47 protein-coding genes and 1 pseudogene are annotated in these 55,944 nt (G+C 70.9%); 31 read left to right on the top strand and 17 right to left on the bottom strand.

Features of this window, described 5'->3' with window-relative positions:
* Positions 1-141: pseudogene (locus tag Q8S40_RS25025) on the top strand (IS481 family transposase); the annotation flags it as partial.
* 13 nt (positions 142-154) lie between these two features.
* Here Q8S40_RS25025 and Q8S40_RS25020 read toward each other — a convergent pair.
* From Q8S40_RS25020 to Q8S40_RS25000, 5 genes are all read right to left on the bottom strand, one after another.
* Positions 155-918, bottom strand: a protein-coding gene (locus Q8S40_RS25020; protein ID WP_305672588.1) for an IS5 family transposase whose coding sequence is annotated in 2 segments (ribosomal slippage) — positions 155-580 and positions 583-918 — 762 coding nt in all. Because the reading frame shifts where the segments join, the coding sequence is not laid out codon by codon here.
* 77 nt (positions 919-995) lie between these two features.
* Positions 996-1,175, bottom strand: a complete 180-nt coding sequence (locus tag Q8S40_RS25015) for a hypothetical protein (protein WP_305672587.1) — start codon at positions 1,173-1,175, stop codon at positions 996-998.
* Positions 1,176-1,252: 77 nt separating this feature from the next.
* On the bottom strand, positions 1,253-2,242 hold the full coding sequence (gene msrP / locus Q8S40_RS25010; RefSeq protein WP_305672586.1) for a protein-methionine-sulfoxide reductase catalytic subunit MsrP: 990 nt from the start codon (positions 2,240-2,242) through the stop codon (positions 1,253-1,255).
* Between the two features lie 83 nt (positions 2,243-2,325).
* Positions 2,326-3,765: a glycosyltransferase family 39 protein gene (locus Q8S40_RS25005; RefSeq protein ID WP_305672585.1), complete on the bottom strand. Its 1,440-nt coding sequence runs from the start codon at positions 3,763-3,765 to the stop codon at positions 2,326-2,328.
* A complete protein-coding gene (locus Q8S40_RS25000) occupies positions 3,762-4,871 on the bottom strand; it encodes a glycosyltransferase family 2 protein (protein ID WP_305672584.1) in 1,110 nt (369 codons plus the stop codon). Before Q8S40_RS25000 ends, Q8S40_RS25005 begins: the two co-directional genes overlap by 4 nt.
* A gap of 191 nt (positions 4,872-5,062) precedes the next feature.
* Here Q8S40_RS25000 and Q8S40_RS24995 point away from each other — a divergent pair, with 191 nt between their 5' ends.
* The gene (locus Q8S40_RS24995; protein ID WP_305672583.1) at positions 5,063-6,838 is read left to right on the top strand and encodes a hybrid sensor histidine kinase/response regulator; all 1,776 of its coding nucleotides are present in this window, start codon (positions 5,063-5,065) and stop codon (positions 6,836-6,838) included.
* 222 nt (positions 6,839-7,060) lie between these two features.
* A complete protein-coding gene (locus tag Q8S40_RS24990; protein WP_305672582.1) occupies positions 7,061-11,326 on the top strand; it encodes an EAL domain-containing protein in 4,266 nt (1,421 codons plus the stop codon).
* 21 nt (positions 11,327-11,347) lie between these two features.
* On the opposite strand, the gene Q8S40_RS24985 is transcribed toward Q8S40_RS24990, so the two are convergent.
* The gene (locus tag Q8S40_RS24985; protein WP_305672581.1) at positions 11,348-12,139 is read right to left on the bottom strand and encodes an SDR family oxidoreductase; all 792 of its coding nucleotides are present in this window, start codon (positions 12,137-12,139) and stop codon (positions 11,348-11,350) included.
* 135 nt (positions 12,140-12,274) lie between these two features.
* Between Q8S40_RS24985 and Q8S40_RS24980 the strand changes: the two genes are divergently transcribed.
* From Q8S40_RS24980 to Q8S40_RS24960, 5 genes are all read left to right on the top strand, one after another.
* Positions 12,275-13,288, top strand: a complete 1,014-nt coding sequence (locus Q8S40_RS24980; protein ID WP_305672580.1) for a tripartite tricarboxylate transporter substrate binding protein — start codon at positions 12,275-12,277, stop codon at positions 13,286-13,288.
* Positions 13,289-13,313: 25 nt separating this feature from the next.
* Positions 13,314-13,781, top strand: coding sequence for a hypothetical protein (locus Q8S40_RS24975; protein ID WP_305672579.1), 468 nt, complete (start codon positions 13,314-13,316; stop codon positions 13,779-13,781).
* 12 nt (positions 13,782-13,793) lie between these two features.
* Positions 13,794-15,317, top strand: coding sequence for a tripartite tricarboxylate transporter permease (locus Q8S40_RS24970; RefSeq protein WP_305672578.1), 1,524 nt, complete (start codon positions 13,794-13,796; stop codon positions 15,315-15,317).
* Between the two features lie 54 nt (positions 15,318-15,371).
* Entirely contained in the window at positions 15,372-16,001 is a 630-nt protein-coding gene (locus Q8S40_RS24965) for a bifunctional 4-hydroxy-2-oxoglutarate aldolase/2-dehydro-3-deoxy-phosphogluconate aldolase (RefSeq protein WP_304809913.1), read from the top strand.
* An 85-nt stretch (positions 16,002-16,086) separates the two neighbouring features.
* Complete coding sequence (locus Q8S40_RS24960; RefSeq protein ID WP_304809911.1) at positions 16,087-17,016, top strand: sugar kinase; 930 nt, start codon at positions 16,087-16,089, stop codon at positions 17,014-17,016.
* A 2-nt stretch (positions 17,017-17,018) separates the two neighbouring features.
* Here Q8S40_RS24960 and Q8S40_RS24955 read toward each other — a convergent pair whose 3' ends face one another.
* Both Q8S40_RS24955 and Q8S40_RS24950 read right to left on the bottom strand, forming a co-directional pair.
* The gene (locus Q8S40_RS24955) at positions 17,019-17,513 is read right to left on the bottom strand and encodes a GNAT family N-acetyltransferase (RefSeq protein WP_305672577.1); all 495 of its coding nucleotides are present in this window, start codon (positions 17,511-17,513) and stop codon (positions 17,019-17,021) included.
* 72 nt (positions 17,514-17,585) lie between these two features.
* Positions 17,586-19,088 (bottom strand): M81 family metallopeptidase, encoded by a 1,503-nt coding sequence (locus Q8S40_RS24950; RefSeq protein ID WP_305672576.1) that lies wholly within the window; start codon positions 19,086-19,088, stop codon positions 17,586-17,588.
* Positions 19,089-19,197: 109 nt separating this feature from the next.
* Here Q8S40_RS24950 and Q8S40_RS24945 point away from each other — a divergent pair, with 109 nt between their 5' ends.
* Positions 19,198-20,010, top strand: a complete 813-nt coding sequence (locus tag Q8S40_RS24945) for an alpha/beta fold hydrolase (protein ID WP_305672575.1) — start codon at positions 19,198-19,200, stop codon at positions 20,008-20,010.
* 129 nt (positions 20,011-20,139) lie between these two features.
* Here the strand turns inward: Q8S40_RS24945 and Q8S40_RS24940 are convergent, their stop codons facing one another.
* Together Q8S40_RS24940 and Q8S40_RS24935 are read right to left on the bottom strand one after the other, a co-directional pair.
* Positions 20,140-21,375: a M20 family metallo-hydrolase gene (locus Q8S40_RS24940; protein ID WP_305672574.1), complete on the bottom strand. Its 1,236-nt coding sequence runs from the start codon at positions 21,373-21,375 to the stop codon at positions 20,140-20,142.
* Positions 21,372-22,670 (bottom strand): ArgE/DapE family deacylase, encoded by a 1,299-nt coding sequence (locus Q8S40_RS24935; protein WP_305672573.1) that lies wholly within the window; start codon positions 22,668-22,670, stop codon positions 21,372-21,374. Before Q8S40_RS24935 ends, Q8S40_RS24940 begins: the two co-directional genes overlap by 4 nt.
* A 104-nt stretch (positions 22,671-22,774) precedes the next feature.
* On the opposite strand from Q8S40_RS24935, the gene Q8S40_RS24930 reads away from it, so the two are divergent.
* From Q8S40_RS24930 to panC, 3 genes are all read left to right on the top strand, one after another.
* Positions 22,775-23,806, top strand: coding sequence for a histone deacetylase family protein (locus Q8S40_RS24930; protein ID WP_305672572.1), 1,032 nt, complete (start codon positions 22,775-22,777; stop codon positions 23,804-23,806).
* Positions 23,807-23,837: 31 nt separating this feature from the next.
* Positions 23,838-25,346: a YifB family Mg chelatase-like AAA ATPase gene (locus tag Q8S40_RS24925; protein WP_305672571.1), complete on the top strand. Its 1,509-nt coding sequence runs from the start codon at positions 23,838-23,840 to the stop codon at positions 25,344-25,346.
* 69 nt (positions 25,347-25,415) lie between these two features.
* Positions 25,416-26,243, top strand: a complete 828-nt coding sequence (panC, locus tag Q8S40_RS24920; protein WP_305672570.1) for a pantoate--beta-alanine ligase — start codon at positions 25,416-25,418, stop codon at positions 26,241-26,243.
* 2 nt (positions 26,244-26,245) lie between these two features.
* Here the strand turns inward: panC and Q8S40_RS24915 are convergent, their stop codons facing one another.
* Entirely contained in the window at positions 26,246-26,629 is a 384-nt protein-coding gene (locus tag Q8S40_RS24915) for a YraN family protein (protein ID WP_305672569.1), read from the bottom strand.
* A gap of 34 nt (positions 26,630-26,663) precedes the next feature.
* Between Q8S40_RS24915 and ggt the strand changes: the two genes are divergently transcribed.
* Entirely contained in the window at positions 26,664-28,340 is a 1,677-nt protein-coding gene (gene ggt / locus Q8S40_RS24910) for a gamma-glutamyltransferase (RefSeq protein WP_305672568.1), read from the top strand.
* Between the two features lie 33 nt (positions 28,341-28,373).
* Positions 28,374-28,838 (top strand): CreA family protein, encoded by a 465-nt coding sequence (locus Q8S40_RS24905; RefSeq protein WP_305672567.1) that lies wholly within the window; start codon positions 28,374-28,376, stop codon positions 28,836-28,838.
* A gap of 3 nt (positions 28,839-28,841) precedes the next feature.
* Here Q8S40_RS24905 and Q8S40_RS24900 read toward each other — a convergent pair whose 3' ends face one another.
* Entirely contained in the window at positions 28,842-30,044 is a 1,203-nt protein-coding gene (locus Q8S40_RS24900) for a mandelate racemase/muconate lactonizing enzyme family protein (RefSeq protein ID WP_305672566.1), read from the bottom strand.
* Positions 30,041-30,982: a tripartite tricarboxylate transporter substrate binding protein gene (locus Q8S40_RS24895; RefSeq protein WP_305672565.1), complete on the bottom strand. Its 942-nt coding sequence runs from the start codon at positions 30,980-30,982 to the stop codon at positions 30,041-30,043. Before Q8S40_RS24895 ends, Q8S40_RS24900 begins: the two co-directional genes overlap by 4 nt.
* 170 nt (positions 30,983-31,152) lie before the next feature.
* Between Q8S40_RS24895 and Q8S40_RS24890 the strand changes: the two genes are divergently transcribed.
* The 6 genes from Q8S40_RS24890 (at position 31,153) to lexA (ending at position 36,129) form a co-directional block, all read left to right on the top strand.
* Positions 31,153-31,740, top strand: coding sequence for an aminodeoxychorismate/anthranilate synthase component II (locus tag Q8S40_RS24890; RefSeq protein WP_304807668.1), 588 nt, complete (start codon positions 31,153-31,155; stop codon positions 31,738-31,740).
* A complete protein-coding gene (trpD, locus tag Q8S40_RS24885; RefSeq protein WP_305672564.1) occupies positions 31,737-32,768 on the top strand; it encodes an anthranilate phosphoribosyltransferase in 1,032 nt (343 codons plus the stop codon). The genes Q8S40_RS24890 and trpD overlap by 4 nt, the downstream gene beginning before the upstream one ends.
* Positions 32,765-33,580 carry an indole-3-glycerol phosphate synthase TrpC gene (gene trpC, locus Q8S40_RS24880; protein ID WP_305672563.1) on the top strand — a complete coding sequence of 272 codons (816 nt, stop codon included), beginning with the start codon at positions 32,765-32,767 and terminating at the stop codon, positions 33,578-33,580. The genes trpD and trpC overlap by 4 nt, the downstream gene beginning before the upstream one ends.
* A 4-nt stretch (positions 33,581-33,584) precedes the next feature.
* The gene (moaC, locus tag Q8S40_RS24875; RefSeq protein ID WP_305672562.1) at positions 33,585-34,055 is read left to right on the top strand and encodes a cyclic pyranopterin monophosphate synthase MoaC; all 471 of its coding nucleotides are present in this window, start codon (positions 33,585-33,587) and stop codon (positions 34,053-34,055) included.
* Complete coding sequence (glp, locus tag Q8S40_RS24870; RefSeq protein WP_305672561.1) at positions 34,055-35,260, top strand: gephyrin-like molybdotransferase Glp; 1,206 nt, start codon at positions 34,055-34,057, stop codon at positions 35,258-35,260. The genes moaC and glp overlap by 1 nt, the downstream gene beginning before the upstream one ends.
* 131 nt (positions 35,261-35,391) lie before the next feature.
* On the top strand, positions 35,392-36,129 hold the full coding sequence (lexA, locus tag Q8S40_RS24865; RefSeq protein WP_305672560.1) for a transcriptional repressor LexA: 738 nt from the start codon (positions 35,392-35,394) through the stop codon (positions 36,127-36,129).
* A 196-nt stretch (positions 36,130-36,325) separates the two neighbouring features.
* Here the strand turns inward: lexA and Q8S40_RS24860 are convergent, their stop codons facing one another.
* A complete protein-coding gene (locus Q8S40_RS24860) occupies positions 36,326-38,497 on the bottom strand; it encodes a ComEC/Rec2 family competence protein (RefSeq protein WP_305672559.1) in 2,172 nt (723 codons plus the stop codon).
* Between the two features lie 131 nt (positions 38,498-38,628).
* Here Q8S40_RS24860 and gltX point away from each other — a divergent pair, with 131 nt between their 5' ends.
* The 3 genes from gltX to Q8S40_RS24845 all read left to right on the top strand — a co-directional run bounded on the left by gltX (position 38,629) and on the right by Q8S40_RS24845 (position 45,299).
* Positions 38,629-40,032 (top strand): glutamate--tRNA ligase, encoded by a 1,404-nt coding sequence (gene gltX / locus Q8S40_RS24855; RefSeq protein WP_305672558.1) that lies wholly within the window; start codon positions 38,629-38,631, stop codon positions 40,030-40,032.
* A gap of 92 nt (positions 40,033-40,124) precedes the next feature.
* Positions 40,125-40,883 carry a hypothetical protein gene (locus Q8S40_RS24850; RefSeq protein ID WP_305672557.1) on the top strand — a complete coding sequence of 253 codons (759 nt, stop codon included), beginning with the start codon at positions 40,125-40,127 and terminating at the stop codon, positions 40,881-40,883.
* Positions 40,884-40,970: 87 nt separating this feature from the next.
* The gene (locus Q8S40_RS24845) at positions 40,971-45,299 is read left to right on the top strand and encodes a calcium-binding protein (RefSeq protein WP_305672556.1); all 4,329 of its coding nucleotides are present in this window, start codon (positions 40,971-40,973) and stop codon (positions 45,297-45,299) included.
* 141 nt (positions 45,300-45,440) lie between these two features.
* On the opposite strand, the gene Q8S40_RS24840 is transcribed toward Q8S40_RS24845, so the two are convergent.
* Positions 45,441-46,853, bottom strand: a complete 1,413-nt coding sequence (locus tag Q8S40_RS24840; protein ID WP_305672555.1) for a sodium:proton antiporter — start codon at positions 46,851-46,853, stop codon at positions 45,441-45,443.
* Between the two features lie 176 nt (positions 46,854-47,029).
* On the opposite strand from Q8S40_RS24840, the gene Q8S40_RS24835 reads away from it, so the two are divergent.
* The 7 genes from Q8S40_RS24835 to Q8S40_RS24805 are packed head-to-tail and all read left to right on the top strand — an operon-like array spanning position 47,030 to position 53,755.
* Positions 47,030-47,725 carry a CoxG family protein gene (locus tag Q8S40_RS24835; protein ID WP_304807646.1) on the top strand — a complete coding sequence of 232 codons (696 nt, stop codon included), beginning with the start codon at positions 47,030-47,032 and terminating at the stop codon, positions 47,723-47,725.
* Positions 47,726-47,727: 2 nt separating this feature from the next.
* Positions 47,728-48,636: a MoxR family ATPase gene (locus Q8S40_RS24830; protein WP_305672589.1), complete on the top strand. Its 909-nt coding sequence runs from the start codon at positions 47,728-47,730 to the stop codon at positions 48,634-48,636.
* Complete coding sequence (locus tag Q8S40_RS24825) at positions 48,633-49,856, top strand: VWA domain-containing protein (RefSeq protein ID WP_305672554.1); 1,224 nt, start codon at positions 48,633-48,635, stop codon at positions 49,854-49,856. The genes Q8S40_RS24830 and Q8S40_RS24825 overlap by 4 nt, the downstream gene beginning before the upstream one ends.
* Complete coding sequence (locus tag Q8S40_RS24820) at positions 49,853-50,176, top strand: XdhC family protein (protein WP_304807644.1); 324 nt, start codon at positions 49,853-49,855, stop codon at positions 50,174-50,176. The genes Q8S40_RS24825 and Q8S40_RS24820 overlap by 4 nt, the downstream gene beginning before the upstream one ends.
* Positions 50,173-50,889 carry an XdhC family protein gene (locus tag Q8S40_RS24815; RefSeq protein WP_304807642.1) on the top strand — a complete coding sequence of 239 codons (717 nt, stop codon included), beginning with the start codon at positions 50,173-50,175 and terminating at the stop codon, positions 50,887-50,889. Before Q8S40_RS24820 ends, Q8S40_RS24815 begins: the two co-directional genes overlap by 4 nt.
* Positions 50,886-52,541 carry a molybdopterin-binding/glycosyltransferase family 2 protein gene (locus Q8S40_RS24810; protein WP_305672553.1) on the top strand — a complete coding sequence of 552 codons (1,656 nt, stop codon included), beginning with the start codon at positions 50,886-50,888 and terminating at the stop codon, positions 52,539-52,541. The genes Q8S40_RS24815 and Q8S40_RS24810 overlap by 4 nt, the downstream gene beginning before the upstream one ends.
* Entirely contained in the window at positions 52,538-53,755 is a 1,218-nt protein-coding gene (locus Q8S40_RS24805) for a class I SAM-dependent methyltransferase (protein WP_305672552.1), read from the top strand. Before Q8S40_RS24810 ends, Q8S40_RS24805 begins: the two co-directional genes overlap by 4 nt.
* On the opposite strand, the gene Q8S40_RS24800 is transcribed toward Q8S40_RS24805, so the two are convergent.
* Complete coding sequence (locus Q8S40_RS24800) at positions 53,739-54,551, bottom strand: alpha/beta fold hydrolase (RefSeq protein ID WP_305672551.1); 813 nt, start codon at positions 54,549-54,551, stop codon at positions 53,739-53,741. The two genes, Q8S40_RS24805 and Q8S40_RS24800, sit on opposite strands and share 17 nt — an antisense overlap.
* A complete protein-coding gene (locus tag Q8S40_RS24795; RefSeq protein ID WP_305672550.1) occupies positions 54,548-54,940 on the bottom strand; it encodes a hypothetical protein in 393 nt (130 codons plus the stop codon). Before Q8S40_RS24795 ends, Q8S40_RS24800 begins: the two co-directional genes overlap by 4 nt.
* Before the next feature lie 111 nt (positions 54,941-55,051).
* Between Q8S40_RS24795 and Q8S40_RS24790 the strand changes: the two genes are divergently transcribed.
* A complete protein-coding gene (locus Q8S40_RS24790) occupies positions 55,052-55,834 on the top strand; it encodes a helix-turn-helix domain-containing protein (protein WP_305672549.1) in 783 nt (260 codons plus the stop codon).
* Positions 55,835-55,944 lie beyond the last annotated feature (110 nt).

Genomic DNA, 55,944 nt, shown 5'->3' with positions numbered 1-55,944 from the left:
GTAGCCGCCTACAACTTCGGCCGCCGACTGAAGACCCTGCGCGGACTCACGCCCTACGAGTTCATCTGCAAGCAGTGGACCGCAGAGCCACAGCGGTTCAACGCCAACCCGCTCCACCAAACGCCAGGACTAAACATCTAGGTCCTGTGGACACTTACCGTAGCCACAGGATGGTTGCAGCGAGTGTGACGACGGCGAGGTAGTTCCTTGCCGTCTTCTCGAAGCGCGTTGCGACACGGCGGAACTGTTTGAGCTTGCTTAAGCAGCACTCGATCAGGTGACGCTGTGCGTAGAGGTGTTTGTCGAGCGGGTATTTCCGAGCGCGAGACGGGTTGTTGGGGATGACGGCTACAGCGCCCTTTGCGGCGATGGCCTGCCGCAGGGGATCGGCATCGTAGGCGGCATCAGCCATGACGACCTCGGCCGGCAGGCCTTCGATTAAGCCATAAGCCTGCGGGCAATCGCCGCGTTGGCCGCCGGTCAGTGCGAACCGCACGGGTGCGCCCAAGCCTCGGACAGCCATGTGGATCTTGGTGCTCAGACCACCGCGCGAGCGGCCAAGGGCCTGATCTTCAGACCCCCCTTTTTAGCGCCTGCGGCGTGCTGGTGGGCGCGGATGATGGTGCTGTCGACGATGAGGTATTCGAAGTCGGGATCGTCCGACATCTCCTCGAAGATGCGCCGCCAAACGCCCTTGTCGCTCCAGCGACTGAAGCGGCGGAACACGCTGTTCCAATCGCCGAACACCTCGGGAAGGTCGCGCCACGGTGAGCCAGTGCGCACGATCCACAGCACGCCTTCCACGAACATTCGGTTGTCGCGGCCAGTTGAGCCCTTTTGGTCAGGGCGCCCGATGATCAACGGCGCCATCCGCTCCCACGCCGCGTCGCTCAGCACCAAACGATCCAACACACCCAAGGCCGCCTCCCGAAAGGCAGCCTTGAATCATGAGAAGGGCCTTTCGGGAATCCCTAGAGTCCACAGAACCTAGCGGTTCAGCGCCGCCGCCGCGCCAGTCCCGCCAGCAGCAGCAATGCGCCGAGCACCGCCGGCGCCACCCAGGCCGGCGCCTCCAGCACCGGCAGGAACACCCAGTCCCACAATTCGGGCAGGATGCGGCGCTGCACCCCGGCCTGGAGGGTGTTCAGGAATTCCGGCCAGATGCCGAAGATCACCGCGCCCAGCGGTGTCCCGGCGCCGAACCAGCCCGCCAGCGCCGCGGCGGCGGCCAGCAGCAGAATGCCGAGGGCCTTCAGGCCCAGAGCCTCTCGCCCTGGAGGTTGCTGTAGAGCCCGGCGACGAACTCGCCATAGCCGTTGAACAGCCGCGTCGGCACGCGTTCATTGCTGCCGATCAGCCGTTCCGTCGCCTGGCTCCAGCGCGGATGCGGCACCTCCGGGTTCACATTGGCCCAGAAGCCGTATTCGCTGGCCTGCAAGGTCTCCCAGAAGGAGACGGGGCGCTGGTCCGTCAGCGTGATGCGGGCGATCGACTTGCCGGATTTGAAGCCATACTTCCACGGGAACACCACGCGGAAAGGCCCGCCATTCTGCGGCGGCAGCGGGCGGCCGAACATGCCGACCGGCATGAAGGTCAGCTCATTGCCCGCTTCCTCGATGGTGCAGCATTCTATATGCGGCCAAGGGTACCAGGATTGCCGCAGGCCGGTCATCACCTCCGGCTTCTGGGCGGTCTCGAAGCGCACGAACTTTGCGGAACCCAGCGGCTTCACAATCTCCAGCAGCTTCGACAATTCAAAGCCGGTCCAGGGCACGGTCATGCCCCAGGCCTCGACGCAGCGCAGCCGATAGACCCGCTCCTCGATGCCGATGCGGCGGATGATGTCGTCCACATCGAATTCGCCGGGGCTTTCGACCATGCCATCCACCTTGATGGTCCAGGGCCGGGTCGGCATCCGCAGCGCCGTGGGCCAGATGCCCTTGTCGCTGCCGAATTCGTAGAAGTTGTTGTAGGTGACCGCATCACGCTCCGGCGACAGCTCGCGCCCGGGCTGGTAGCGGGTGTTCCGCATGGCGGGCGGCAGATCCGGCAGGTCTTCCGGCAGGCGCGTCCAGGGGTCGGCGGGCGCGCTGCGGCGCCAGAACTGCGCCTCCGCCGCGCCGGGCGCCAGCATCGCTCCGGCGCCGGCAGCGGCCATCAGGGCGCGGCGGCCCAGCACCAGGTGTTCCGGGGTTGCCTGGCTTTCAGGGATCTCCCAGCCGCGCGGTCGCTTGATCAGCATGGACATCTCCGCCTTCACTCAGCCTACAGCTTCGATCGCGACCGTGTTTCGTCAAGGACGCGGCGCGAGGGCCGCGGGATTCGTCAAGGACGCGGCAGGATGGCCGTCGCCGGCAGATCCGGCCGCGTCTCGATGCGGAAGGCGCGGTAGCGCTCCGCCTCGATCCCGCGCCGGCTGCGCAGCAATGGGCCATCGGCGCGCATGATGGGCTCGGCATCGGGCCAATCGGGCGCGCTGTCACGTCTTTCGCTCTGCACCAGCAGGCCGGTTACGCCGGGGATGGGGCGCGGCAGATTAAATAGTGCCCATCGCGGGTTCAGCGCCACCACGGGCACGCCGGGCGGCAGGTTCAGGGCGAGCTGCGCGGCCAGGCCATACTCCTCCGCCGCCACGAACAGCGCGCCCTGGGCACGGCGCTCCGCCTCCACAGCCGCGGCCAGTTCGGACCAGCCGCCGAGGCGTGCGAGCGTCGGGTCCAGCCGCCTGCCGAGCGGCAGCGGCGCGAAGGCCGCCTGGATATAGACCGCCAGCGCCAGCACCGCGCCAAGCGCCACCGCCGGCCGGCGCCAGGACAGCAGGCGGGGCGGGATGCAGGCGGCGGCGGCGATGCAGGCGGCGGGGTAGAGCATGGCGGGCCAATTGCCCTGCACCCGGCTGCCGGTGGCCTGCCAGGTGAACAGCGCCACCCCCGGCAGCACCAGCGCCGCCAGCAGCCCGGCCGCCGCATCGCCGCGCCACCAGGCGCGCGTGGCGACAGCCACCCCCACTACGCAGAGAAGAAAGACCAGCGGGGTCGCCAGCCCGAACTGCCCGCCCAGCAACTCGCCCAGGTAGCGCAGCGTGAAGCCGGCCTCATCCGTGCCCGCCCGGCCGCCCTGCTTGGCGAAGGAGGCCCATTCATGCCGCGCGTTCCACAGCAGCACCGGCAGGAACACCAGCACGGCCAGCGCGCCACCGGCGTAAAGCCGCCAATCGCGCCACCAGCGCCAGGCATCGCGGCTGGCCAGCAGCCACAGCACCACCCCGGCGCCGAGCAGCGCCGCGGTGTATTTCGAGAACAGCGCGAGGCCCGCCAGCAGCCCGAAGGCCAGCCACCAGCGCCCATCCTGCGTCGCATGCAGCCGCGCCAGCGCCCAGAGCGCCGCGGTCCAGAACACCAGCAGCGGCAGGTCGGGCGTCATCAGCAGGCCGCCGACGCCGACCAGCAGCGTCGCGTTGAACAGCGCCGCCGCCCACAGGCCGGGCCGGCGGTCCGGGAACAGCGCATCCGCCGCCCGCGCCAGCAGCACGCTGGCCAGCGCGATGGACAGGGGGCCCATCAGCCGGATGCCGAAGGCGTTCTCGCCCGCCAGCTGCGTGCCGGCGCGGATGAACCAGGCAACCATCGGCGGATGGTCCAGGTAGCCCCACTGCAGGCTGCGCGACCAGACCCAGTAATACGCCTCATCCGGCGCCAGCGGCACCAGCGCCGCCAGGCCGAGCCGCAGCGCGGTGACAGCCAGCAGCAACCAGAGGGCGCTCATCGGGCCCGCCACACCAGGGTGGAGGACACGGCGTAGTTCCACACCACCGTGATCAGCGCGCCCGCGGCGCCGGCCATGCCCCAGGCCAGCACGCCATCCCGCACCAGCAGGCCGGCAATGCCGACATTGGCCGCGGCGCCGATGCCGCAGACCAGGTAGAACAAGGCCAGGCCCCGCCACAGCGCCGGCCCGCGCAGCCTGGCATCGCGATAGGTGATGCGGTTGTTCAGCACGAAATTCGCCGTCATGGCGACCAGGGTCGCGGCCCATTGCGCCGTTCCGAAACCCAGCGGCCCGAAGCCCAGCGGCCCGACCAGCAGCGCCAGCGCCGCCATGTGCACCAGCAGCCCCACCGCGCCGACCGCGGCAAATGCGAGGAAACGCATCGGCACGGCGCCGCCGGTGGCCTTGTCCAGCAGCAGGCCGGCGAATTCCAGCAGCACCGTGGCATCCAGCTTGCTTTCCCCGGCGAGGCGGGAGCGGAAGCTGTAGGGCACTTCCGCCACCACCAGCTTGCGGCGGGCGGAGAGCAGGATGTCGAGCAGGATCTTGAAGCCGCGTGCCGCCAGCCGTGGCGCCACATCCTCCACCACCTCACGCCGCAGCAGGAAGAAGCCGCTCATCGGGTCCGCCACCTGCACCGGCAGCAGCATCCGCGCGAGCCGGGCGCCGCCATCGGAAAGCGCGCCGCGCGCGGCGGAGAACCCACCCGAGGCGGCGCCGCCGGAGACATGGCGGCTGCCGATGGCGATATCTGCGCCGGCCTGCACCGCCGCCAGCATGGCCGGCAGGATGGTTTCGTCATGCTGCAGGTCGCCATCCATCACCGCGACGAAGGGGGCGGAGACCGAGAGCATCCCCTCGATGCAGGCGGAAGCCAGCCCGCGCCGGCCGATGCGGCGGATGCAACGCACACGGGGGTCCGTGGCCGCGATCGCCCGGGCGGCGGCGGCGGTGCCATCGGGGCTGTCGTCATCGACGAACACCGCCTCCCACGCCAGGCCGGCCAGCGCGGCATCGAGCCTGGCGACCAGGGGCGCGACATTGGCGGCCTCCCGGAATACGGGGATGATGATGGCCAGGTGGGCAGGCAGGGGCGTGGGCACGCGCGGCCTCTACAGCACTCTCCCGTGCCTGGGAATCGCCGGCGGGAAATTCGGCGCCGGGGCGGCGCGATGCGTCCCCCAGGGCGGACCGGGTTGCCGGCCGGGTTGCGGGCCGGGTTGTCGCGGGGGTGCATTGAACCGAGGGTGGCGACGAGTCCGCGCATGTGATGAATTGGCATCATGACGATGCCGTGGAAAGTATCGGATGTGGTGGCCCGGTCGCGACGATGGCGCCGGACGTCGTGAACCCGACGCCCGATGCCGCGGCGGCGGTCCGGCTGCCGTGGCGCGGGTTGCTGCTGCTGCGGGCCTTTGCGGTCCTGCTGCCGCTGGGCGCCCTGGTCGCCATCGGCTTCAGCACCATGGCCACGGTGGAACAGGCGGCGCGTGGCCGGGTGGAGCGTGTGGCGGAGATGCTGCACGAACACGCGCTGCGTGCCTTCGATGCCCAGGAACTCACCATCGCCGCCATCGCGCATCGCATGCAGGGCATGGGGTGGCCGGATGTGCAGGGGGATGCGGCGCTATATGGGTTCCTGCGGGCGCTGGATGCGGTGAACCTCAATTCCGGCGGCCTCGCGCTGGTTGCCCCGGGTGGCCTGCTGGTGATGTCGAGCACGCAGCCCTTCGGCGCGCCAGCGCGCGATGTCGCCAGCCGGGACTATGTGGCGGCGCAGCGCGCCGGCAGCCCGATTCCGGAGACGGTGTTCATCGGCCAGGTCGTCCGCGCCGCCGTGACCGGCGCGCCCATATTCCCCATCGTCCGTGCGCGGCCCCGCGCCGACGGGCTGAGCGATGGCGGTACCATCGTGGCGGCGCTTCTGCCCGGTAACTTCCAGTCCTTCTACCGCAGCATCCTGGAATCGCCGCAGGACCAGGTGACGCTGTTCCGCCTGGATGGCGCGATCCTGGCCGCGGTGCCGGAGCCGGCGGATCCGGTGGGCGCCGCCCTGCCGCGCAGCGCCGGGACCATGCTCCGGGCGCTGCGCAGCGGCCCGCTGGAGGTGCTGCAGGGCCCATCCCCCTTCGACGGCACACCGCGGATGACGGCGATCAGGCGGCTGGCGCGGCATGATGTCGGGATCGCCTATGGCCTGTCGCAGCAGGCCCTGTACCGGGACTGGCGGCGCCGCATGATCGCTCCGCTGGCCGGGGCCGTGCTGTCCATGGCGGTGCTGCTGGCCGCGATCTGGCAGGCGGAGCGCAGCATGCGCAGCCGCAGCCTGGCGGAATCACGCGCCCGCACCGCGGAACGCCAGGCAACGCTCGGCCTGCTCGCGGGCGGCCTGGCGCATGATTTCGGCAATATCACCCAATCCGTCAGCGCCGCCGCCCGGCTGCTGCAGCGCCATGCGGAGGATGCCGCCCGGGTGCGGCAGGTGGCCGATCTGCTGGAAAGCCACGCCACGCGTGCCACCGCCCTGTCCCGCCGCCTGCTGGACACGACGCGGCGCAGCGACCCGGTCGCGCTGCGCTCCGCGGGCGCGGTGGACATCACCGCCTCGCTCCGCGAATTGGCGGAGCTGCTGGATGCCACACTCGGCGCCGGCATCCGGGTGCGCTGCGACGTGCCACCCGGGCTGCGCAGCGCCCCCGGGCTGGACCGGGCGGAGCTGGAGACGGCGCTGATCAACCTGGCGGCCAATGCGCGCGATGCCATGCCGCAGGGCGGCGAGGTGTGGATCACCGCGCACCCCCTTCAGGTCCCCCCCCGCCCCACCGGTGCGCCGACGCTGACACCGGGCAACTACCACCGGATCACGGTGCGCGATTCCGGCCAGGGCATGTCGCCCGAAGCGCTGGCCCGGCTCGGCGAGCCGTTCTTCACCACCAAGCCGCCCGGCCGCGGCACCGGGCTGGGGCTGGCGATGGTGGCGGCCTTCCTGCGCCGCGCGGATGGCGCATTGCTGGCGGATAGCCGGCCCGGCCGGGGCACCGCGGTGCACATGCTGCTGCCGGCAGGCTGAACCGGGCCGGGCCCGCACAATCCCTTACACACGCCTACGTTGTCTGGGCTACCCGCGCGGGGGCAATTTGCCTTCCAATGAAGCGACCCTTACTGTCTGATGCTACCTTGAGTTGCTATCGGTAAATCGTTGCCACCTTATAGGGAAGCGAACCCCGTTTTGCCGCCCGCCGCATTACCCGCAAACGAAGCTGAGCGCCTTCGGGCCTTGCATGCCACGGGCATGCTCGATACGGCGCCTGAGGCGCGCTTCGATGGCTTCGCCCGCCTGGCCGCGCATCTCGTCGGCGCGCCGATCGGCATCGTCAGCCTGGTTGATGCGGATCGGCAGTGGTTCAAGGCCGCCGCCGGGCTGGACCTTTGCGAAACCCCCCGCAGCGCGTCCTTCTGCGCCCACGCCATCCTGGTCCCGGATGAGGTGATGGTGGTGGAGGATGCCCGGCTGGACCCGCGCTTCGCGGACAACCCGCTGGTCACCGGCCCGCCGCATATCCGCTTCTATGCCGGCGCGCCGATCATCAACCAGCACGGCCACGCGCTCGGCACACTCTGCGTGGTGGACCACGAACCGCGACAGATGCCGCCCAGCGCATCCCGCGCCCTGGCGGATATCGCCCAGGGCGTCGCGGCAGCGATCGAATTGCGGACCAGCCTCGATTCGGCGCAATCGGCGGCGCTGCGCGACCCGCTGACCGGCCTTGGCAACCGGCCGCTGTTCGAACAGCGCCTGGCGGCGGCGATCGCGCTGGCGCGCAGCCCGGCGCAACACGGCTTCGCCGTGTTCTGCCTCGATCTCGACCGCTTCAAGGCGGTGAACGACCTGCTCGGCCATGCCGGCGGCGACGCCCTGCTGCGGGAGGCGGCGCGGCGCCTCGCGGCCTGCGTGCGCGGCAATGATACGGTGGCACGCCTCGGCGGCGACGAATTCGCCGTGATCCTCTCAGGCCCGGTGACCCATGCGGAGGCCGATGCGCTGGCGGTGCGGCTGATCGAGGCGCTGAGCGCGCCCTTCGAATACCAGGGCCAGCCGGTGCCGATCCGCACCTCGGTCGGCTATGCGCTGGCGCCTGCCGATGGGCTTGATGCGGATGCGCTGCTGCGGCGCGCGGATAATGCGCTGTATGCCGCGAAGAACCAGGGCCGCGGCCGGCAGATGCGCTTCGACCCGGCGATGGAGGGTCAGCTCGCCGGCCGGCAGTCGCTGGAGCGGGACCTGCGCGCGGCGCTGGCGCAGGGCGCCTTCCGTTTCGAATGGCAGCCGGTGGCCGATACCGTGACCGGCGAGGTGGCGAGCTGCGAGGCGCTGCTGCGCTGGGACCGGCCCGGCTTCGGCCCGGTCTCCCCGGCCGTCTTCGTGCCGATCGCGGAAGCCTGCGGCCTCGGCGGCATGCTGGATGAATGGGTGCTGCGCGAGGGCTGCCGCCAGGCCGCCGCATGGCCGCATCCGCTGAAGGTGGCGCTGAACGTCTCCGCCTCCCGCTTCCACCTCGGCGGGCTGGCCGGGCTGGTGGCCAGCATGCTGCGCGATTCCGGCCTGGCGCCGGACCGGCTGGAGCTGGAAGTCACCGAAGGCACGCTGATCAAGGACGAGGCCGCGGCGGCGGTGACGATCGAGGAGCTGCATGTCCTCGGCGTGCGGGTGGCGCTCGATGATTTCGGCACCGGCTATTCCTCGCTCGGCTACCTGCATGCCTTGCCGCTCGACAAGGTGAAGCTGGACCGGTCCTTCATCCGCGACATCGATGGCAGCGAACGCGCGCGCAGCGTCATCCGCGCGGTGCTGCAACTGTGCCGCGGCCTTGGCATCAAGGCCTGCGCGGAGGGGGTGGAGACGCAGTCGCAGCTCGATTTCCTGCGCATCGAGGGCTGCGACCTGGTGCAGGGCTACCTGATCGGCCGGCCCAGCCCGAACCCGCCACTGCCGCAGGTTCCGCCGCGATCCGGCCCGGCCTGGACCCTGGTGCCGCGGCCCGCCATCGCGGCCGACCCGGCCAGCAGCGCCGCCGCACCCCCTCGCCCGGGCTTCCGCATCCCGCCGCGCGCCGCCCCGCGCCAGCGCTGGGGCATGGGCATCCGGCGGCGCTGGGCGAGTTTCGCGGTGCTGGCGATGGTCCCCATGCTGGTCTTTTCCGCCTGGCTGTTCGAAACCGAGACGCAGGACCGCATCCTGGCCGCCGAGACCGAGGCCACGGCCGCCGCCGCCCGCAGCGCGCGGGAGGTTGAGGCACTGGTCGGCCAGGCGCGCACCCTGCTGATCGCCCTGTCCCGCGTGCCGGAGGTTTCCGGCACCTTCGAGGCCCGCGCCGCGGGCCGGACCGATGCCAGCGCCTGCCGCGCGGTCCTGCAGCCGATCGCCGCCACCGCGCCCTGGCAACGCTCGATCAGCGTGATCCGCACCGACGGCACGGTGCTCTGCGAGAGTGGCGACTCGCCGCAGACCACGCTGGCGGATGTTCCGCAATTCCAGCGGGTGATGCAGACCGGCACCGAAGTGCTGTCCGATCTCGTGGAGCCGCCCTGGGGCGAGCCGCCGATGCTGCACCTGATGGTGCCGATCCTGCGGCAGGACGGGCAGGTTGCGGCGGTGCTGAGCGCGGGGCTGGATCCGGACTGGCTGCGTGGCCTGGTCACCGCCGCAGCGCCGCGCCATTTCCGCATCGCCGTGATCGACGGCGCCAGCCGGCTGGTGGCGCTGCATGTGCCGGGCGCCGACGCCGTACGGGCTGCCCGCTGGCGCCCCGGCCTTGATGTCAGCACGCATCCGGTGGCCCGTGCCGCGCTGTCCAGCGCCGGGCCGGGGCTGCTGCGGGCAGCGATGCTGGAAGGCACCACCGGCATCTTCGCCCATGCGCCGATCGGCGGCAGCAACCTGCGGGTCATCCTCGGCGTGGATGAGGAGGCGCTGCTCGCCCCCGTACGCCAGCGCCGCATGCTGTCCTACCTGCTGCTCGGCCTTGGTGGGCTGGCGCTGCTCGGGCTGGTGCTGGCGCTGGGCGAGGTGATGGTGCTGCGGCCGATCCGCCGGCTCGGCCATACCGTGGACCGGCTGGCGGATGGCGACCTTTCCGCCCGGGTGGGGCTGGACCGCCGGGTGGCGACGCCGGAGCTGGCGGCGCTGGCGCAGCGGCTGGACCACATGGCCGCGCGCCTGGCCGCGGCGCTGGAGACGGCGCGGGCCGCCAGCGCGGTGAAGTCCCGCTTCCTGTCGGCCGCCAGCCACGAATTGCGGACACCGCTGAACGGCATCCTCGGCTGGGCCCAGCTTCTGCTGCGCGACCGCAGCCTGGGGCCGGACCATCGCGAGCAGGTCCGCACCATCACCGAGGCAGGGGAACATCTGGCCGGCGTCGTCGGCCGGCTGCTGGAGATCAGCACGATCGAGGCGGGGCGCGCCGAGGCGCCGCGGCTGGAGGCCTCCGACGCGGCGGCCATCGCACGGTCCTGCATCGACCTGCTGCGGCCGAGCGCGGACCAGAAGGGCCTGTCGCTGCGGATCGAGGTGGCGGCCGATGTACCGCGAGCCGTGCTGATGGACCGCGCGCGGGTACGGCAGGTGCTGCTGAACCTGCTGGGCAATGCGGTGAAGTTCACCGACCAGGGCGGCGTCACGCTGCGCCTGTCGAAGCCGCTGGAGGGCCGGCTGCGCTTCGAGGTGACGGATACCGGCCCGGGCGTCTCGCCCATGTTGAACGGGCGGCTGTTCCAGGATTTCGTCCGCTATGACCCGCGCGGCACCGGCGCGGCCGGCTCCGGCCTCGGGCTCGCCGTCTCGGCCCGCTTCGCGGCGCTGCTCGGCGGGCAGATCGAGTATGAGGCGGGACCGGGCGGGCGCGGCAGCGTGTTCTGGTTCGAGCTTCCCGCCACGGCGGTGACCGAGCCCGCCGCCGCGGAAGCCGCCGTGCCCAGCCCGGCCCCCGCCCCGGCCCCAGCCCTGGCCACCGGCACGACGCCGCTGGTGCTGCCGCTGCGCGGCATGGCGGCCAACGCCCCGGCCGTGCCGGACGCCGTCCTCGGCGTGGCGCCGGCGCCGCTCGTGCAGCGCCGGCGGCTGCGGATCCTGGCCGCGGATGATGTCGCGGCGAACCGCCTGCTGCTGCGCGCGACGCTGGAAGCCGTGGGCCACAGCGTGGAACTGGTGGCCGATGGCGCCGCGGCGGTGGAGGCGGTCTCGCGTGAGGCGGCGGGCTTCGATGCGGTGCTGATGGATGTGCAGATGCCCGGCATGGACGGGCTGGAAGCCACCCGCCGCATCCGCGCCCTGCCGGGACCGATGGGCCGCGTGCCGATCCTTGCCGTCACGGCCGGCGCCTTCCGGGAGGATATCGCCGCCTGCCACGAGGCCGGCATGGATGGGCATGTGGAAAAGCCGATCCGCGTCGCGACGCTGGAGAAGGCGCTGGCGCAGATCATCGACGCCAGCCTGTCCGGCGACGAGGCCGAGGCCACGCGCGAATCCGAGGTCACGCTGGAACGCCGCGCCTCCGCCTGAGGACGAAGGCGCGGCGGCAGGCTACAGCAGCCCCCGGGCGATGCCGCCATCCACATTCACCGTCTGGCCGGTGACATAGGCGGCGCGCGGGCTGAGCAGCCACACCACCATCACCGCCACTTCCTCCGCCGTCGCGAAGCGGCCGATCGGGATTTCGTGGCTGAATTCCGCGATCACTTCCGCCGCCGCCACGCCGCGTTCCGCCGCCAGCTTCTCCGCCCGGTCCTGCCACAGCCGGGTCAGGGTGCGCCCGGGCGCGACGCAGTTCACGCGGATACCCTCCGCCGCATATTCGCCTGCCAGCGTCTTGGTCAGCCCGAGCAGGCCGGCCTTGTGAACGTTGGAGACGATCTGGTTCGGGTAGGGCATGCGCGACGCCGCGGCCCCCAGCAGCACGATGGCCGGCGCCTGGCCCTGGCGCAGCAGCGGCAGCGCGGCACGCACGGCGCGCACCGCGGACAGCACGTTGAACTGGTAGTTGCCCAGCCAATCCGCATCGGTCAGCGCCTCGAAGGGCGAACGGATGGACCCGCCCACGGCATCCACCAGCGCATCCAGCCCGCCGAGCCGCGCGGCGGCATCGGCCAGCAGCCGGTCCGCGGCGCCTTCCTGGGTGATGTCGGCCACCGCCGTGGCGGGGGTGCGGCCGCCCTCGGCGCCGATGCGCGCCGCCGCCGCGGCGATGCCGGCCGCATCGCGGGAGGCGATCATCACCTCCGCCCCCTCCGCCACCAGCAGGCTGGCCGTGGCGAAGCCGATGCCGGTGGAGGCGCCGATCACCAGCACCCGACGCCCTTGATATCCCAGATCCACGCTGAACCTCCTCGGTACCCGGCCTTACACGCGCTCATGCGTCTGCCGTTGACTGTCAGCAGTAGGGTGTCTAGGTGAATTGGAGAAGACCAAGAGCCGCTCGGCCGAAGCGCCGACGTCCAGGGAGATACCGCCATGACAAAGCCCATCCATGCCGTTTCGCGCCGCCAGGCGCTGCTGCTGGCCGCCGGCGCTGGCGCCGCGCTCGCGGCACCGGGCATTGCCCGCGCGCAGACCTTCCCGGATCGCCCGGTCACGCTGCTGGTGCCCTTTGCCACCGGTGGCTACAATGATCGCCTGGCACGCGCCATGGCGCCCTTCCTGCAGAAGCAGCTCGGCCAGCCGGTGACCGTGATGAACCGGCCGGGCGGCGGCACCGTGCTGGGCAACACCTTCTTCATGCAGCAGCCGGATGACGGCTACATGATGATGGTGCACTCGGCCGGCCCCTACATCCCGCTGTCCATCCTGACCCGGAATGCCCGCTACAAGGCGGAAGACTTCCACATGATCAACCTGCCGTCGCGCGACCTGACGCTGGCGGCTGCCGCGACGAGCAAGGGCATCAACTCGATCGATGAGGTGGTGACGCGGCTGAAGGCGGACCCGCGCAGCCTGTCCATCGGTGTGCAGCCGGCCTCGGCAGACCTGATCAACATGGCGCTGTTCCTGCAGGCGCATGGCATCGATCGCTCCCGCGTGCGCGTCGTCACCTATGATGGCGGCGGGCCGGCCCGAACGGCGACGGCAGGCGGGCATGTCGATGTCGGCTTCGTCGGCGGCGAGGGCTTCCTGCCGATCCGTGACCGGATCAAGCCGCTGCTGATGTTCACTGACGAGAAGTCCACGGACTACCCGGATGTGCCGCTGCTGACCGACCACGCCCGCGCCGCCGGCTTCCAGCCGCAATCCGTGGACGGGTCCCAGCGCGGCTTCGTCGTGCTGAAGCGCTTCGTGGATGCGCAGCCGGAGCGCTACCGCATCCTGGAGCAGGCGGTGGAGCGTGCGACCAAGGACCCGGAATGCATCAGCACGCTGGGCAACCAGCAGCTGGCGACCACCTGGTACGGGCCGGAGGCATCGAACCGGGCCTATCTGTCCTCCGCCGCGGTGATGGCGCAGTATGCCGACCTGCTGAAGCAGGCCTGACCCACCCTCTGACGGGCGCCGCACCATGCCGGATACCGTGATGCGGCGCCGCGTTTCCTGGGCGCCGCTGATGCTCGTCACCCTGCTGGCCGGGGTGACGGTTGCCTATCTGATCGAGGCGCGCGGCGTCTCGCTCAGCCCGCAGAACCTGCTGCTGCTGCAACCCACCGCCTGGCTGGTCCTGCTGCTCTGGGCCGTGCTGGCCATCGGCTATCTCCGCACGCCGGTGCTGGCGCCGGAGGAAGGGCCGGCCGAAAGCTGGGCGGATGTCGGCCGGGTGGTCGCCATGGTGGCCGCCTTCGCCGGCTTCATCCTGGTGCTGGAACCGCTGGGCTATGACATCGCCATCTGGGGCTTCACGCTGATCGCGCTGATCATTGGCGGCGAGCGCAACGTCATCGCGCTGGCGATCTTCCCGCCGCTGTTCAGCCTGGCGATCGTGCATGGCTTCCGCCTGCTGGTCCCCTACCCCTTCCCCACCAGCCTGATCTGAGGCGCAGCACCGATGATCGACTTTCCGGCTTTCGGGGCCGCCATCTCCCTGCTGGCCGGGTCGCCGCAGGCGTGGATCTGGGTGGTGCCGGGCCTGCTGATCGGGCTGGTCTTCGGTGCGCTGCCGGGCATTTCCGTCTCCATGGCGATGGCGCTGGTGCTGCCGGCCACGCTGTACATGGACTTCCTGCCGGCCATCATCTTCCTGACCTCGGTCTATACCGGGGCCGGCTTCGGCGGCTCGATCCCCGCCATCCTTATCAACATCCCCGGCACCTCCTCCGCCGTCGCCACCACCTTCGATGGCTACCCGATGGCGCGGAAGGGGCTGCACAGCGAGGCGCTGGGCGCCGCGCTGGTGTCCTCCTGCATCGGGGTGCTGATCTCCTACATCATCCTGTTCGTGCTGGTGCAGCCGCTGGCGGAGGTGGTGCTGCGGATCGGACCGTTCGAAATGGCGGCGATCGGCATCTGGGGCCTGGTGCTGCTGGGCTCCATCGGCGGGTCCACCGTGGCGAAGGGGTTGTTCGCGGCGGCCATCGGCGTGCTCTGCGGCACGGTGGGGATGAACACGGCGGGCTACATGCGCGGCGACATGGGCATCCCCTGGCTGCTGGACGGCGTGCCCACGATTCCCGCCATGGTCGGGCTGCTGGCGGCCAGCCAGTTGTTCGCGCTGGTGAATGCCAAGTTCATCGTGGAGAACAAGGAAAACCGCACCATCAGCCTGCGCCGCATCCTGGCCGGCGGGCGGCTGGTGCTGGGCAGCCCGGGCACCCTGCTGCGCGGCAGCGCCATCGGCGTGTTCGTCGGCGCGGTGCCCGGCGTCGGCTCCTCCATCGCCAACCTGATCTCCTACGGCGAAACGCGGCGGTCCTCGCCGGACCCGGAAAGCTATGGCACCGGCAATCCGCGCGGCGTGATCGCGGCGGAATCGGCCAATAGCAGCTCCGAGGGCGGGTCGATGGCGACCATGCTGGCGCTGGGCATTCCCGGCGGCGGCGCCACGGCCATCCTGCTGGCGGCCTTCGCGATGCACAATGTCATCGGCGGGCCGCGCTTCATGGAGCAGAATCGGGATATCGTCTACGCGATCATCCTGTCCAACTTCGCCCAGGCGCTGGTGCTGCTGGTGATCGGCGCCGGCTTCGTCTTCGTCGCCAGCACCATCGTCCGGCTGCCGCTGCGCTACCTGATCCCGACGGTGCTGGTGATGTCCACCATGGGCGCCTTCGCCATCGAGGGCTCCATCGCCGGGCCGCTGACGCTGCTGGCCTTCGCCGTGCTGGGCTGGCTGATGTCCCGCTATGGCTTCCCGGTGGCGGCCATCGTGGTGGGGCTGCTGCTCGGCAAGCTGATCGAGACGGAGATGCTGCGCGCCTATCAGCTGGCCGGCGGCGATGCGGTGCGCGTGCTCGACTACCCGGTCGCGGTCGGGATCATCCTGCTGATGCTTGTCTCGCTCGCCCTGTCGCTGCGCCGTGACCTGCGCCGGCGCGCGGCGCTGAAGACGGACACGGCCGCCGCGGTGGATTGAACCCGTTCGGCGGACGTGCTGACTGACGTCCGCCGCCAAATGGGAGACGACGCGATGACCCACCCCCTGCTGCCGCAACTCCGCGCCGCGCGCGTCATCCCGGTGGTCCGCACCAGCGATGCCAGGCTGGCGGCGCTGGCGGTGGAATGGCTGCGCGGGGCGGGCCTGACCATCTTCGAGATCACGCTGACGGTGCCCGACGCCATCGGGCTGATCCGCGCCCTGGCGGCGGACCCGGCGCTGACCATCGGTGCCGGCACCGTGCCGGACCAGGCGACCGCCGAGGCCTGCCTCGCGGCCGGCGCGCGCTTCCTGGTCGCGCCCTGGGTCGACCCTGCGGTGGCACACGCGGCGCGCGGCGCAGGCGCGGTATCCATGCTGGGGGCCATGACGCCGACCGAGGTGCGCGCCGCACTCGCCGCGGGGGCCGATGTGGTGAAGCTGTTCCCGGCGAGTTCCGCCGGCGGCCCGGCGCATGTGAAGGCGCTGCGCGCGGTGTTCCCCGATGTCGCATTCTGCCCGACCGGCGGCGTCGATGCGCGCAACGCGCCGGACTACCTGGCGGCCGGTGCGGCCTTCGTCGGCATTGGCGGGCGGCTGGTGGATGAGGGCCTGCTCCGGAACGGCGATCGTGCCGGGATCGAGGCCGCGGCCCGCGACGTGCTCGGCCTGAAGCAGGCCTGAACGCCGCGCACCTCATTGTCTCCGCGCAACACTTGCCGCAGGGTCCGGCCTAGATTGCCGCATCCGATCCGGAGCTTCCCCGCCCATGCCTGACATCCTCTGCCTCGGTGAGCCGATGCTGGAATACAACCAGCAGCCCGTCGGCGCGGATGGCCGCAGCCTGTATCTGGAGGGGCATGGCGGCGATGTCTCCAACGCCGCCATCGCCGCCGCGCGCAGCGGCGCCGATGCCGGCATGATCGCCCATATGGGCCGCGATCGGCCGGGCGAGAGCTTCGCGCAGCTCTGGGCACTGGAAGGGGTGGATGCCAGCAGCGTGCGGGTGGACCCGGATGCGCCGACCGGCATCTATTTCGTCAGCCACGGGCCGCAGGGCCACGACTTCACCTTCTATCGCCGCGGCAGCGCCGCCAGCCGCATGCGGGTGGCCGATGTGCCGGAGGAGGCGATCCAGGGCGCGCGCATCCTGCATCTGTCCGGCATCAGCCTCGGCATTTCGGACACCGCCTGCGACGCAGCCTTCCACGCCATCCAGGTGGCGCGCAAGGCGGGTGTCACCGTGTCCTTCGACACCAACCTCCGCCTGCGGCTGTGGCCGCTGCGGCGTGCTTCCGCCTGCATCCACACCGCCGTCGGCATGTCCGACCTGGTATTTCCCTCGCTGGATGATGCCCGCCTGCTGACCGGGCTGGTGGAGCCGGAGGCGATTGTCGATTTCTACCTGAAGCTCTGCCCGCTGGTGCTGCTGAAGCTGGGGGCGGCGGGGCTGCTGGTGGCAAGCCGCGAGGCGCGCGCCCAGATCCCTGGCTTCGCGGTGCGTGCGGTGGATGCGACCGGGGCGGGCGATACGCTGGCCGGCGCCTTCCTGGCCCGCGCCGTCGCGGGCGACGATACCTGGCAGGCCGCCCGCTACGCCAATGCCGCCGCGGCCCTGTCCACCACCGGCTATGGCGCGGTGGCGCCGATTCCGACGGCCGCGGAGGTGCATGCCTTCCTGGAGGTCAACCGGAGCTGAATTCAGGTGCCCTTAGGCGGCAATGACAGGGTGTGCGTGGCGGCCTTCTCTCCCACCGCGCGCAGGAATCCGCAGCTTTCGTAGAAGCCGAAGGCGGAGACCGGCGCGCGAACCCGTAGCCGCGGATAGCCGCACGCCGCCGCCTGCCCCGCCACCGCCTGCAACAGCGCACGGGCTACGCCGGCGCGCCGCGCGGCGCGCAGCACATAAAGCCGCCGCACCCTGCCCACCCGGTCCTGCGGCAGATAGGGGTCGCGCGTCAGCCCGCAGAGTCCCACCAGCGCCGTGCCGAGATGGGCCGCCAGCAACGCATCTCCCGGGCCATCGAAGCGCAGCGTACCGGCCTGCCAATCCTCGCGCAGAACCTCAAGCATCCGCTGGCCGTCGCCCAGGGCGTCGGCGGCGAGATCCTCGAAACCCTCCGGCAGGGTGGCGATCCGCACGATCCGGATCGCGGCCGGGGAGGCTCCGCCATCGTGGCGCAGGGGGCGTAGCAAAGTCGGGAATGCCTCGGGCCGTGAGATTCGCCACTTAGGCGTGCAGACCCCGCCGCGCCAGCCCCGTGCGGCTCAACCGGTGCGGCGGTTGTCGCCCGGCCGCAGCCGCAGCCCGGGCCGCAGGCTGGTGAAGGGCAGGGTCGCCGGGTCCGCCACCACCGGGCCGGGTGCCGCCACCACCAGCACAACCTCTGCGATAGGCTGGAAATCCGCGCGGAAATGCACGCTCGACTTCAGCGCCAGGATGCGTTGCGCCGAGGGCTCGATGCCCAGATGGCGGAACAGCGCCTGGTCATAGGCCTGCATCTTGCGCGAGGTCACGATCACGCGAACGCCGGGTGCGGGGCTGACCAGCGCGGTCGGGCCGAGATCGGCGGCATTGCCGCCGGCCATCGGGCCGGTGCAGACGAATCGCCCATCGGTCAGCTTCAGCACCCGCGCCGTGACGGCCAGCGGCGCGCCATCCGACTTGCCGCCGAGGCTGAGCGAAACCTCCGCCCCCTCCCCGGCCGCATGGAAGGCGCGGGCGCTTTCGGCGTCGTTGATCAGCGCCAGCACGGCGCCTTCCGCCTTCTGGCGGATCAGTTCGGCCAGCAGGCCGGTCGTGTCGCCATGGCCGCCGCCGCCGGGATTGTCCTGGGTATCGGCCAGCACCACCGGGCGCTTCGCCTGGAGCGCGATCTCGATGGCCTTGGCCACACCCGCGGCCGCATCGTGGATATCCGGCGCGAAGGCGGATTCGCGCGCGGCGAGGTCCGCCAGCAGCGCCTCCGCCGCCGCATCGGCGCTGGCCTGATCGGCGGCGAAGGCGGCGAAGGCCGCGCCGCAATCGGCGAAATCGGCATAGGGGAAGCCGAAGCACAGGCCGAGTTCCGCCACGCCTTCCCGCGCCGCGATGTCCGCGCGGGCTTCCATGGCATCCGCCATCGGCGGCACCAGCGTGCATTGGCCGGTGATCGGGATCAGGTAATCCAGCTGCCGGAACGCCTTGGCGAAGGGCCGGCCGAGCGCGATGCGGTCGAACAGCAACTGCATCGCCCGCGCGCCGGCCTCCTTCATGTCCACATGCGGATAGGTGCGGAAGGGCGCCAGCGCATCCGCATGCTGGACCATTGCGGCCGTCAGGTTGCAATGCGGGTCGAGGCTGGCGGTGATCGCCACGTCGGGGCCGAGGATGGCCCGCGCCCGGCGCAGCAATTCACCCTCGGCATCGGGGAAATGCTCCGCCACCATGGCGCCGTGCAGGTCGAGATACAGGCCATCCAGCGGGCCTTCATCGAGCGCCGCCTGCAGATCATGGAAGATCAGCGCCGCCAGGCGCTCGAACGCCTCCGCCGTGACCGGGCCGGCGGGATTGGCAAACCCCCAGGACAGCGGGGCGATGGTGACGCCCGCGGCCTCGGCCACGCGGATCGCACCGGCGGCGGGCACGGCGGAGGGGCGCAGCGTGTCCAGCAGCGTCGCCGGGCGCTGCACCGGGGGCCAGCCGCCAGGCGCCAGGAAATCCGCCCAGCGCGTCGGGATCTTGGCGAAGGAGTGGCTCTCGTGCAGGAAGCCGCCGATGGCGATGCGCATGGGGATCAGGGTTCTCCGAAGCCGGGGGCTGAAACCTGCCAGCCCGGGCGGCGGGTGGGAAGCCGGGCCGGGCTGGGCCAGCATGCGGGGCTGATCGAAAGGAATCGTCATGTCCGACGCCGCGCTGTGCCACCCCCTGCCCGCCCCGGTGCCGGCCGCGTTTCGGCAGGTGCCGGTGCCGGGCGGCAACCTGGCCTGCTGGGATACGGGCGGCGGCGGGCCGGCGGTGGTGCTGCTGCATCCGGGCACCGGCAGCCATGCGGTCTGGGGGTATCAGCAGCCGGTGCTGGCGGCGGCGGGCTACCGGGTCATCGGCTATTCGCGGCGCGGGCATATGGGATCGCCGGCCACCGATGATCCGGGCTGCGCGGCGGAGGATCTGGCGGCGCTGCTGGATGCGCTGGGCGTGGCGCGGGCGCATCTGCTGGGCTGCGCGGCAGGCGCCATCGTCGCCTTCGACTTCGCGCTGGCCTTCCCCGATCGGGTGGCGCGGATGGTGCTGGCCTGCACCCATATGGGGCTGGAGGATGCGGATTACGCCGCCCTCAGCGCCAGCCTGCGGCCCCAGGGCTTCGCCCAGATGCCGGGCGACTTCCGCGAGCTTGGCCCGAGCTACCGCGCCGCCAATCCGGAGGGTGCTGCGGCCTGGCTCGCGCTGGAACATGCGGCAATCCCGGCAGGCCGGGTGGAACAACGCCGGCTGAACCGGCTGGACCGCGCGGCGCTCGGGCGGCTGGCGATGCCGGTGCTGCTGGTGGGGGGCGACGCCGATCTGTGGGCGCCGCCGCCGGTGTTCCGGATTTTTGCTCGCGCGCTGCCGGGGAGCGAGCTGGTGATCCTGTCTGAGTGCGGGCATGCGGCGCAGTGGGAGCAGCCGGAGGCGTTCAATGCGGCGGTGCTGGGGTTTTTCGGGCGGAGGTAGCGCGGGGCCCCCACCCCCGACCCTCCCCCGCGAGAGCGGAGGAGGGAGAAGTAGCCCTCCCTTGCGGAGCGGGGGGTTGCGGCACTGCCGCGACGCCGAAGGCTGGTTGGGGTAGGGGCAAGCGCTCCCCTACCCCTTCGCCACCCCCGCCGTCGCCAGCACCGCATCGGCCACCACCAGCAGCCCGGCTTCCGCCCATTCCGGCGTGATGCTCTCGGCCTCGTTGTGGCTGATGCCGCCATGGCAGGGGGTGAAGACCATCACCGTCGGCACGCGCCGCGCGCAATAGACCGCGTCATGTCCGATGGCGGTGGGCATCTCCTGGTAGGGGATCTTCCGCGCCACGGCGGAGTCGCGCAGCCGGTCCACCAGCGGTGCGGCGAAGGGCGTGGCGGGGGAGATCCAGAAATCCTCCACCGCGATGGCCACGCCGCGCCGCGCGCCGATCGCCGCGGCCTCGCCACGCAGCACGCCAGCGAGTGTCGCCAGCTTGTGCTCGTCATCATGGCGCGTATCCAGGCTGAACCACACCCGGTCGGGCACCACGTTGCGGCTGTCCGGATGCACGGTCAGGCGCCCCACCGTGGCGCGCGCGCCGGCCGCCAGCGCGGCCTTCTCGATGGCCAGGATCATCTCCGCCGCGCCCATCATCGCATCCCGCCTGCCGGCCATGACGCTGCCGCCATGCGCGTTCTCGCCGGTGACCGTCACCTCGAACCAATGCTGCGCCAGCGCATGCGTGACGATGCCGATATCGAGGCCAAGCTTTTCGAGCTGCGGTCCCTGTTCGATATGCACCTCGAAATAGGCTTCCAGCTCCTGCAACGCCGCCGGATCGGCGGCGCCGGCCCAGCCGATGCGGGAAAGTTCGTCGCCAAAGACGGCGCCGCCGCTGTCCGTCTTCGCCAGCACCTCGGCTTCGGGAAAAATGCCCATGGCGGCGCCGCTGCCCATCATGGGGGGCGAGAAGCGCGCGCCTTCCTCATTGGTCCAGTTGATCAGCATGACGGGCGCCTCCGTCTCGATCCCCGCCTCGTCCAACGCGCGCAGGATCTCGAGGCCGACCAGCACGCCGAGCACGCCGTCGAACTTCCCGCCGGTGGGCTGCGTATCCAGGTGGCTGCCGATGGCGACCGGCTTGCGGGACGGGTCGCGCCCCGGCCGCGTCAGCGCCATGTTGCCGACGCGGTCGAGCACCAGCGTCGCACCCGCCGCCTCCGCCTGGCGTTGCAGCAGCGCGCGCGCCTCGCCGTCCAGGTCGGTCAGCGTCTGCCGGTTGTTGCCGCCCTTGGCGGTGGCACCGATGCGGGCGAACTCCATGAGGCTGTCCCAGAGGCGGGCGCCGGATGGCCGGAAATTGTTCATGCTGCTTCCACTCCACACCATTCCGCCATGGTGATTGCGATGGTCCGCGTGATGTCGTGCATGGAGTCCATGCCGACGCTTTCATCGATGCCGTGAATATCCTGCGCGTCCGGCCCGAAGCAGGCCACGGGCGTGTCCTGGTACAGGGTGAAGAAGCGCCCATCGGTCAGGCCGGTGGCGGGGTACTTCCGCAATTCGTTGCCCGTGAGCTCGGCGAAGTTGTGCATGGAGGCCCGCACGATTTCTGCCTGCATGTCGAAGACGCAGGGGTCCGCCATGAAGCCCTTGAATTCCAGCTTCACCTTGGCGCCCTTCAGCGCGGGGTCGCCGCGCGCGGAGTCCACGATGCGTTCGATGTCCGCGCGCACGCTGGCGGCGGTGTTGCCCATCATCACGCCGACCCGCAGGCCCAGCGTGGCGCGCGTCGGCACGGAGGAATTCCACTCCCCGCCCGTGAAGGTGCCGAGATTCACATTCACCGGATGGTTCACGCCGCGGAAGCTGGCATGGATCAGCTCGCCGCGATTCATGTCGCGCTCATAGGCTTCGAACCGGGTCCAGATGGACATCGCCGCCTCCACCGCATTCACCCCCGCCTGCTTGTCCCGCACATGCGCCGGACGACCCGTGACGGTGACCCAGGCCCAGACCACGCCGACCTCCGCGCTGTACATTGCGGGCAGGCCGGGGCCGGGTTCGGGGATGATCACGGCATCGGTGCGCGGCAGCGCCAGCATGCAGGCGAGTGCGCCATTGCCGGTGCATTCCTCCTCGATCACCGACTGCATCTGCACTTCGGCCGCCGGTTGCAGCCCTGCCAGCTTCAGGGCGCGGAAGGCGGTGACATATGACAAAATGCCGGCCTTCATGTCGCCGGCGCCGCGGCCATACATGCGGCCACCGCGGATCGCGGGTTCATAGGGCGGCGTGGTCCATTCATCCTCGGCGCCTTCCGGCACCACATCGACATGGCCCTGCAAGGCGAGCGAGCGGCCCTTCGCGGCGCGCGGCCGGTGCACCGCCACCACATTGTCGCGGCCCTCATAGCCGATCAGCGGCGGCGAGAAGCCGGGATGCCCCGCCAGCGCCGCCGGATCGGTCGGCACGCGCTGCGCCACCAGGCCGAGGCTTTCATAGACCCGCGCCATCTCATTCAGCGCCGAGGCCTCGTTCCCCAGGGTGGAGGGGCAGCGCACCAGGCGCATCAGCGCCTGCTCGCCCTCGCCACGCAGCGAATCGCAGGCGTCCAGGATGGCGCGGCGGGCGCCGGGGTCGAGTGGGATGGCGTTGGTCATCAGGAACCCTTGGGCAGCAAGCCGCGCAGTCAGCCCCCATGGCGCCGATCTGTCCAGCCGCAGCCGGTGGACAGGCTCGCCCAGCCGCCCCTACCGTCGCCGCCATGAAAGCTTTCGCCGATGCCGCCCATGCGGCGCATGCCCCGAACTTCTTCCTGATGCGCGGGCGCATCCGCCCGAATTTCGAGGTGCCGGCCCGCGCCGCCTCCCTCGCGGAGGGGCTGGCCCGCCTCGGCATCACGCCGCTTGCGCCGCCCCCGGCCCCGGAGGTCGCGCTGCTGCGGGCGCATGAGCCGCGCTACCTCGACTTCCTGCGCGACGCCGCCGCGGCCTGGGCCGAACTGCCGGAGGCGGCGGCGGAGGTGGTGGGCAATGTCCATCCGACGCCGGAAATGATCTCCCAGGGCGCGCGGCCACCCACGGGCCTGGTCGGCCGCGTCGGCTGGTACACGGCGGACACCGCCTGCCCGATCGGCCCCGGCACCTGGGACGCCGCGATCGGCGCCGCCGCCTGCGCCGTGGCGGCGGCGGAGGAAGCGGCGGCCGGCCGCACCGCCTATGCGCTGTGCCGCCCGCCGGGCCACCACGCCTATGCCGCGCGCGCCGGCGGACATTGCTACCTCAACAACGCCGCGATCGCGGCGGAGACGCTGGTGGCGGGTGGCGCGCGCCGCGTGGCGGTGCTGGATATCGACAGCCACCATGGCAACGGCACCCAGGGCATCTTCTGGAAGCGGGGGGATGTGCTGACCGTCTCGGTCCATGGCGACCCCAACGCCTACTACCCCTGGTATGTCGGCCATGCCGGGGAACGCGGCGCCGGGCCAGGCACCGGCTGCAATTTGAACCTGCCGCTGGCGCAGGGCACCGGGGACACGGAGTGGCTGGCCGCGATCGAGACCGGGCTGGCGGTGATCCGCAATTTCGGGGCAGACGCGCTGGTGGTCTCGCTCGGCTTCGATGCCAGCGAGCATGAGCCACTGGGTTTCCTGCGCGTGACGGAGGATGGGTTTGCCCGCGCGGGCGCGCTGATCGCCGCGGCGGGGCTGCCGGCGGCGATCATCCAGGAAGGCGGCTACAACGTCGATCTGCTGGGCCGGCTGCTGGAACGGTTTATTACCGGCTGGAATGGTTGATTTAGGACGAGAATAATTCAACCCTGGATGCGTGTCCTCCATCGCCCGCATCCAGACCTTCGCCTTCGCCGGCATCGAGGCCGTGCCCGTCGAGGTGCAGGTGCAGATCGCCCCTGGCCTGCCGGCCTTCCTCATCGTCGGCCTGCCCGACAAGGCGGTGGGCGAATCGAAGGAACGGGTGCGCGCGGCGCTGACCGCCATCGGCCTGTCCCTGCCGCCCAAGCGCGTGCTTGTGAACATGGCGCCCGCCGACATCGCCAAGGAAGGCAGCCATTTCGACCTGCCCATCGCGCTCGCCGTGCTGGCCGCGATGGATGTGCTGCCGCGCGACGAGCTGCATGAATTCGCGGCGCTGGGCGAATTGGCGCTGGATGGCAGCATCGCCCCCGTCGCCGGCGTGCTGCCCGCCGCCATGGCCGCCTCGGCGCGCGAACTCGGCCTGGTCTGCCCCGCGAGCCAAGGGCCGGAGGCCGCCTGGGCCGGGCGCATCCAGGTGCTCGCCCCGCCCGACCTGCCCGCCCTGATCAACCATTTCCGCGGCATCCAGACCCTCACCCAGCCGGTGCCGCCGCGCATGGACGATGCGCCCTGGGCCGGCCCCTGCCTCAGCCAGGTGCGCGGCCAGGAAAGCGCCAAGCGGGCGCTGGAGATCGCGGCCTCCGGCGGGCACAATCTGCTGATGATCGGCCCGCCCGGGGCCGGCAAATCCATGCTGGCCGCCCGCATGGCCGGGCTGTTGCCGGACCTCACCCCGGCGGAGGCGCTGGAGATCTCCCTGGTGCATTCGGTGGCCGGCATGCTGACCGAGGGCCGCCTGCTGAAGCGCCCGCCCTTCCGGGACCCGCATCATTCGGCCTCCGTCCCCGCTTTGGTCGGCGGTGGGGCGCGGGCGCGGCCGGGAGAGATCTCGCTCGCCCATCTCGGCGTGCTGTTCCTCGATGAATGGCCGGAATTTCCCCGTGCGGCGCTGGAGGCGTTGCGCCAGCCGATGGAGACCGGCCGCACCACCGTCAGCCGCGCCAATGCGCATGTGACCTACCCCGCACGCTTCCAATGCGTCGCCGCGATGAACCCCTGCCGCTGCGGCTATCTCGGCGAGCCGTCCCGCGAATGCGCCCGCGCGCCGCATTGCGGGCAGGACTACCAGCAGCGCCTGTCCGGCCCGCTGCTGGACCGCATGGATGTGGTGATCGAGGTGCAGCCTTTGCCCTCCGCGGAACTTACGCGCGCCCCGCCCGGGGAGCGGACGGAGGTGGTCGCCGCCCGCGTTGCCGCCGCGCGTGATCGCCAGTGTGCCCGGGGCCTCGCCCGCTGCAATGCGGAGGCCGAGTGGGATGCGCTGCAACCGATGGCCGATGCCGATGCGCTGGCCCTGCTGGAGACAGCCGCGACGCGCCTGCGCCTGTCCACCCGCGGCCAGGTGCGGACGCTGCGCGTGGCGCGAACCGTCGCCGACCTGGCGGCGGCGGAACGGGTGGCCCGCGGCCATGTGGCGGAAGCGCTCGCCTTCCGGCACCGCATGCCGGGACGTGGCGCCTGACCTGCGTCGCGCGGGCTGGACGGCAGGTGACGTAACCGCAACCTTGCGCCCCGACGAAGGGGAACCGCCATGCAGATCATCCGCGACCTCGCCACGCTGCGCGCCGCCAGTGCGGAGGCGCGCCGCGACGGCCGCCGCCTGGCGCTGGTGCCGACCATGGGCGCGCTGCACCAGGGGCACCTCGCGCTGGTCACCGCCGGGCGACAGGTGGCGGAGACGGTGGCGGTCTCCATCTTCGTCAATCCGCTGCAATTCTCCCCGACCGAGGATCTGTCCCGCTACCCGCGTGACGAGGCAGGCGACCTGGCCAAGCTGCGCGCCGTGGGCTGCGACATCGTCTGGATGCCGGATGTCCCCACCATGTACCCGCCCGGCAGCGCCACGCGCATCGAGGTCTCGGGCCCCGCCGAGGGCTTCGAGGGCACCGCGCGCCCCGACCATTTCCGCGGCGTCGCCACCGTCTGCACCAAGCTGTTCAGTCAGTCCCAGGCGGATGTGGCGGTGTTCGGGGAGAAGGATTGGCAGCAGGTGCAGGTCGTCTCCCGCGTCGTCGCCGACCTCGACCTGCCGATCCGCATCCTGCCGCATCCGACGGTGCGGGAGGCGGATGGCCTGGCCTGTTCCTCCCGCAACATCCGGCTGACGCCAGAACAGCGCGCCCTGGCGCCGCTGCTGCCGCGGCTGATGCTGACGGCGCTGGATACCATCCGCGCCGGCGCCGCCCCCGGCCCGGTGCTGGCGCGCGCGGCGCAGCAACTGCAGGAGGCGGGCTTCGCGCCGGACTACTTCGCGCTGGTGCAGCCGGAGACGCTGCGGCCCTGGGAAGGTGGCCCCGGCCGGCTGCTGGTGGCGGCGAAGCTGGGTGAGGTGCGGCTGCTGGACAATATGGCGCTGTAGGCTCAGCCGGCGCGGAAGGCGTCCACCACCCGCCGCACCCTGCCCTGCCCATCCACCAGCAGCACGTCGAAGCGCACACCTTCCGCGCCATGGCCGGGGTTGGCTGCCATCCAGGCCTCGGCGGCTTCCATCAGCCGCCCCTGCTGGCGCGGGCCAAGGGCGAAGGCGGCATCGGTCAGCGTGGCGCGCGCCTTCACCTCGACGAACACCAGCAGCCCGGCGCGTTCCACAACCAGGTCGATCTCACCGGCCCCGGTTCGCACCCTGCGGGCCAGGGTGGCAAAACCGTCCTGCGCCAGTGCGGCCTCCGCCGCCGCCTCCGCCTGCCGGCCGCGCGCCTCGGAGGCCTGTTTCACGGTACGGCGCATGACGCTGGGCTCGGGCATGCCATAGACTATCCGCATCACGCGGGTGGTCCCAATGGCGCTTCGAGTCCTGCTGCTTCTCCTCCTTGCCTGCCCAGCCCTGGCCCAGCCAGCGCAGCGGCACATGGCGGTGACTGCCAACCCGCACGCCAGCCACGCGGCGCGGGAGGTGCTGCGCGAGGGTGGCTCCGCACTGGATGCGGCGATTGCCGCCGCCGTGCTGCTGACCCTGACGGAGCCGCAGGCGAGCGGCATCGGCGGCGGCGCCCTGCTGCTGCACCAGGATGGCGAGAGCCTGGAGATCCAGGCCTGGGATGGCCGCGAGACGGCACCTGCCGCCGCCACGCCGCGCCTGTTCCTGAACCCGGATGGCACGCCGATGCGCTTCCCGCAGGCCATGGAAGGCGGCCGCAGCGTCGGCGTGCCCGGCCTGCTGCGGATGCTGGAGGCAGCGCATCGCGACCATGGCCGCCTGTCCTGGGCGCGGCTGTTGGCACCAACCATCGCGCTGGCGGATGAGGGTTTTGCGGTCTCTCCCCGCATGGCCGCCGCCATCGCCGGCAACGCCGATTCGCTGCGCCGCGACCCCGGCGCGCGGGCCTATTTCTTCGATGCCGATGGCGCCCCCTGGCCGGCTGGCCACCTGCTCCGCAACCCCGCGCTGGCCGCGACGCTGCGGCAGGTGGTGCAGCAGGGGGCGGATGCGCTGCATCGCGGCACGCTGGCCGAGACCATCGCCGCCGCCGTCCAGTCCCATGCGAACCCCGGCGGCATGACGGAGGCCGACCTGGCGGCCTACGCCCCGGCCCGCCGCGCGCCGGTCTGCGCGCCCTATCGCATCTGGCGCATCTGCGGGTTCGGCCCGCCGAGTTCGGGCGGCGTCGCGGTGGGCCAGATCCTCGGCGTGCTGGAGCATTTCGACCTCGCCGCCCTGGCCCCCGGCAGCGCCGATGCGGCGCATCTGCTGGGGGAGGCCGGGCGCCTCGCCTTTGCCGATCGCAACCTGTACCTGGCCGATGCGGATTTCCTGCGCGTCCCGGTCGCCGGCCTGCTGGACGCCGCCTACCTCACCGGCCGGGCCCAGTTGCTGGACCGCGACCGCGCCATGGCCACGCCGCGCCCCGGCAACCCGCGCTGGCGGGAGGCCGGGCTGGCGGCGCAGCCGGCGGAGCACGGCAGCGGCACCAGCCATGTCTCGGTGGTGGATGGGGCAGGCAGCGTCGTCTCCCTGACCTCGACCATCGAATCCGTCATGGGCAGCCGCATCTTCGTCGGCGGCTTCCTGTTGAACAACGAATTGACCGATTTCAGCTTCCTGCCGGAGATCGAGGGCCGTCCCGTGGCCAACCGGGTCGAGCCCGGCAAGCGGCCGCGATCCTCCATGTCGCCCACCATCGTGGTCGATGAGGGCGGCCGCCCGGTGCTGCTGCTGGGCTCGGCCGGCGGTGCGCGCATCATCGGCCATGTGGCGCAATCCCTCGTCGCCATGCTGGATTGGGAGCTGGCGCCGGAAGCCGCGCTGGCCCTGCCGCGCATCGGCGTGGTCGGCACCGCGGCGCTGGAGCTGGAGGCCGGGACGCCAGCCGCCGAACTTGCCCCGGCGCTGGAAGCGCGCGGTCATCGCGTGGATGTGCGGGAGATCAACTCCGGTCTGACCGCGATCCGTATCACGCCCCAGGGTATCTGGGGGGCAGCCGACCCACGGCGCGAGGGCATCGCCCTGGGCGACTGAGAAGATCCCTCCGCGATTGAAGGAAAACGACCCATGCACCGCCTGCTCGCCTGCCTGCTGCTGCTGGCCACCACCCCGGCCTGGGCCGATGAGACCAAGGAGATCGGCCATGTGAACACGGCCATCACCAATCTCGGCCTGACCCGCAGCCACCGCGTGGTGGTGGAACGCTTCACGGATCCGGAGGTGCGCGGCGTGTCCTGCTACATCAGCCAGGCCCGCACCGGCGGCCTGTCCGGCATGCTGGGCGTGGCGGAGGACCCGGCCCGTTTCGCCCTGAACTGCACCGCGACCGGCCCGGTGGAGGTACAGCCCGGCGCCCGTCGCGGTGAGCGGGGAGAGGTGGTGTTCGAGAGCAGCACCAGCCTGTTCTTCAAGGAAACCCGCGTCCACCGCTTCGTGGATGAGGAGCGCAGCGCGGTGGTCTATCTCGCCTGGTCCACCCGGCTGATCGACGGCTCGCCCTATAATGCGGTCTCCGCCGTGCCGATCCGGTAAAGGCTAGGCCCTGCTCTCCCGGATGGCCGCACGCTTGCGGGTGTCCGGCTGAAGCTTCGTGCCCAGCCCCGGCCCCTGCATCGGCAGGCAGAAGCCCTTTTCCAGGCGGGGCAGTTCCGTCACCAAATCGCGGTACCAGGTGGCGAGCGTCGCGCGCACCACCTCCTGGAAGATCGCGGTCGCGGCGTGGAGCGCGAAGTGCAGGCTGGCCACCAGCGTCACCGGCCCGGTGCAGTCATGCGGCGCCACCGGCCGCGCCCAGGCCTCCGCAAGCGCCGCGATTTTTCGGGCCTCCGTCAGGCCGCCGCACCAGGTGAGGTCCACCATCACCACATCGGTGGCGCCCGCCACCAGCAGGTCCCGGAAGGCGACCTTGCCGCCCAGGGTTTCACTGGCGCAGATCGGGATGCCGGGGACGGACCGGCGCAGCTCCACCAGCGCCGCCGTGTCGTCCATCTTGCCGATCGGGTCCTCCACCCAGAAGGGCTGGATCGGGGCGAGCGCCTGGCAGATGCGGGTGGCGGCCGGCAGGGAAAAGATGGAGTGCAGCTCCGCCATCACCTCCATCCGGTCGCCCACCGCCCTGCGGATTTTCTCGAAGGGCTCCATGCCCTTCTTCAGGTCTTCCAGGTTCATCACCTGGCCGCCCGAGGCCGCAGCATAGACATCGAAGGGCCAGATCTTCATCGCCGTGAAGCCTTCCTCCAGCAGCGAATGCGCCAATTCGTCGGCGCGCTGCATGAAGGCGACCTGGTCGTCATAGGGGCCGACCGCATTTTCGCCGGCCCGCACATCGCGGCGGTCCCGGGCGCTATTGTAGTCGTAGCCGGCGCAGGTGTTGTAGGCGCGGATCTTGTCGCGGCTCAGCCCGCCCAGCGCCTCATGCACCGGCACGCCCAGGCGCTGGCCCATCAGATCCCACAGCGCGATATCCACGGCCGACGCCGCGCGCATCTCGGCGGAGGAGGCGCCGAAGCCGACATAGGGCGTCATCAGGTGGCGGTGGATGCGCTCGATATTCCGCGAATCCTGGCCGAGCAGATAGGGCGCGACCAGTTCGTGCATCTGGCCCTCCACCGCCGCGGCGCCCCGGAAACTTTCGCCGAGGCCGGTCAGGCCCTCCGCGGTCTCGATCTCGACCCAGAGGATATTGGCGCGTTCCGGCACGCGCAGGGTGCGGACGCAGCTGATGGTGGAGGGTGTCATTCGGCGCGGATTCCCTGTCGGCGGACCACATCGGCCCAGCGGGCGACTTCCGCCCGCACATGCGTGCCCATCGCCTCCGGCGTGCCGCCCAGGGGCGTCACGGCGAGGTCTGCCATGCGGGACCGCACCCGGGGGTCGGACAGCGCCTGGTTGAAGGCGGCGTTGAGCGCGGCGATGGCGGCGGGCGGCGTGCGCGCGGGGGCCATGAAGCCGAACCAGCTATCGATCGCCATGCCCTGCACGCCCTGCTCGGCGAAGGTCGGCACATCCGGCAGTTCGGCCAGGCGCTGGTCGCTGACCGCGGCGAGCGCGCGCACCGACCCGGCGCGGATATGCGGCAGGATGGAGGGCAGGTTGTCGAAGAACACGTCGATCCGCCCGGCGATCAGGTCCGTGATGGCGGGGCCGGAGCCGCGATAGGGCACATGCACCATCTCGATCCCCGTCACTGCGCGCAGCAGCTCCGGGCCCAGGTGGTTCGAGGCGCCGACGCCGGAGGAGCCGAAGCTGATGCCGCCGCGCTGGCTGCCGGCCAGCGCCAGGAATTCCGCGACATTCTGGGCCGGCAACTCGCGCCGCACCGCCATCACATTGCGCACCGCGCCGGTCAGGATGACGGGCGTGAGGTCGTTCAGCAGGTCATAGCCGGCATTGGGGTACAGCGCCGGGTTGGCGCCGCAGGGGCCGAAGGCGCATTGCAGCAGCAGCGTGCCATCGGCCGGTCCGCGCGCCGCCTCCGCCGCGCCGATATTGCCGCCCGCGCCGGCCTTGTTCTCCACCACCGCACCACGCGGCAGATGGGCGGAGGCGGCTTCCGCCAGGACGCGCGCGACGATGTCGCTGGTGCCGCCGGGCGCGAAGGGCACCAGGATGCGAATGGGCCGGTCCGGCAGATCCGCCGCCAGCGCGGTTCCGCCCAAAAGAAGCGCTGCCAACATGGGCAGCACCCTGCGTGCCAGGTGGTTGATCAGCATGTTTCCTCCCGCAAATCGTGTCGTTGCGTTGCGGCAGGTTAGGCGCAGGGCGAAGGCCAGTGGAACCCCGGCGTGCCATGGCGAGGTGGTCCCGGCTTGATTCCCCCGCGTTCCGGGACAAAAGTCACGGCATCATGATCCTCCTGATCGACAACTACGACAGTTTTACGTTCAATCTCTATCACTTCCTCGGCGATCTTGGGGCGGTGGTTGAGGTTCGGCGCAATGATTCCCTCTCGGTGCAGGCCGCCATGGACCTGCAGCCGGAGGCAATCGTCCTATCGCCCGGCCCCTGCACGCCGAATGAGGCGGGCATCTGCCTCGACCTCATCGGCGCGGCGGCGGAAGCGCGCATGCCGCTGCTTGGGGTGTGTCTCGGCCACCAGGCGATCGGCCAGGCCTTTGGCGGCCGCGTGGTGCGGGCGCCGGAGCCGGTGCATGGCAAGGTCTGGGACGTGACCCATGGCGGCACCGACATCTTCGCGGGCGTGCCCTCCCCCTTCCGCGCCACGCGCTACCATTCCCTGGTGGTGGAGGATCTCCCGGAGACGCTGATCCCCACCGCCCGCACCGCGGATGGCCTGGTGATGGGCCTGGCGCATCGCGACCTGCCGATCTGGGGCGTGCAGTTCCACCCCGAGAGCATCGCCAGCGAGCATGGCCACGACCTGCTGCGCAATTTCCTGGCGCTTTCCACCCGCCGCAACAGCGTCCCGGCATGAAAAAAATCCTGGCGCGGCTGGCCGCTGGCGAAAAACTGGCGGAGAGCGAGGCGGAGGTTGCCTTCGGCATGATCATGGCCGGCGAGGCGACGCCGGCGCAGATCGCCGGCCTGCTGATGGCGATGCGGGTGCGCGGAGAGACGGTGGCGGAAATGACCGGCGCCGTGCGGGCGATGCGCGCGCGGATGATCGCGGTGGATGTGCCCGAGGGGGCGATGGATATCGTCGGCACCGGCGGCGATGCGGCCGGCACGCTGAACATCTCCACCGCCACGGCCCTGGTGGTCGCGGGTTGCGGGGTGAAGGTGGCCAAGCACGGCAACCGGGCCTTGTCCTCCCGCTCCGGCGCCGCGGATGCGCTGTCGGCGCTCGGCATCCCGGTGATGGAAACGCCGCTGGAGGCGCTGCCGCGCGTGCTGGCGGAGGCGGGCATGGTGTTCCTGATGGCGCCCCGGCACCACGCCGCGCTGCGCCATGCCGCCGGCCCGCGGGTGGAGCTCGGCACGCGGACCATCTTCAACCTGCTCGGCCCGCTGGCGAATCCCGCCCGCGTCACCCGGCAGATGACCGGCGTCTTTGCCCCCGAATGGCTGCGGCCGATGGCGGAAACGCTGGCCCGCCTCGGGACGGAGCGCGCCTGGCTGGTGCATGGCATGGGGCTCGATGAGCTGACGCTGGCCGGCCCCTCCCAGGTGGTGGAGCTGCGCGACGGCCGCATCACGGAATTCGAGGTGACGCCCGAACAGGCCGGGCTGCCGCGCGCGCCGGTCTCGGCGCTGCAGGGCGGCGAGCCGGCGGAGAATGCGGCGGCACTGCTGGCACTGCTGGAAGGCGCGCCCGGCCCCTATCGCGACTGCGTGCTGCTGAATGCCGCAGCCTCCCTTGTCGTGGCGGGCCGGGTGGATGACATCCGTGCCGGCGTTCCCCTGGCTGCTGCATCCATTGATGGCGGCGCGGCGTTGAACGTGCTGAACCGGCTGCGATCCAGCGCCGCCCTGCCCCCTGAAGCCGAGCACCCTGCCCGATGAACGTCTCCGCCCCCGTGACCTCCGACACGCTGGCCCGCATCCTCGCCGACAAATATGAGGAAGTGCGGGAGCGTTCCGCCGCCATGCCGCTGTCGGAGGTCGAGAGCCAGGCGCGCCACGCCGCCCCGCCGCGCGACTTCACCGGCGCCCTCTGCGCCGCCGTTGCGGAAGGGCGGGTCGGGCTGATCGCCGAGATCAAGCGCGCCTCCCCCTCCGGCGGGTTGATCCGCGAGCCCTTCGAGCCGGCGGAACTCGCCCGCTCCTATGAAGCGGCGGGCGCTGCCTGCCTGTCCGTGCTGACCGACGCGCCCTGGTTCCAGGGCGATCTCGGGCACATGGTGCAGGCTCGCGCCGCCTGTTCGCTGCCGGTGCTGCGCAAGGACTTCATGGTCCACCCCTGGCAGGTCTTTGAGGCCCGCGCGATGGGGGCGGACGCCATCCTGCTGATCCTCGCCGCGCTGTCCGATGAACAGGCGCAGGAATTGGAGGATGTCGCCCGGTCGCTCGACATGGCCGTGCTGGCGGAGGTGCATGACCAGCGGGAACTGGACCGGGCGCTGGGGCTGGAGACGCGGCTGATCGGCGTGAACAACCGTAATCTCAAGACTTTGGTCACCGATCTCGCCACATCGGATGAGCTGATCCCGCAGATCCCGGCAGACCGCATCCCGGTCGGCGAAAGCGGCATCCGCACGCCGGAGGATGTGCGCCGCATCTGCCGCGCCGGCGCCCGCTGCCTGCTGGTGGGGGAGCATCTGCTGCGCCAGCCGGATGTGGAAGCGGCGGCGCGCGAGCTGATCAACGCGATCTGATCCCGTGACCCTCACCCATTTCGACGCGGCCGGGGCGGCCGCCATGGTCGATGTCTCGGACAAGGCGGCGACGCAGCGCGTGGCCGTGGCCCGCGGCCGCATCACCATGGCGCCGGAGACGCTGGCGCTGATCCGCCAGGGCCAGGTCGGCAAGGGCGATGTGCTCGGCATCGCCCGCATCGCCGGCATCATGGCGGCCAAGCGCACCAGCGACCTGATCCCGCTGTGCCACCCCCTCGCGCTCACCAAGGTGACGGTGGAGCTGACCATCGCCGAGCCCGATGCGGTGGAGATCGAGGCGCTGGCCAAGGTGACGGGCCAGACAGGGGTGGAGATGGAGGCGCTGACGGCGGTGACCGTCGCGGCGCTCACCATCTACGACATGTGCAAGGCCGCGGATCGCGGCATGCGGATCGAGGCGGTGCGGCTGGCGCATAAATCCGGCGGTAAATCCGGGGTTTACGAGGCGACCTGATGATCCCGCTGGAAGACGCCCGCGCCCGCATCCTCGCCTCCCTCCGCCCCACCGCGGCGGAGACGGTGGCCCTGGCGGAGGGCTGGGGGCGGGTGCTGGCGCAGCCCGTGCTGGCGCGGCTGACGCAGCCACCGGCGGATGTCTCGGCGATGGATGGCTATGCGGTTCGGGCAGCGGATGCGGTGGCGGGCGCCCGCCTCACTGTGACCGGTGCCGCCCCGGCTGGGCACCCCTTTGCGGGCACGGTCGGGCCGGGCCAGGCGGTGCGCATCTTCACCGGCGGCTTCGTGCCCCCGGGCGCGGACGGCATCCTGCTGCAGGAAGATGCCGAGGCCGAGGGCGGCCAGGTGACGGTGCGGGAGGCGGTGCAGCCTTCCCGCTGGATCCGCCGCCAGGGGCTGGATTTCGCGGCGGGCGAGGTGCTGCTGCCGGCCGGGCGACGGCTGACGGCGCGGGATATCGGCCTGGCGGCGGCGGCCAACCACCCCTGGCTCGCGGTGCATCGCCGCCCGCGCATCGGCATCCTCGCCACCGGCGACGAGATCGCCCTGCCCGGCGAGCCGATTCCGGCGGGCGGCATCGTCAGCTCCAACGCCCATGCGCTGGCCGCACTGGTCCGTGCCGCGGGGGGTGACCCGCTGGTGCTGCCCATCGTCGCCGATGACCGTGACGCCATCGCCGCAGCCGCCGCCGCCGCGCGGGGCTGCGACCTGCTGGCCACCACCGGCGGCGCCAGCGTCGGCGAACATGACCTGATCCAGTCGGCGCTGGGTGAGGAAGGCTTCGCGCTGGATTTCTGGAAGATCGCGATGCGGCCGGGCAAGCCGCTGATCTGGGGGCGGCTCGGGGCCACGCCGGTGCTCGGCCTGCCGGGCAACCCGGTCTCCGCCCTGATTTGCGGCGTGCAGTTCCTGATGCCGGCGCTCGCCGTGCTATCCGGCCTTCCGGCGGCGCCGCCGCCGACCATCCTGGTGCGCACGGGCGCGGCGCTGGCCGCCAATGACAAGCGATTCGACCACCTCCGCAGCAGCCTCGCCGCCGATTCGGAGGGAAGGCTGGTGGCGACGCCCTTCGCCATGCAGGACAGTTCGATGCTGAAGACCCTGGCGCGGGCGGAGGCGCTGATCCTGCGCCCGCCCTTCGCCCCGCCGCTGCCGGCGGGCGCGGAGGTGGAGGCCATCACGCTCGGTCCGCTGGGCGTCTGAACCGCGTGCCGCGCGCGCGGATGTTGAAAGGATTTGACGCGACGCGGAGAACCTACCTAGAACATCTCCACCGGTTGCCCGTTTGTTCGCCGCCCTTTCGGGTAGGGCGGGAAGGCCGCGGAGGGAATGCCATGCTGACGCGCAAGCAGCACGAGTTGCTGATGTTCATCGACAAACACCTGCGCGCCACCGGGTTCTCGCCCTCCTTCGAGGAAATGAAGGAAGCGCTGCGGCTGAAGTCGAAATCCGGCATCCACCGGCTGATCACGGCGCTGGAAGAACGCGGCTTCCTGAAGCGGCGCGCGCATCGTGCCCGGGCGCTGGAGGTGGTGCGGCTGCCGGAGAATGTGGCGCCGCGCCGCAGCGAAGCGGCACCCGCGCCTGCCGGAACACCGCAGCCCTTCAGCCCGCCGCCGTTCAGCCCGAACGTGATTCGCGGCCATTTCGCGCCCGGCCTGGCCGGGGTGCAGAAGGCGGCGAATGAGGCGGGCTCGGTCGCCCTGCCGCTGTATGGCCGGATCGCGGCCGGCCTGCCGATCGAGGCGACGCGCGATACCGCCATGGTGGACGTGCCCGCGGCGCTGCTGGGTGGCGGGGAACACTACGCGCTGGAGGTTGCCGGTGATTCCATGGCGGAAGCCGGTATCCTCGACGGCGATACCGTGATCATCCGGCGTGGCGATACCGCCGATAACGGCGCGATCGTGGTGGCGCTGGTGGATGACCAGGAGGTGACGCTGAAGCGGCTGCGCCGGCGCGGCAATTCGGTGGCGCTGGAACCGGCGAACCGCGCCTATGAGACGCGCATCTTCGGGCCGGACCGGGTGCGCGTGCAGGGCCGGCTGATCGGGCTGCTGCGCCGCTATTGAGGGGTTGTGCCGGGACCCCTCAATAGGGGTCCCATTCCAGCTTCCGGGCTTCCCGCCAGCCACGCAGCCGCTGCCACATGGCCATCGCGGTCGCGCCGACCGCCATGCCAGCGCACAGCATGAGGGTGGTGGTCATTCTGGTTTCCTCCGCTCTGCCTTGATGCGTGCAGTTTGTGTCCGCCGGGCTAAGGAATCGTTACCGGCCTGCGTCATCAACGTTGGCAAGCGGCAAAGTTTCCGCCCTTCCCGGTAACGGCTCCGCCGGCACCCAGGGGCGGTCGCCGCGGATCGCCCGGTCGCTGGCCAAGCGGGGGGCTGCGCCGTGCAGCCAGGCGGCCTGGGCTCCATTTCGCCACATGCTGAAGCGGTCAATCGCCTCGCCCGTGGCGCAGCGCGGCCGCATCGGCTCCAGCGCCACCACCAGCGCGGCGCAATGGGCTGAGGCGTCGACCGGGGCGGAGCGCTGGCCGCGTGGCACCGGCGGGCCGCGCAGCAGCACCACCTCCGCGCCATCGGGGTGCGGGCGGAAGCGGCAGGCGCCCGGTTCGCAGACCAGCGCGCCGCCGGCCAGGCTGCCGCGCGCCGGCAAGGGCAGCGCCTCGGTCGCACCCATCGCGCGCAGCATGTTGTCCTGCACGAAGGCTCGCGCGCCGGGCAGGCGGTGCAGATAGACCCCCTGCCCGGTCCGCAGCGCGACAATCCGCGCATCCTCGGACACCAGCAGGTCCGGCGGCGGGCTGATGAGCCCGGCGGACAGGCCGAGCAGGATCAGCGGCACCCCCGCGGCGCGCAGCAGGCCGCGCCACAGGCACAGCCAGCACAGGCCAAGGCCCACCAGCGCCAGCCCCCAGCCCGGCAGCGGCACCAGGGCGGGCGCGGCGCCGGGCCAGGACGAAACCTCCCGCGCCACCAGCAGGATACCCTCCACCCCCCAGCCCATCACGCGCAGCGGCCACTCCGCCAGGCCGAGCGGCAGGGCCAGCATGGCGATCAGCGCCGCCGGCATCACCAGCAGCGAGGTCAGCGGCACCGCCACCGCATTGGCCAGGATGCCGAAGCTCTGCAGCCGGCCGAAATGGTGCAGCCCGGGTGGCGCCGTCGCCGCGCCCGCCAGCAGCGAGGTCAGCACCAGCCCCAGCACGAACAGCAGCGCCGGCCGCCACCAGCTTGCCTGCTGGCGGATCCTCGCCAGCCAGGGCCGCAGCGCATCATGCCCCGCGATCAGCACCAGCACCGCGGCGAAGGACATCTGGAAGGACGGCCCCAGCAGTTCCGCCGGCGCCAGCACCAGCACACCGGCCGCCGCCATGGCGAGGCTCCGCAGCGAAACCGCCCGCCGCCCGGACAGCAGCGCCAGCGTCACCAGCACCGCCATGCCGAGGCAGCGCTGCATCGGCACCTGCGATCCTGTCAGCAGCATGTAGAAGGTGCCCGCCGCCAATGCCCCCAGCGCCGCCACCGCCTTGCCCGGCAACCGCAGCGCGACAAAGGGCACCAGCGCCACCGCCAGCCGCAGCACGAAGAAGACCAGCCCCATGACGATGCTCATGTGCAGGCCGGAGACCGCCAGCAGATGCGACAGCCCGGCATCGCGCATCGCGGCGATCTCGGCCGGCGGAATGCCGCTCTGCGTGCCGGTGATCAGCGCCGCGGCCACCGCCCCGGCGGGGCCGGGAATGGCGGCCGCCACCTCCCGGTTCAGCCGGGTGCGGAGGCGGGCGATGCCGGGCGGGCCGGTGGCCAGCAGTTCCGCCGGGCCGAGCGCGAAGCCGGAGCCGCCGAGGCCGGAGAAATAGGCGGCGCGCTGGAAATCATAGCCGCCCGGCACCACCGGCGCGCCCGGCTCCCGCAGCAGGGCGCGCAGGCGCAGGCGGTCGCCCGGCTGCGGCCGGACCGGATCGTTGTTGCGCAGCCGGATGCGAAGGGTGCGGGGCAGCGGCGGGCCATCGCCCAGCCGCGCATCCCGAAGCGTGATGCGCTGCCCCTCCGCCAGGGGCTGCACCTGGACCACCAGCCCCTCGACGATCACGGCGCCGAAGGGCAGGAACAGCGGCGCCGGCTGCCGTGCGGCGTGCCAGCCTGCCAGCCCGGCACCGAGCAGGAAGGCCGCCAGCAGCCCCAGGCCCCAGCCCGGCAGCAGCCAGCGCCGGGCCAGCCAGAATGCCGCTGCCGCCAGGGGCGGCACCAGCCACAAGGGCTGCCAGGCAGGTTCTTCGGCCAGGCTGAAATACCACAGCACGCCGGCGCCCAGCGCCACTGACAGCCACGGCGCGAAGCGCCCCTGCTGCGCGCCCAACAGCGCCGCACCCCAGCCGCCGAGGCGCGCGACGAGGTCTTGCCGCTCCACCGGGGAAAGCGCCAGGGACATTCAACCCATGGTGGAGAGATTCCCGCGCGACTGCAACGCTCGCCTGGGGTGGCCTGGGGGCACGGCTTTGGCGCGCGGGCGATCCGCGCTAATCAGCCGGTCAGATTCCTTTTGCCGGGACACGGAACACCATGTCGGTCCGCACGCGCTTCGCCCCCTCCCCCACGGGCTACCTGCACATCGGCGGCGCGCGCACCGCGCTGTTCAACTACCTGTTCGCGCGCCGTCACGGCGGCCAGTACCTGCTGCGGATCGAGGATACGGACAAGGCGCGCAGCACGCAGGAAGCCGTGCAGCAGATCCTCGACAGCCTCGAATGGATGGGCCTCAGCCCGGATGAGCCGCCGGTGCTGCAGACCAGCCGTGAGGCCCGCCACGCCGAGGTCGCCCGCGAATTGCTCGCCGCCGGCAAAGCCTACCTCGCCTATGACACGCCGGAAGAACTGGCGGCGATGCGGGCCGAGGCGGAGGCGACCAAGCGCCCGTTCAAATATGATGGCAGCCGCTGGATCAACCTCGACCCGGCCCAGGCCCCCGCTTTGCCAGGCGCCATCCGCATCAAGGCCCCGCGCGGCGGGGAGACGGTGGTGGCGGATCTGGTGCAGGGCGAGGTACGGGTCGCCGATACCGAGCTGGATGACATGATCATCCTGCGCTCCGACGGCACGCCCACCTATCTGCACGCCGTGGTGGTGGATGACCACGACATGGAGATCACCCATGTCATCCGCGGCGACGACCACCTGACCAACACCTTTCGCCAATGCATGGTCTATGACGCGATGGGCTGGCGGCGGCCGCATTTCGCGCACATCCCGCTGATCCATGGCGCGGATGGCGCCAAGCTGTCGAAGCGCCACGGTGCCGTCGGCGCGCTGGAATTCGCCGAGCAGGGCTTCCTGCCGGAGGCGCTGTGCAACTACCTGCTGCGCCTCGGCTGGGGTCATGGCGATGAGGAGATCGTGCCGCGCGACCGCGCGATCGAGCTGTTCGACCTGAAGGATGTCGGCCGCGCCGCCTCCCGCATGGACTATGCCAAGCTGACCCACCTGAACGGCGTCTATATCCGGGCGGCCGAGGATGACCGGCTGGTGCGCGACGTGCTGATGCGCTTCGCCAAGCGGAAGATCGATTTCGGCACCGATGCCGCCGCACGCATCCGCACCCTGATGCCGGACCTGAAGGCGCGGGCGAAGACGCTGGTGGAACTGGCCGATGCCTGCATCTTCGCGGTGGCGGAGGGCGCGCCGGTGCCGGATGCCAAGGCCGCCGCCCTGCTGACGGAAGAAACCCGCGCCCGCCTGGCCGACCTGGCGCAATTCCTCGGCGATGCGCCGTGGGAGCGGGCCGATCTCGAGCAATGGCTGCGGGACTATGCCGAGGTGAAGGGCGTGAAGCTCGGCCAGGTGGCACAGCCGCTGCGCGTGGCGCTGACCGGCAGCACCCAGAGCCCGCCGATCGATGCGGTGCTGGTGGCGCTGGGCCGGGCGGAGAGTCTCTCCCGCATCCTGGCCGCGGCGGGCGACGCGGTGTGAGACCAGTTTGCGCTTGACGCAACTTCCGGGCGAAGTCTAAAAAATGCATTAACGAGCAAAAATACTCGCTCGCCCTTTGCCCGGAGTGCGTGATGCGTACCGTCTCCATGCTCAGCTACTGGCTGGTCGGCCTCGTTGGAACCGCGCTCTGGACTGGCGCCATCATCACCCTCACCTCGCTCCCCCTGCCCACCCAGCTCGCCCTGGGCGGCATGGGGCTGGTGGCCTTCATCTGGGGCCATTCCGTGCTGTTTCCGAAGGAACGCCCGGCCGCGACCGTCACCGCGCCCGGCCGGGCACCGCGGCCGGAGCCGGGCCGTGCGGGCATGCCCGCCGGCCCGCCCTCCGCCGGCCCGCCCTTCGGCAGCCCGCTCCCGGCCGGAGCACTCCGCATGCCAGTGACCCGATCGCCGCGCAATGCGGCGGGCCTGCCGCCACCGGGCGACCTGCCGCCGCTGCTGCGAACCCCGCTTGAGGAAGCCGCGCGGATGGAGGCGCACCGGTTGGCGGAGGTCGTCACCGCATCCGGCCTGGCCGGCCCGGTGCATGTGCGGCTGGAGGCTGATGGGACCGCGCTGATCGCGCCGGTGCTGCCTGAGCGCGGCGTGCGGCTGCCCGCCGACAAGCTGGTGCGGTTCGCCGCCTACGCCACGTTGCCGGATGGGCTGGTCGAGGCCGGCCGCCATGGCGGCGGCACCTGGTCCGGCGCCGACCTGCTGGCCGCCATCGATGCCCAGCTCGCGACCATCGCGCCTGCCCAGGCCGCGGAGTCGCGCACCGGCGCCAGCCGCGGCGCCCCGGCGCCGCAGATCCGGCCGGGCAACCTGGCGGCGCCGCGACTGGCGGGGTGATCGCTATCGCAACGATGGCGTTGTGCCGGAGGCGCCGAAGCGCGATAGTTGCGGCTCATTAACGTCCCACTTGATCAGGATATCGGCATGGCGACGATCGTCGGGACGGACAATGACGACGTCATCGTGCCGGACTTCATCAGCGGCGGGGTCAGCGGCACGCCGACCCCGGGGGCCGATACCATCTATGGGCTGCTCGGCAACGACACCATCGATGGCGGCGCCGGGGACGACCAGATCAGCGGCAATGCCGGCGCCGACCTGCTGCATGGCGGCGAGGGTGCCGACACCATCTTCGGCGACGAGGACAACGACACGATAACCGGCGGCCCCGGCGCCGACAGCCTGTTCGGCATGGATGGTGCCGATTCCATCGATGGCGGCACCGGCGCGGACACGATCTATGGCGGCGGCGACCAGGACACGCTGCGGGGCGGCGACGGGGATGACTACCTGGATGGCGGCACCGGCGCCGACCTGCTGTTCGGCGGCGCCGGCGACGACACACTGTTCGGCGGCGACCAGGCCGATACCATCCATGGCGATGACGGCGACGACCTCGCCTTTGGCGGCGAGGGCACGGACGAGATCTTCGGCGGCGCCGGCAGCGACACGCTGTTTGGCGGCACAGATGCCGACACGATCGACGGAGGGGCCGGGGACGACGTGCTCTACGGCGAGGCCGGGGTGGATTGGCTGATCGGCGGCGCCGGCGATGACACGCTGCATGGCGGCGATGATGGCGACAGCCTGGCCGGCGGTGACGGCGACGACGTGATCTTCGGCGGCCAGGGCCAGGACACGATTCATGGCGAAGCCGGCAATGACAGCCTCTATGGCGGCGATGACGGGGACACGCTGGATGGCGGCCCGGGGGATGACTACCTCGATGGCGGCGCCAGCGCCGACCTGCTGCGCGGCGGCGATGGCAACGACACGCTGCGCGGCGGCGATGGCGTGGATACGCTGGAGGGCGGCGACGGCGACGACAACCTCGATGGCGGCGCCAGCGCCGATATCCTGGGCGGCGGCAACGGCAACGACATCCTGATCGGCGGCATCGATGCCGATACGCTGCTCGGCCAGGCCGGCAACGACACGCTGCTGGGCGGCACCGGCTACGAACTGCTCGATGGCGGCGATGGCGACGACTACATCCGCAACGGCGCGGGTGAGGACACCATCATCGGCGGCGCCGGCATCGACCGGGTCGATTTCACCGATGCCACGGGCGCCCCGCCCGGCTCCGTCTTCGTGGTGGATCTGCCAGGCGGCATCTTCGGCACCGGCGCCTTCGCCACCGGCACCATCACCGGCGTCGAGCATGTCGGCGGCACCGGCTACGCCGACAGCATCGTCGGCAATGCCGATGACAACCAGCTTTTCGGCTTCGCCGGCTTCGACACGCTGGCGGGCATGGACGGCAATGACAGCCTTTACGCCGGGGCGGATGGCGCCAGCCTCTCAGGTGGTGAAGGTGAAGACTACCTGCATGGCGGGACCGGCCATTCCACGCTGCTCGGTGGCAATGGCAACGACATCCTGCAAGGCGGCACCGGCAACGACCTGATGCAGGGCGGCGCCGGGGATGACCTGATCATCGGCGGCCTCGGCGACGACACCATGCTGGGTGGCGAGGGCACCGATACCCTCTCCTACGCCGATGCCACGAGCGGCGTGGTGGTGGACCTCGCCGCCGGCACCGCCACCCGGGCGGGCGGCACGGATTCGATCGAGGGATTCGAGGCGGTCTTCGGCAGCGGCTTCGGGGACAGCCTGACCGGCAGCGCCACCGGTTCCCTGCTGCGCGGGCTGGCTGGCGATGACACCATCACCGGCGGCGCCGCGGGCGATACCATCGACGGTGGCACCGGCAACGATGTGCTGGTGGGGCTGGATGGCGACGACGTCATTGAAGGTGGCGCCGGCGCCGACACGCTGTGGGGCGGCGATGGCAATGACCGCCTGAGCGATTCGGACGACAACGCCACCATGTTCGGCGGCGCCGGCAACGATGTCCTCCAGGGCGGCCTTCTCATGCACGGCGAGGAGGGTGCGGACACCCTGCTCGGCAGCGGCGCGGCGACGCTGGATGGCGGCGCGGGCAACGACCTGCTGCAGGGCGGTGCCTGGCTGCATGGCGGCGATGGCGACGACATCCTGATCGGCGCCGTGGGGTCGGCGATGTTCGGCGGCATCGGCAACGACACGCTGCTGGGGGCGGCCGGCGGTGTGGCGGATGGCGAGGCCGGCGATGACTACCTGGCCGGCGGTGGCACGCTGATCGGCGGCGCCGGCGATGACACGATCCTGGGCGATGCCAGTGCCGTGCTGCTGCAAGGCGGCCTCGGCAACGACACGCTGAGCGGCCCGGCCGGCGCGCTGGAGGGCAATGACGGCGACGACATCATCACCGGCGGCACCACCCAGTCAGGCGGCCAGGGCAACGACACGCTGACCGGCGGGCCCGCCACCATCCTGATGCAGGGCGGCGATGGCGATGACGTGCTGACCGGCGGTGCCGGCGCCGCCACGCTGGAAGGCGGCGCGGGCCAGGACACGCTGACCGCGATGGGCGCGCAGGTGCTGCTCGGCGGGGATGGCGACGACTTCCTCCGCAACAGCGGCGGCGTGGCCGCGACCCTGTCCGGCGGCGCGGGCGATGACCGGCTGGAATCGGGTGCGGCCGGCGACGTGCTGTTCGGCGGGCTGGGCCATGACCTTCTGATCGCGATGACCAGCGCCGCGCTGCTGGATGGCGGCGACGGCAACGACACCATCCAGGCCAGCGGCGGCAACAACATGCTGCTCGGCGGGGCGGGCGATGACTGGCTGGAAGGCGGCGCGGGCGATGACACGCTGATCGGCGGGCCGGGTGCCGACACCATGATCGGCGGCGCCGGCAACGACATCTACTTCGTGGACAACCCCGGCGATGTGGTGATCGAGGCCGCCGGCGCCGGCACCGACCAGGTGATCTCCACCGTCAGCTTCGTGCTGTTCGACCAACTTGAGAACCTGATGCTGAGCGCCGCCGTCGATGGCGGCACGGCCGTCAACGGCTATGGCAATGCGCTGGACAACATCATCCGGGGCAACGACCTGGGCAATCTTCTGGCCGGATTCGGCGGCGCCGATACGCTGTTCGGCGGCGATGGGGCGGATACCATTCTGGGCGGCGACGGGCGGGATGAAATCTACGGCGATGACGGCGACGACTTCATCCTGGGCGAAGCCGGGGATGATGTGATCAATGGCGGCGAAGGCGCCGACAGCCTGTTCGGCATGGATGGCGACGACCTGCTGTTCGGCGGCTCCGGCGATGCGGTGGATGTGCTGGTCGGCGGCGCGGGGGATGACACGCTGGATGGCCATCTGGGCGCGGACCGCATGTATGGCGGCACCGGCAACGATCTGTATCGCGTGAGCGAACGCAACGACCTGGTGTTCGAATTCGCCGGCGAGGGCAATGACACGGTGATCGCCGATGGCGCGGCGGATGGCTACTACCTGTTCGAGCACATCGAGAACCTGGTGCTGATGAACGGCACGCCCCTCGGTGTCGGCAATGCGCTGAACAATGTCATCACCGGCGACGCCAGCGCCAACTGGCTGCTGGGTGGCGCGGGCGACGATACGCTGATCGGCGGTGGTGGGGCGGATACCATCCTGGGTGGCGATGACCGGGACGAGATCTACGGCGATGACGGCGACGACTTCATCCTGGGCGAGGCAGGGGATGATGTGATCAATGGCGGCGAAGGCGCCGACAGCCTGTTCGGCATGGATGGCGACGACATGCTGTTTGGCGGCTTCGGCGATGCGGTGGATGTGCTGGTCGGCGGCGCGGGGGATGACACGCTGGATGGCCATCTGGGCGCGGACCGCATGTATGGCGGCACCGGCAACGACCTGTATCGCGTGAGCGAACGCAACGACCTGGTGTTCGAATTCGCCGGCGAGGGCAATGACACGGTGATCGCCGATGGCGCCGCGGATGGCTACTACCTGTTCGAGCACATCGAGAACCTGGTACTGATGAACGGCACGCCCTTCGGTGTCGGCAACGCGCTGAACAATGTCATCACCGGCGATGCCAGCGCCAACTGGCTGCTGGGTGGCGCGGGCGACGATACGCTGATCGGCGGCGGCGGCACCGATGTGCTGTTCGGCGAGGCCGGGCGCGATACCTTCATCATCGATGTCGGCACCGGGCTGGTGACGATCGGTGATTTCAACCCGGCCGAGGATCTTCTGGTGCTGCGCGGCACCGGCCTCACTTCCGTGGCGGAGGTGAAGGACCGGCTGTTCGAATACGACCGCGATATGGCGCTCGACCTCGGCTATGGCGAGGTGCTGCACCTGCGTGGCGTGGATTGGGAGGCGCTGAACGAGGGCAATGTCAGCCTGGGGTGAGGCTACCCTCCCCCAGGCCAGGCTTCTCCCGGGGCTGTCCTGGAGTGTGATCGTCGAGGCGGCATCGCCGAAAGACGTGAATCACACGATAAAACAATAGGCTAGAGCCTGTCAGGCGCTTCTATCTGCGCCTGCCAGACTCTAGCCAGCCCGGAAGAAGATCAGCGTGATCAGCACGAACAGCGGCACCAGGAACAGCAGCGCCCAGCCGCAATAGGCGAAGAAGGACGGCATGCGGACGCCGTTCTCCTCGACGATCGCCTTGACCATGAAGTTGGGCGCATTGCCGATATAGGAGTTGGCCCCCATGAACACGGCGCCGCAGGAAATCGCGGCCAGTGTCAGCGCCCCCTGGGTCATCAGCATCGCTGGGTCGCCGCCGGCCAGTTCGAAGAACACGATGTAGGTCGGCGCATTGTCCAGGAAGCTGGAGAGTGCCCCGCTCATCCAGAAATACACCCACGGCAGCGGCGCGCCATCCGGCCCGGAGGTCAGCGCGACCAGCCCCGCGGCCGCGCCCTGGCTGCCGGCCTGGAGGATGGCGAGCACTGGCGCCATGCAGATGAAGATCGCCGCGAACAGCTTCGCGACTTCCAGGATCGCGCCCCAGGCGAAGCCATTCGCCTCCCGCAGCGCATTGCTGGTGAAGGCCACGGAAATGCCCGTGATGGCCAGGAACAGCAGGACGCCCAGCACCCGCTCCACCTCCATCGCCTGGCCCAGCACGTTCATGCTGCCGAGCTTGACGTAGCCCATGCCGATGACGACGCCGACGATGGCCACCACCAGCCAGACATTCAGCCAGCCCTCCAACCCCACCGCTTCCTTGGCCACCACCGGCGCCACCGGCTTTTCCCGGTTCCAGGCCAGCGTATCCAGCACCCAATAGACCGCGAGCAGGATCACGGCGGCGACGGCGAAGGGGGCGAACAGGTGTGTGGTGGGCCAGAAGAAGGACACGCCGCGCAGGAAGCCGAGATACAGCGGCGGGTCGCCCACCGGGGTCAGGCTGCCGCCGATATTGGCGACCAGGAAGATGAAGAAGACGAAGGTGTGGGTCTTGCGGGTGCGGAAGGCGTTGGCGCGCAGCACCGGGCGGATCAGCAGCATGGCCGCGCCGGTGGTGCCCATCAGGCTGGCCAGGATGGTGCCGATGGCCAGCAGCGCGGTGTTCACGGTGGGCGTGCCGACCAGGGACCCCTTCAGCAGCACGCCGCCGCCCGCCGTGTACAGCGCCAGCAGCAGGGCGATGAAGGGTACGTATTCCAGCACCATGACATGGGCGAATTCATACCACGCGGCGCCGGCGCCGAAGACCGCGGCGAAGGGCAGCAGGAACAGCGCGGCCCAGAGGGCGGCGATCTTGCCGTAATGGTGGTGCCACAGATGCCCCGCCACCAGCGGCATCAGCGCGATCGACATCAGGATGCCGACGAAGGGAATGCCCCAGGCCAGCGAAAGCGCCTCCCCCGGTACTCCCGCCGCCCATGCCGGGCCCGGCAGCATCGCTGCCAGCGCCAGGCCGGCCGCCGCCATCCGGCGCAGCGCCGTCATCCCCCCCATGCCTCGATCCCCAATCCAGCCAAGTCCCGCGGCAGCCTTAATCCCTTCGTCGCCGATCGTCACGATGCCGCGCTGCACGCCGGCCAGGGCAGGTTCTGCACCGCCTGCCCTTTCCGCGCCGCCCTGCCGGGCCTACCTTGCGCGGCTGCAAGGCGGAGATCCCACGCATGGAAATGACCGGTGAACGGCGCATCGGCGCACCTCGGGAACGGGTTTGGGAGGCATTGAACGATCCTGCGGTCCTGCAGGCCGCGATTCCAGGCTGCGAGAGCGTCGAGCGCATCGGCGACGACCAGTTCCAGGCCAAGGTGTCGATGAAGCTCGGGCCGATGTCGGCCAAGTTCGGCGGCAAGGTGACGCTGTCCAACATCGTGCCCCCGGCCTCCTACACCATTTCCGGTGAGGGCCAGGGTGGCGCCATGGGCTTCGCCAAGGGCGGTGCCGATGTGGCGCTGGATGAACTGGGGCCGTCCGACACGCTGCTGCGCTACAATGTGAAGGCGCAGGTCGGCGGCAAGATGGCGCAGCTCGGCGCGCGGCTGATCGACAGCACGGCCAAATCCATGGCCGACCAGTTCTTCGACCGTTTCGCGGCGCAGCTGCAGCCGGCCGAGCCGGACGTCGCGGCCGTTGCCGGCACGGATACCGAATACCTGGCCGAGCCGGGCGCGCCCGGGCCGATCACCCAGCATGGCGCGGATGGCATGTCTCCGGGTGGCCCGGTGCACCGCCCGAACCCGGCGCCGGCGCAGATGCCGCTGCCGCTGCGGCTGCTGACGCAGGATTTCATGGGCTTCCCGGCCCAGGTCTGGCTCGGCGGGGCGGCGATGCTTGTCGTGCTTGCGCTGATCTTCCTGACGTGAGCGTGCCCGATTCCGGCCTGCCGGCCGACGTGCCGGCCACGCAGCGGCTGCTGGCGGCGGGCGGCTATGTCGCCGACCGGCAGCTGGCCACCACCATCCACCTGGCGTTGCGGATGCACCGGCCGATCTTCCTGGAAGGGGAGCCCGGCACCGGCAAGACGGAGATCGCCAAGGTCCTGGCGGCCCAGCTGCCGCGCCGGCTGGTGCGGCTGCAATGCTATGACGGCATGGATCTGGCCTCCGCCGCCTATGAGTGGAACCACGCCCGGCAGCTCATGGCGATCCGCCTGGCGGAGGCCAGCGGCGAGGCGACGGACCGCGCGGCCCTGGAACGTGGCATCTATGACCGCCGCTTCCTGCAATCCCGCCCGCTGCTGGACGCGCTGGAAGGCGAGCCGGCCGTCCTGCTGATCGATGAGCTGGACCGCGCGGATGAGCCTTTCGAGGCGTTCCTTCTGGAAATCCTGGCCGATTTCCAGCTTTCCATCCCGGAACTCGGCGTGGTCAAGGCCGCGACGCCGCCGGTTGTCGTCATCACCAGCAACCGGACGCGGGAGGTGCATGACGCCATCCGCCGGCGCTGCCTGTATCATTGGGTGGACTACCCCGACGCCGCCCGCGAACGCGCCATCCTGAAGATCCGCGCGCCGCAGGTGGGCGATGCGCTGTCCGCCCAGGTGGTTGCCTTCGTCCAGGCGGTGCGCGGTGCGGATACCTTCAAGCCGCCGGGCGTGGCGGAGACCATCGACTGGGCCGCGGCACTTTCCGCGCTGGATGCGCGGGAACTGGAGCCGGCCCTGGTGGATGAGACGCTGGGCGCGCTGCTGAAATACCAGGACGACATCGCCAAGATCCGTGGCGCAGAGGCGGCGCGGCTGGTGGCCGAGGCGAAGCAGGCCAGCGCGGCGTGATCCCGCCGAAATCATCGCTGTCCCTGCCCCCGGTAGAACCCGGCGGTGCGCTGGCGGTCAATCTGCTCGCCTTCGGCCGGCTGCTGCGCCGCGCCGGCGTGCCGGTGGGGCCGACGGAGATGCTGGCGGGCGCCGAGGCGCTGACCGCGATCGATCTCGGGAACCGCGGCGAGGCCCATGCCGCGCTGCGCGCCACCATGGTGCACCGGCAGGAGCATTTTATCGTCTTCGACCAGGCCTTCGGCCTGTTCTGGCGCGACCCCGAAGCGGCGCGCCACGCCACCGCGATGGCGCTGATGGATGGTTTCAAGGAACAAGCGAAGCCAACCCCGGCGCAGCGCCGGCTGGCCGAGGCGATGCAGGGCGACCGCCCCAAGCCGCCGAAGCCCGTCGAGGAACCGCCCGAGGAACGCGTCGACATGACCTTCACGGTCAGCGAGCGCGAACGCCTGCAGTCGATCGATTTCGAGGCGATGTCCGCCGCCGACCTCGCCGCCGCGAAAAGGGAAATCCGCCGCCTGGTGCTGCCGCTCGATGCCCGCCCCACCCGCCGCTTCCGCCCCGATCCGCGCGGCCCGGTGACGGATCTGCGCGCCACGGTGCGCGAAAGCCTGCGCACGGGTGGCGAGATCCTGGACATCTCGCGCCGCCGCCGCGTGGTCCGCCCGCCGCCGCTGGTGGCGCTTTGCGACATCTCCGGCAGCATGGCCCGCTACGCGCAGATCCTGATCCACTTCCTGCATGCGGTGGCGAATGACCGCGACCGCGTCCACACCTTCCTGTTCGGCACCCGCCTGACCAACGTCACCCGCCCGCTGCGCCATCGCGATGCCGAGGTCGCGTTCGAGGCGGTGGCCCATGCGGTGCCCGATTGGTCGGGCGGCACCCGCATCGGCGATTCGCTGGATTTGTTCAACCGCCTCTGGTCGCGCCGGGTGCTCGGCCAGGGCGCGGTGGTGTTACTGATCACCGATGGGCTGGACCGGGAGGGGGCGCGCGGACTGTCGGAGGCGACGGACCGGCTGCAGAAATCCTGCCGAAGGCTGATCTGGCTCAACCCGCTGTTGCGTTACTCCGGCTTCCAGCCCAAATCTCAGGGGATCCGGGCGATGCTTCCGCATGTGGACGAATTCCGCCCGGTCCATAATCTGGCGAGCCTGCGCGACCTGGTCTCCGTCCTGTCGGATCCGCGCGCCGGGCGAATGAGGAGCGCGGCATGAGCGCGGAATCCGAGGACCTTCTCGCCACCGCCGCCGCCTGGAAGGCGGAGGGGGAGGATGTGGCGATCGCCACCGTGGTGGAAACCTGGGGGTCCTCCCCGCGACCGGCCGGCTCGCGCCTGGTCGTCACCGCCTCCGGCCGCATGGAGGGCAGTGTCTCCGGTGGCTGCATCGAGGGGGCGGTGGCCGATGTGGCGCGGCAGACCATGCAGACCGGCACGCCGCAATTGCTCGATTTCGGCATCTCGGATGATCGCGCCTGGGAAGTTGGGCTGGCCTGCGGCGGCAAGCTGAAGGTCTTTGTCGAGAAGCTCGGATGACGCCCGACCTGCTCGCCCGGTTGAACGAAGCCCGTGCCGCCAAGCGCCCGGTGGCGCTGCTGACCCGCCTGCCCGATGGCGCGCAGACGCTGTTCCCCGGAGATTCACTGCCGGACGCCCTGGCCGCCGAGGCCGCCGCCGCGCTGCGCGCCGACAAGGCCCGCAACCTGGTGCTGGATGGCGAGACCTGGTTCATCCACCCGCACAACCCGCCGCTGCGGCTGATCGTGGTGGGTGCCGTGCATATCGCGCAGGCGCTGGTGCCGATGGCCGCGACCCTCGGCTATGCCGTGACGGTGGTGGACCCGCGCCGCGCCTTCGCGACGGAGGAAAGGCTGGGCGCCGAGGTTGCAATCTCCGGCGACTGGCCGGATGAGGCGATGACGGCGCTGGCCCCCGATACCCGCACGGCGGTGGTCACGCTGACCCACGACCCGAAGCTGGACGACCCGGCGCTGGAGGTCGCACTCCGCAGCCCGGCCTTCTACATCGGCTGTCTCGGAAGTCGAAAGACGCATGCCAAGCGCCTGGAAAGACTGCGCGAGGCGGGGCTGACGGAGGCGGAGCTGGAGAAGATCCACGCGCCGGTCGGGCTCGACATCGGTGCCATCACGGCCGCGGAAATCGCGGTCTCCATCCTCGCCCAGATCGTCGCCACCCGCCGCAGAGCGGCACCTGAAACCGCCCGCGGGCCAAAGCCGGACAAGACATGAATTTCGGTCCCACTCCGCTGGATGAAGCCCGCGGCGCCGTCCTCGCCCACACCGTCCGCCTGACCGGCAAGGTGCTGAAGAAAGGCACGGTGCTGGACGAGGCGGCGATCGCCACCTTGCGGGAGGCCGGCAAGCGGGACGTCATCACCGCGCGCCTCGAAGCCGGCGACGTGCCGGAGGATGAGGCGGCGGATCGCATCGCCGATGCGCTGATGGCCCCACTCATCGCGCGGTCCCGTGCGGCCACGGGCCGGGTGAACCTGTTCGCCGAAAGCCCGGGCCTGTTCACGCTGGACGCGGCGCTGATCGAACGCATCAACGCGGTGGATGAAAGCATCACCATCGCCACCCTGGCCAACAACACCGTGGTGGACACGAAGGAGATGCTGGCCACCATCAAGATCATCCCCTTCGCCGTGCCCGGCCGGGTGCTGGCGGTGGTGGAGGCACTGGCGCGTGGCCGCAAACCAGGACAGGCGCTGGCGGTGCACCCGTTCCGTCCGCTCAGTGTCGGCCTGGTGCTGACGGAGCTGCCCGGCATCAAGGAAAGCGTCATGGAAGGCGCGGTGGAGGCGACGGAAACCCGCATCCGCGCCCTGCTCGGCACCATGCTGCCGGTGGAACGCGTGCGGCATGAGGAAGGGCCGGTGGCGGATGCGCTGGCACGGCTGAAGCGCGCGGGCGCCGAGTTGCTGCTGATCGCCGGCGCCTCCGCCGTGGTGGACCGGCGCGACATCGGCCCGGCGGCGATCGTGCGGGCCGGCGGCAGCATCGAGCATTTCGGCATGCCGGTGGACCCGGGCAATCTGATCTGCCTCGGCCGCGTGGGCGACGTACCGGCCATGGTGCTGCCCGGCTGCGCCCGCAGCCCCAAGCTGAACGGCTTCGACTGGGTGCTCGCCCGCATCTTCGCCGGCCGCAAGGTCACGGCGCGGGACATCATGGGCATGGGCGTCGGCGGCCTGCTGAAGGAGATCGAGCAGCGCCCCCTGCCCCGTGCCGAGGCGCCGCGCACCCCGCCGCTGACCAACATGCCGCGCCGCGCGCGCACGGTCTGCGCCCTGGTGCTCGCCGCCGGCCGGTCCCGCCGCATGGCGCCGCTGAACAAGCTGCTGGTGCCGGACAGCAAGGGCGTGCCGATGATCCTGCGCGTCGTGGACAATGTGCTGGCCTCCCACGCCTCACCGGTCATCGTGGTGACGGGGCATGAGCGGGAGCGGATCGAGGAAGCGCTGGCCGGGCGGCCGGTGCTGTTCGCCCATGCCGATTCCTACGCCGAGGGCCTGTCCTCCTCCCTCAAGGCCGGGCTGGCGGCGGTGCCGGCGGAGGCGGAGGGCATCATGGTCTGCCTCGGCGACATGCCGCTGGTCACCGCCGCCATGTTCGACCGGCTGATGTCCGCCTTCGACCCCGATGAAAGCCGGGCCATCGTACAGCCCACCTTCCGCGGCAAGCAGGGCAACCCGATGCTGTGGTCGCGCGAATTCCTGACCGAGATGCTGGCCATCACCGGCGATATCGGCGCCCGCCACCTGGCCGCGAAGCACGCCGACCGGTTGGTGGAGGTCGAGATGGCGAGCGACGCGGTGCTGCGGGACTTCGACACGACGGAAAGCCTGAAGGGCCTGCCCGACGCGGCGCCCCGCCGGTGAGTTCCGCCGCAGACCAGCCGATCGATGTCCGCCGGCTGATCGCGGAGGTTCCCCTGGCCGAGCATGCGCGGCGCGCCGATGCCTCCCATGACGACCTGACGCCGGAGCATTGGAGCTTCCGCAAGCCCTTCGCGCCGCTCGACAAGGCCGGGCCAAACCTGATGCGGCTGGGCGCGATGCTGGAAGCGGCGGACCTCTCGCCCGGATTGCGGGTGCTGGAATTCGGCTGCGGTGTCGCCTGGCTGGGGCGGGAACTGGCGCAGGCGGGCTGCCGTGTGGTGGCCACGGATATCGCGCCCAAGGCGCTGGCGGCGGCGGCGGCGCATGATGCGCGCTACCATCCGGACCTCGCCGGCAAGCTGCGCTATGCGCCATATGACGGGATTCGGCTGGCGGTGGCGAATGCCAGCCAGGACCGCATCCTGTGCCACGAGGCTTTCCACCATGTACCGGACCAGGCGGCGGTCCTCGCCGAATTCGCCCGCGTGCTGGCACCCGATGGCAGCGCCATCTTCATGGAACCCGGCCCGCGCCATTCCGGCGCCTCCTCCTCCCAGGCCGAGATGCGCCGGCATGGCGTGATCGAGAACGACATCCAGGTGCAGGCGATCTGGGACGCGGCCCAGGCGCAGGGCTTCGTGCGGATGGAGGTCGGCCTGTTCACCGTGCGGCCGCGCATGCTGCCGGTGGCCGAATTCCAGGCGCTGTATATGCATGAGTTCGAGCGCGGCCCGCCGCCGCCGCACCCCGCCGCGGATACCTATCGCGCCCTGGCGCGACCGGTGCTGGAAGGCTTCCGGATGTTCGTGCTGCATCGCGGCGCCACCCCCGCCGCCGCCGCCGGCCCGGATAGCCGCCAGCGGGAGGGGCTGCTGGCCAGGATCCAGGTCCTTTCGCTGCGGCGGGATGCGACAGGGCTGGATTTGTCGCTGCGGGTGGAGAATCAGGGCAGCGCCGGGTGGCTGCCCTCCGGCGCGCAGCGCGGTGCGGTCAATCTCGGCCTGTTGCTGCTGAAGCCGGATGGCACGCTGGCCAACCGCAACTGGCACCGCCACCAGTTCCTCAAGGCGCCGCTGCCGCCCGGCGCGGCGGTGGAGACGCGGCTGCGGATCGCCCTGCCCGAAGGCGCCGCGCTGTCGCTGGACCTGGTGGCGGAGCATGTGCGCTGGTTTGGCGAGCCGGGGCTCGGCCAGCGCCTCACCCTGCCGGGCTGACCCGCGCGAAAGCCAGCAGATCCGCCGCCAGCCGCGCCGGATCGCTGGCGATCAGCCCATGCGGCGCGCCCGGATAGACCAGCAGCCTGGCGCCTGGCACCAGCGCCACCGTAGCGCGGCCTGTCGGGTTGATCGGGCAGGTCGCATCCGCATCGCCCTGGATGACCAGCACGGGCAGGTCCAGCCGTCGCAGTTCCTCGCGGAAATCGGTCTCGGCCAGGCTGCGATGAAAACCCAGCAGGAAGGGAAGGCTGGCCTGGCGGGCGAGGCTGCAAATCCAGTCCAGCATGGTCTCCGAGGCGTTCGGCCCGCCGAAATCCCGCGCATTCCGTGCCAGCCAGAGCGGGAAATCCCGCTCCAGCTCCGCCCGCAACGCCTGCAGCGCCTCGGCCGGGATGCCCTGCGGATTATCCGGGCGATGGGCCAGCAGCGGCGTGGCCGGGCCGAGCAAAGCCAGCCGCGCCACGCGGCCACGGCCATGGCGGGTCAGGTAGCGCACCGCCTCCCCGGCCGCACCGGACATGGCGACCAGCGTGACGCCGCGCAGGTCGCGTGCCGCCAGCACATCCGCCAGATCATCGGCCAGGGTGTCGTAGTCCCAGCCGCGGCCCGGGTCGTCGGACCGGCCATGGCCGCGCCGGTCATAGGCCACGGCCCGCAGGCCAGCCGTGACCATGGCCTGCATCTGCGGGAACCAGCTGTCGCTCGGCAGCGACCAGCTGGCCAGGAACAGGACAGGCGGGCCCTGGCCGATGTCGCGGTGGAACAGGGCAACGCCATCGCGGGTACGGATCATGCCGCCACCGCCGCCCGGCGCAACGCCAGGATCTGCAGCGCGGTGAAGCCCGCGGCGATGGCGGCCTGCGCCAGGATGAAGCCCGCCCCGAGCTGGCGCGGCGCCAGGCCGAAGGCGCCGGCGGCCAGCAGCAGGCTGTCCAGCACCCACAGCGTGTTCAGCCCGATGATCGCAAGCACGGCGCCCCGGGACGGGCTCGCGCGGCTGCCGGTGAAGGCCAGGAAGGCCGCCCAGGGCAGCAGGGCCAGCCCGGCGCCGCGCAGCAGCGCCTCCGGCAGGCCGAGCGGCACCGCCAGCGCTGCGGCACCGGCGGCCAGGAACAGGCCGGAGACGGCGCAGGCCGCGGCATCACCAAGCAGCGCCAGTTTCAGCAGGGGAGTATTTCGCATCGGGGTCCTCCTTCTGGTTCCGATGGCCGCAGCCAACACCCGCCCGCCGCCGCCGCGCGATAACCTCGGAGGTCATGGGAAGCGGGCGCAGCCCGGCGCTAGGATGCCGCCATGTCCACGCCCCATCCGCCGATCGGCCTTTTGCTGCGCGAATGGCGCCAGCGCCGGCGCCGCAGCCAGTTGGACCTCGCATTGGATGCGGAGGTCTCGACCCGCCATCTCAGCTACGTCGAATCCGGCCGCGCCAGCCCGAGCCGGGAGATGGTGCTGCGGCTTGCCACGCAGCTCGATGTGCCGCTGCGCGCCCGCAACACGCTGCTGCTGGCGGCGGGATATGCCCCTGCCTATCGCGAGGATGTGGCGATGGGCGGGATGCGGGAGGCGGTGCAGATGATCCTGGATGCGCAGGCGCCGAACCCGGCCCTGGCAGTGGACCGGCACTGGCACCTGGTGGCGGCAAATGCGGTTCTGCCGAAATTATTGAAGGGTATCGGTGATCCTGCCCTGCTGGCCCCGCCGGCGAATGTGCTGCGGCTCAGCCTGCACCCGGCCGGGCTGGCGCCGCGCATCGGCAATTTCGCCGAATGGCGCGCGCATGTTCTGGAACGGCTGCACCGGCAGGTGGAGGCCAGCGGCGATGGGGTGCTGGCCGCCCTGCTGACGGAGTTGCGCGCACTGACCGCGCCGCCCATGGCCGCGCCCTCCAGCCCGGCGCTGATCCCCGGCGGCCTGGTGGTGCCGCTATTGCTGGACAGCCCGGCTGGGCGGCTCGCCCTGCTGTCCACCACCGCCGTCTTCGGGACGCCAGTGGAGGTGACACTGTCGGAACTGGCGATCGAAGCCTTCTATCCTGCTGATCCGGAGACGGCGGCGCGGCTGCGCCAGTTATCCTAGATGTTTGGTCCCAGGCTTTGATGGTGCATTCTTGTCGCCTGGATGGAGGGATGCGCTATGGGCCAAGTTCTCCATGGGAGCGCCACCACGACAGAGGCGGTCCGTCGAGC

Origin of the sequence: Falsiroseomonas sp. (genome assembly GCF_030695085.1) — a bacterium.
Classification (GTDB): domain Bacteria; phylum Pseudomonadota; class Alphaproteobacteria; order Acetobacterales; family Acetobacteraceae; genus Falsiroseomonas.
Note: the sequence above shows the minus strand (reverse complement) of the source record. Positions and strands in the feature narration are given on the sequence as shown.

Bases quoted from the DNA above. Each gene is read 5' to 3' on its own strand.
- msrP (WP_305672586.1), bottom strand. From the start codon at position 2,242: ATGCTGATCAAGCGACCGCGCGGCTGGGAGATCCCTGAAAGCCAGGCA.
- Q8S40_RS25005 (WP_305672585.1), bottom strand. From the start codon at position 3,765: ATGAGCGCCCTCTGGTTGCTGCTGGCTGTCACCGCGCTGCGGCTCGGC.
- Q8S40_RS24990 (WP_305672582.1), top strand. From the start codon at position 7,061: ATGCTCGATACGGCGCCTGAGGCGCGCTTCGATGGCTTCGCCCGCCTG.
- Q8S40_RS24980 (WP_305672580.1), top strand. From the start codon at position 12,275: ATGACAAAGCCCATCCATGCCGTTTCGCGCCGCCAGGCGCTGCTGCTG.
- Q8S40_RS24975 (WP_305672579.1), top strand. From the start codon at position 13,314: ATGCCGGATACCGTGATGCGGCGCCGCGTTTCCTGGGCGCCGCTGATG.
- Q8S40_RS24970 (WP_305672578.1), top strand. From the start codon at position 13,794: ATGATCGACTTTCCGGCTTTCGGGGCCGCCATCTCCCTGCTGGCCGGG.
- Q8S40_RS24965 (WP_304809913.1), top strand. From the start codon at position 15,372: ATGACCCACCCCCTGCTGCCGCAACTCCGCGCCGCGCGCGTCATCCCG.
- Q8S40_RS24960 (WP_304809911.1), top strand. From the start codon at position 16,087: ATGCCTGACATCCTCTGCCTCGGTGAGCCGATGCTGGAATACAACCAG.
- Q8S40_RS24950 (WP_305672576.1), bottom strand. From the start codon at position 19,088: ATGCGCATCGCCATCGGCGGCTTCCTGCACGAGAGCCACTCCTTCGCC.
- Q8S40_RS24945 (WP_305672575.1), top strand. From the start codon at position 19,198: ATGTCCGACGCCGCGCTGTGCCACCCCCTGCCCGCCCCGGTGCCGGCC.
- Q8S40_RS24940 (WP_305672574.1), bottom strand. From the start codon at position 21,375: ATGAACAATTTCCGGCCATCCGGCGCCCGCCTCTGGGACAGCCTCATG.
- Q8S40_RS24935 (WP_305672573.1), bottom strand. From the start codon at position 22,670: ATGACCAACGCCATCCCACTCGACCCCGGCGCCCGCCGCGCCATCCTG.
- Q8S40_RS24930 (WP_305672572.1), top strand. From the start codon at position 22,775: ATGAAAGCTTTCGCCGATGCCGCCCATGCGGCGCATGCCCCGAACTTC.
- panC (WP_305672570.1), top strand. From the start codon at position 25,416: ATGCAGATCATCCGCGACCTCGCCACGCTGCGCGCCGCCAGTGCGGAG.
- Q8S40_RS24915 (WP_305672569.1), bottom strand. From the start codon at position 26,629: ATGCCCGAGCCCAGCGTCATGCGCCGTACCGTGAAACAGGCCTCCGAG.
- ggt (WP_305672568.1), top strand. From the start codon at position 26,664: ATGGCGCTTCGAGTCCTGCTGCTTCTCCTCCTTGCCTGCCCAGCCCTG.
- Q8S40_RS24905 (WP_305672567.1), top strand. From the start codon at position 28,374: ATGCACCGCCTGCTCGCCTGCCTGCTGCTGCTGGCCACCACCCCGGCC.
- Q8S40_RS24900 (WP_305672566.1), bottom strand. From the start codon at position 30,044: ATGACACCCTCCACCATCAGCTGCGTCCGCACCCTGCGCGTGCCGGAA.
- Q8S40_RS24895 (WP_305672565.1), bottom strand. From the start codon at position 30,982: ATGTTGGCAGCGCTTCTTTTGGGCGGAACCGCGCTGGCGGCGGATCTG.
- Q8S40_RS24890 (WP_304807668.1), top strand. From the start codon at position 31,153: ATGATCCTCCTGATCGACAACTACGACAGTTTTACGTTCAATCTCTAT.
- trpD (WP_305672564.1), top strand. From the start codon at position 31,737: ATGAAAAAAATCCTGGCGCGGCTGGCCGCTGGCGAAAAACTGGCGGAG.
- trpC (WP_305672563.1), top strand. From the start codon at position 32,765: ATGAACGTCTCCGCCCCCGTGACCTCCGACACGCTGGCCCGCATCCTC.
- glp (WP_305672561.1), top strand. From the start codon at position 34,055: ATGATCCCGCTGGAAGACGCCCGCGCCCGCATCCTCGCCTCCCTCCGC.
- lexA (WP_305672560.1), top strand. From the start codon at position 35,392: ATGCTGACGCGCAAGCAGCACGAGTTGCTGATGTTCATCGACAAACAC.
- Q8S40_RS24860 (WP_305672559.1), bottom strand. From the start codon at position 38,497: ATGTCCCTGGCGCTTTCCCCGGTGGAGCGGCAAGACCTCGTCGCGCGC.
- gltX (WP_305672558.1), top strand. From the start codon at position 38,629: ATGTCGGTCCGCACGCGCTTCGCCCCCTCCCCCACGGGCTACCTGCAC.
- Q8S40_RS24850 (WP_305672557.1), top strand. From the start codon at position 40,125: ATGCGTACCGTCTCCATGCTCAGCTACTGGCTGGTCGGCCTCGTTGGA.
- Q8S40_RS24845 (WP_305672556.1), top strand. From the start codon at position 40,971: ATGGCGACGATCGTCGGGACGGACAATGACGACGTCATCGTGCCGGAC.
- Q8S40_RS24840 (WP_305672555.1), bottom strand. From the start codon at position 46,853: ATGACGGCGCTGCGCCGGATGGCGGCGGCCGGCCTGGCGCTGGCAGCG.
- Q8S40_RS24835 (WP_304807646.1), top strand. From the start codon at position 47,030: ATGGAAATGACCGGTGAACGGCGCATCGGCGCACCTCGGGAACGGGTT.
- Q8S40_RS24820 (WP_304807644.1), top strand. From the start codon at position 49,853: ATGAGCGCGGAATCCGAGGACCTTCTCGCCACCGCCGCCGCCTGGAAG.
- Q8S40_RS24815 (WP_304807642.1), top strand. From the start codon at position 50,173: ATGACGCCCGACCTGCTCGCCCGGTTGAACGAAGCCCGTGCCGCCAAG.
- Q8S40_RS24810 (WP_305672553.1), top strand. From the start codon at position 50,886: ATGAATTTCGGTCCCACTCCGCTGGATGAAGCCCGCGGCGCCGTCCTC.
- Q8S40_RS24800 (WP_305672551.1), bottom strand. From the start codon at position 54,551: ATGATCCGTACCCGCGATGGCGTTGCCCTGTTCCACCGCGACATCGGC.
- Q8S40_RS24795 (WP_305672550.1), bottom strand. From the start codon at position 54,940: ATGCGAAATACTCCCCTGCTGAAACTGGCGCTGCTTGGTGATGCCGCG.
- Q8S40_RS24790 (WP_305672549.1), top strand. From the start codon at position 55,052: ATGTCCACGCCCCATCCGCCGATCGGCCTTTTGCTGCGCGAATGGCGC.